The sequence below is a fragment of the Candidatus Saccharimonadales bacterium genome, from assembly GCA_035758565.1.
In the GTDB taxonomy this organism is placed as follows: domain Bacteria; phylum Patescibacteriota; class Saccharimonadia; order Saccharimonadales; family UBA10212; genus DASTXL01.
In genome coordinates this window covers 168,855-224,357 of sequence record DASTXL010000001.1, presented here as the reverse complement: position 1 = coordinate 224,357, position 55,503 = coordinate 168,855, and the positions used below count along the sequence as shown (strand labels likewise).

The 55,503-nt window shown below is 49.3% G+C and carries 65 protein-coding genes, 1 tRNA gene and 2 pseudogenes (2 of these 68 running past the window's edge); 6 read left to right on the top strand and 62 right to left on the bottom strand.

Annotated elements, in window-relative coordinates:
• Positions 1 to 651, top strand: the 3' portion of a protein-coding gene (locus VFT49_01280) for a hypothetical protein (GenBank protein HEU5004702.1). It extends 228 nt beyond the left edge of the window; only the last 651 of its 879 coding nucleotides appear in the window; the start codon falls outside the window, past its left edge; it ends in the stop codon at positions 649 to 651.
• Between the two features lie 47 nt (positions 652 to 698).
• Here the strand turns inward: VFT49_01280 and rpsI are convergent, their stop codons facing one another.
• The 13 genes and pseudogenes from rpsI to VFT49_01215 all read right to left on the bottom strand — a co-directional run bounded on the left by rpsI (position 699) and on the right by VFT49_01215 (position 6,834).
• Complete coding sequence (rpsI, locus tag VFT49_01275; protein HEU5004701.1) at positions 699 to 1,097, bottom strand: 30S ribosomal protein S9; 399 nt, start codon at positions 1,095 to 1,097, stop codon at positions 699 to 701.
• Positions 1,097 to 1,528 (bottom strand): 50S ribosomal protein L13, encoded by a 432-nt coding sequence (rplM, locus tag VFT49_01270; GenBank protein ID HEU5004700.1) that lies wholly within the window; start codon positions 1,526 to 1,528, stop codon positions 1,097 to 1,099. Before rplM ends, rpsI begins: the two co-directional genes overlap by 1 nt.
• Before the next feature lie 146 nt (positions 1,529 to 1,674).
• Positions 1,675 to 2,025 (bottom strand): annotated as a pseudogene (gene rplQ / locus VFT49_01265) (50S ribosomal protein L17).
• 12 nt (positions 2,026 to 2,037) lie between these two features.
• Positions 2,038 to 2,988, bottom strand: a complete 951-nt coding sequence (locus VFT49_01260) for a DNA-directed RNA polymerase subunit alpha (GenBank protein ID HEU5004699.1) — start codon at positions 2,986 to 2,988, stop codon at positions 2,038 to 2,040.
• Between the two features lie 21 nt (positions 2,989 to 3,009).
• A complete protein-coding gene (gene rpsD, locus VFT49_01255; protein HEU5004698.1) occupies positions 3,010 to 3,630 on the bottom strand; it encodes a 30S ribosomal protein S4 in 621 nt (206 codons plus the stop codon).
• Between the two features lie 114 nt (positions 3,631 to 3,744).
• Positions 3,745 to 4,224 (bottom strand): 30S ribosomal protein S11, encoded by a 480-nt coding sequence (gene rpsK / locus VFT49_01250; GenBank protein ID HEU5004697.1) that lies wholly within the window; start codon positions 4,222 to 4,224, stop codon positions 3,745 to 3,747.
• A gap of 8 nt (positions 4,225 to 4,232) precedes the next feature.
• Positions 4,233 to 4,619 carry a 30S ribosomal protein S13 gene (rpsM, locus tag VFT49_01245; GenBank protein HEU5004696.1) on the bottom strand — a complete coding sequence of 129 codons (387 nt, stop codon included), beginning with the start codon at positions 4,617 to 4,619 and terminating at the stop codon, positions 4,233 to 4,235.
• A 3-nt stretch (positions 4,620 to 4,622) separates the two neighbouring features.
• Positions 4,623 to 4,739 carry a 50S ribosomal protein L36 gene (gene rpmJ / locus VFT49_01240; GenBank protein HEU5004695.1) on the bottom strand — a complete coding sequence of 39 codons (117 nt, stop codon included), beginning with the start codon at positions 4,737 to 4,739 and terminating at the stop codon, positions 4,623 to 4,625.
• Positions 4,740 to 4,792: 53 nt separating this feature from the next.
• Entirely contained in the window at positions 4,793 to 5,014 is a 222-nt protein-coding gene (infA, locus tag VFT49_01235; GenBank protein ID HEU5004694.1) for a translation initiation factor IF-1, read from the bottom strand.
• 57 nt (positions 5,015 to 5,071) lie between these two features.
• Positions 5,072 to 5,368 carry a hypothetical protein gene (locus tag VFT49_01230; GenBank protein ID HEU5004693.1) on the bottom strand — a complete coding sequence of 99 codons (297 nt, stop codon included), beginning with the start codon at positions 5,366 to 5,368 and terminating at the stop codon, positions 5,072 to 5,074.
• 70 nt (positions 5,369 to 5,438) lie between these two features.
• On the bottom strand, positions 5,439 to 5,816 hold the full coding sequence (locus VFT49_01225) for an STAS domain-containing protein (GenBank protein HEU5004692.1): 378 nt from the start codon (positions 5,814 to 5,816) through the stop codon (positions 5,439 to 5,441).
• 62 nt (positions 5,817 to 5,878) lie between these two features.
• Positions 5,879 to 6,298, bottom strand: a complete 420-nt coding sequence (locus VFT49_01220; GenBank protein ID HEU5004691.1) for a VOC family protein — start codon at positions 6,296 to 6,298, stop codon at positions 5,879 to 5,881.
• The gene (locus VFT49_01215) at positions 6,295 to 6,834 is read right to left on the bottom strand and encodes a hypothetical protein (GenBank protein ID HEU5004690.1); all 540 of its coding nucleotides are present in this window, start codon (positions 6,832 to 6,834) and stop codon (positions 6,295 to 6,297) included. The genes VFT49_01220 and VFT49_01215 overlap by 4 nt, the downstream gene beginning before the upstream one ends.
• Before the next feature lie 147 nt (positions 6,835 to 6,981).
• Between VFT49_01215 and VFT49_01210 the strand changes: the two genes are divergently transcribed.
• The gene (locus tag VFT49_01210) at positions 6,982 to 8,298 is read left to right on the top strand and encodes a hypothetical protein (GenBank protein ID HEU5004689.1); all 1,317 of its coding nucleotides are present in this window, start codon (positions 6,982 to 6,984) and stop codon (positions 8,296 to 8,298) included.
• Between the two features lies 1 nt (position 8,299).
• Here the strand turns inward: VFT49_01210 and secY are convergent, their stop codons facing one another.
• From secY to rplC, 21 genes and pseudogenes are all read right to left on the bottom strand, one after another.
• Positions 8,300 to 9,832: a preprotein translocase subunit SecY gene (secY, locus tag VFT49_01205; protein HEU5004688.1), complete on the bottom strand. Its 1,533-nt coding sequence runs from the start codon at positions 9,830 to 9,832 to the stop codon at positions 8,300 to 8,302.
• Positions 9,833 to 9,904: 72 nt separating this feature from the next.
• Positions 9,905 to 10,372, bottom strand: coding sequence for a 50S ribosomal protein L15 (gene rplO / locus VFT49_01200; GenBank protein ID HEU5004687.1), 468 nt, complete (start codon positions 10,370 to 10,372; stop codon positions 9,905 to 9,907).
• 3 nt (positions 10,373 to 10,375) lie between these two features.
• A complete protein-coding gene (gene rpsE, locus VFT49_01195) occupies positions 10,376 to 10,930 on the bottom strand; it encodes a 30S ribosomal protein S5 (GenBank protein HEU5004686.1) in 555 nt (184 codons plus the stop codon).
• 1 nt (position 10,931) lies between these two features.
• Positions 10,932 to 11,285: a 50S ribosomal protein L18 gene (gene rplR / locus VFT49_01190; GenBank protein ID HEU5004685.1), complete on the bottom strand. Its 354-nt coding sequence runs from the start codon at positions 11,283 to 11,285 to the stop codon at positions 10,932 to 10,934.
• A gap of 1 nt (position 11,286) precedes the next feature.
• Positions 11,287 to 11,823, bottom strand: coding sequence for a 50S ribosomal protein L6 (rplF, locus tag VFT49_01185; GenBank protein HEU5004684.1), 537 nt, complete (start codon positions 11,821 to 11,823; stop codon positions 11,287 to 11,289).
• Positions 11,824 to 11,833: 10 nt separating this feature from the next.
• Positions 11,834 to 12,238 (bottom strand): 30S ribosomal protein S8, encoded by a 405-nt coding sequence (gene rpsH / locus VFT49_01180; GenBank protein ID HEU5004683.1) that lies wholly within the window; start codon positions 12,236 to 12,238, stop codon positions 11,834 to 11,836.
• Positions 12,239 to 12,369: 131 nt separating this feature from the next.
• Positions 12,370 to 12,639, bottom strand: coding sequence for a 30S ribosomal protein S14 (gene rpsN, locus VFT49_01175; GenBank protein HEU5004682.1), 270 nt, complete (start codon positions 12,637 to 12,639; stop codon positions 12,370 to 12,372).
• 111 nt (positions 12,640 to 12,750) lie between these two features.
• Positions 12,751 to 13,416, bottom strand: a complete 666-nt coding sequence (gene rplE / locus VFT49_01170) for a 50S ribosomal protein L5 (protein HEU5004681.1) — start codon at positions 13,414 to 13,416, stop codon at positions 12,751 to 12,753.
• Complete coding sequence (gene rplX / locus VFT49_01165) at positions 13,416 to 13,727, bottom strand: 50S ribosomal protein L24 (protein HEU5004680.1); 312 nt, start codon at positions 13,725 to 13,727, stop codon at positions 13,416 to 13,418. Before rplX ends, rplE begins: the two co-directional genes overlap by 1 nt.
• A 17-nt stretch (positions 13,728 to 13,744) precedes the next feature.
• Complete coding sequence (gene rplN / locus VFT49_01160; GenBank protein ID HEU5004679.1) at positions 13,745 to 14,116, bottom strand: 50S ribosomal protein L14; 372 nt, start codon at positions 14,114 to 14,116, stop codon at positions 13,745 to 13,747.
• Between the two features lie 75 nt (positions 14,117 to 14,191).
• Positions 14,192 to 14,422, bottom strand: a pseudogene (rpsQ, locus tag VFT49_01155) (30S ribosomal protein S17).
• A gap of 113 nt (positions 14,423 to 14,535) precedes the next feature.
• Positions 14,536 to 14,736 (bottom strand): 50S ribosomal protein L29, encoded by a 201-nt coding sequence (gene rpmC, locus VFT49_01150; GenBank protein HEU5004678.1) that lies wholly within the window; start codon positions 14,734 to 14,736, stop codon positions 14,536 to 14,538.
• 114 nt (positions 14,737 to 14,850) lie between these two features.
• Positions 14,851 to 15,267 (bottom strand): 50S ribosomal protein L16, encoded by a 417-nt coding sequence (rplP, locus tag VFT49_01145; GenBank protein HEU5004677.1) that lies wholly within the window; start codon positions 15,265 to 15,267, stop codon positions 14,851 to 14,853.
• A 3-nt stretch (positions 15,268 to 15,270) separates the two neighbouring features.
• Positions 15,271 to 15,900, bottom strand: a complete 630-nt coding sequence (rpsC, locus tag VFT49_01140) for a 30S ribosomal protein S3 (GenBank protein HEU5004676.1) — start codon at positions 15,898 to 15,900, stop codon at positions 15,271 to 15,273.
• A gap of 2 nt (positions 15,901 to 15,902) precedes the next feature.
• Positions 15,903 to 16,106 (bottom strand): hypothetical protein, encoded by a 204-nt coding sequence (locus VFT49_01135; protein HEU5004675.1) that lies wholly within the window; start codon positions 16,104 to 16,106, stop codon positions 15,903 to 15,905.
• Between the two features lie 26 nt (positions 16,107 to 16,132).
• The gene (rplV, locus tag VFT49_01130) at positions 16,133 to 16,519 is read right to left on the bottom strand and encodes a 50S ribosomal protein L22 (GenBank protein HEU5004674.1); all 387 of its coding nucleotides are present in this window, start codon (positions 16,517 to 16,519) and stop codon (positions 16,133 to 16,135) included.
• 10 nt (positions 16,520 to 16,529) lie between these two features.
• Entirely contained in the window at positions 16,530 to 16,799 is a 270-nt protein-coding gene (rpsS, locus tag VFT49_01125; GenBank protein HEU5004673.1) for a 30S ribosomal protein S19, read from the bottom strand.
• Position 16,800: 1 nt separating this feature from the next.
• On the bottom strand, positions 16,801 to 17,637 hold the full coding sequence (gene rplB, locus VFT49_01120; protein ID HEU5004672.1) for a 50S ribosomal protein L2: 837 nt from the start codon (positions 17,635 to 17,637) through the stop codon (positions 16,801 to 16,803).
• Between the two features lies 1 nt (position 17,638).
• The gene (locus VFT49_01115) at positions 17,639 to 17,965 is read right to left on the bottom strand and encodes a 50S ribosomal protein L23 (GenBank protein HEU5004671.1); all 327 of its coding nucleotides are present in this window, start codon (positions 17,963 to 17,965) and stop codon (positions 17,639 to 17,641) included.
• Positions 17,958 to 18,596, bottom strand: coding sequence for a 50S ribosomal protein L4 (gene rplD, locus VFT49_01110; GenBank protein HEU5004670.1), 639 nt, complete (start codon positions 18,594 to 18,596; stop codon positions 17,958 to 17,960). The genes VFT49_01115 and rplD overlap by 8 nt, the downstream gene beginning before the upstream one ends.
• Entirely contained in the window at positions 18,596 to 19,213 is a 618-nt protein-coding gene (gene rplC, locus VFT49_01105) for a 50S ribosomal protein L3 (GenBank protein ID HEU5004669.1), read from the bottom strand. Before rplC ends, rplD begins: the two co-directional genes overlap by 1 nt.
• 870 nt (positions 19,214 to 20,083) lie before the next feature.
• Between rplC and VFT49_01100 the strand changes: the two genes are divergently transcribed.
• The gene (locus VFT49_01100) at positions 20,084 to 20,656 is read left to right on the top strand and encodes a hypothetical protein (protein ID HEU5004668.1); all 573 of its coding nucleotides are present in this window, start codon (positions 20,084 to 20,086) and stop codon (positions 20,654 to 20,656) included.
• Between the two features lie 85 nt (positions 20,657 to 20,741).
• On the opposite strand, the gene VFT49_01095 is transcribed toward VFT49_01100, so the two are convergent.
• From VFT49_01095 to tig, 18 genes are all read right to left on the bottom strand, one after another.
• On the bottom strand, positions 20,742 to 20,951 hold the full coding sequence (locus VFT49_01095) for a hypothetical protein (GenBank protein HEU5004667.1): 210 nt from the start codon (positions 20,949 to 20,951) through the stop codon (positions 20,742 to 20,744).
• A gap of 225 nt (positions 20,952 to 21,176) precedes the next feature.
• Positions 21,177 to 21,737 carry a hypothetical protein gene (locus tag VFT49_01090; protein ID HEU5004666.1) on the bottom strand — a complete coding sequence of 187 codons (561 nt, stop codon included), beginning with the start codon at positions 21,735 to 21,737 and terminating at the stop codon, positions 21,177 to 21,179.
• A 322-nt stretch (positions 21,738 to 22,059) separates the two neighbouring features.
• On the bottom strand, positions 22,060 to 22,386 hold the full coding sequence (locus VFT49_01085) for a hypothetical protein (protein HEU5004665.1): 327 nt from the start codon (positions 22,384 to 22,386) through the stop codon (positions 22,060 to 22,062).
• Between the two features lie 2 nt (positions 22,387 to 22,388).
• Positions 22,389 to 22,721, bottom strand: coding sequence for a 30S ribosomal protein S10 (gene rpsJ / locus VFT49_01080; GenBank protein ID HEU5004664.1), 333 nt, complete (start codon positions 22,719 to 22,721; stop codon positions 22,389 to 22,391).
• Complete coding sequence (locus VFT49_01075; protein HEU5004663.1) at positions 22,721 to 23,041, bottom strand: hypothetical protein; 321 nt, start codon at positions 23,039 to 23,041, stop codon at positions 22,721 to 22,723. The genes rpsJ and VFT49_01075 overlap by 1 nt, the downstream gene beginning before the upstream one ends.
• 111 nt (positions 23,042 to 23,152) lie before the next feature.
• Positions 23,153 to 23,803 carry a hypothetical protein gene (locus tag VFT49_01070; GenBank protein HEU5004662.1) on the bottom strand — a complete coding sequence of 217 codons (651 nt, stop codon included), beginning with the start codon at positions 23,801 to 23,803 and terminating at the stop codon, positions 23,153 to 23,155.
• Between the two features lie 221 nt (positions 23,804 to 24,024).
• Positions 24,025 to 25,206, bottom strand: coding sequence for an elongation factor Tu (gene tuf, locus VFT49_01065; protein HEU5004661.1), 1,182 nt, complete (start codon positions 25,204 to 25,206; stop codon positions 24,025 to 24,027).
• A gap of 132 nt (positions 25,207 to 25,338) precedes the next feature.
• Positions 25,339 to 26,280: an acyltransferase domain-containing protein gene (locus tag VFT49_01060; protein ID HEU5004660.1), complete on the bottom strand. Its 942-nt coding sequence runs from the start codon at positions 26,278 to 26,280 to the stop codon at positions 25,339 to 25,341.
• Positions 26,281 to 26,416: 136 nt separating this feature from the next.
• The gene (locus tag VFT49_01055) at positions 26,417 to 27,544 is read right to left on the bottom strand and encodes a glycosyltransferase family 4 protein (protein ID HEU5004659.1); all 1,128 of its coding nucleotides are present in this window, start codon (positions 27,542 to 27,544) and stop codon (positions 26,417 to 26,419) included.
• Positions 27,541 to 29,061 carry a hypothetical protein gene (locus VFT49_01050; GenBank protein ID HEU5004658.1) on the bottom strand — a complete coding sequence of 507 codons (1,521 nt, stop codon included), beginning with the start codon at positions 29,059 to 29,061 and terminating at the stop codon, positions 27,541 to 27,543. Before VFT49_01050 ends, VFT49_01055 begins: the two co-directional genes overlap by 4 nt.
• A gap of 69 nt (positions 29,062 to 29,130) precedes the next feature.
• The gene (gene fusA / locus VFT49_01045) at positions 29,131 to 31,221 is read right to left on the bottom strand and encodes an elongation factor G (GenBank protein ID HEU5004657.1); all 2,091 of its coding nucleotides are present in this window, start codon (positions 31,219 to 31,221) and stop codon (positions 29,131 to 29,133) included.
• A gap of 11 nt (positions 31,222 to 31,232) precedes the next feature.
• Positions 31,233 to 31,511: a hypothetical protein gene (locus tag VFT49_01040; protein ID HEU5004656.1), complete on the bottom strand. Its 279-nt coding sequence runs from the start codon at positions 31,509 to 31,511 to the stop codon at positions 31,233 to 31,235.
• A gap of 3 nt (positions 31,512 to 31,514) precedes the next feature.
• Entirely contained in the window at positions 31,515 to 31,994 is a 480-nt protein-coding gene (gene rpsG / locus VFT49_01035) for a 30S ribosomal protein S7 (GenBank protein HEU5004655.1), read from the bottom strand.
• Between the two features lie 141 nt (positions 31,995 to 32,135).
• Positions 32,136 to 32,549: a 30S ribosomal protein S12 gene (gene rpsL / locus VFT49_01030; GenBank protein HEU5004654.1), complete on the bottom strand. Its 414-nt coding sequence runs from the start codon at positions 32,547 to 32,549 to the stop codon at positions 32,136 to 32,138.
• Positions 32,550 to 32,570: 21 nt separating this feature from the next.
• Positions 32,571 to 36,413 (bottom strand): DNA-directed RNA polymerase subunit beta', encoded by a 3,843-nt coding sequence (gene rpoC, locus VFT49_01025; GenBank protein ID HEU5004653.1) that lies wholly within the window; start codon positions 36,411 to 36,413, stop codon positions 32,571 to 32,573.
• 1 nt (position 36,414) lies between these two features.
• A complete protein-coding gene (locus tag VFT49_01020; GenBank protein HEU5004652.1) occupies positions 36,415 to 39,954 on the bottom strand; it encodes a DNA-directed RNA polymerase subunit beta in 3,540 nt (1,179 codons plus the stop codon).
• A gap of 228 nt (positions 39,955 to 40,182) precedes the next feature.
• The gene (locus tag VFT49_01015) at positions 40,183 to 40,812 is read right to left on the bottom strand and encodes an ATP-dependent Clp protease proteolytic subunit (GenBank protein ID HEU5004651.1); all 630 of its coding nucleotides are present in this window, start codon (positions 40,810 to 40,812) and stop codon (positions 40,183 to 40,185) included.
• Positions 40,813 to 41,036: 224 nt separating this feature from the next.
• Positions 41,037 to 42,317 carry a trigger factor gene (gene tig, locus VFT49_01010; protein ID HEU5004650.1) on the bottom strand — a complete coding sequence of 427 codons (1,281 nt, stop codon included), beginning with the start codon at positions 42,315 to 42,317 and terminating at the stop codon, positions 41,037 to 41,039.
• A gap of 151 nt (positions 42,318 to 42,468) precedes the next feature.
• Here tig and VFT49_01005 point away from each other — a divergent pair, with 151 nt between their 5' ends.
• Entirely contained in the window at positions 42,469 to 42,657 is a 189-nt protein-coding gene (locus tag VFT49_01005) for a hypothetical protein (GenBank protein HEU5004649.1), read from the top strand.
• Here the strand turns inward: VFT49_01005 and hisS are convergent.
• Entirely contained in the window at positions 42,643 to 43,878 is a 1,236-nt protein-coding gene (gene hisS / locus VFT49_01000) for a histidine--tRNA ligase (protein ID HEU5004648.1), read from the bottom strand. The two genes, VFT49_01005 and hisS, sit on opposite strands and share 15 nt — an antisense overlap.
• A gap of 59 nt (positions 43,879 to 43,937) precedes the next feature.
• Here hisS and VFT49_00995 point away from each other — a divergent pair, with 59 nt between their 5' ends.
• Entirely contained in the window at positions 43,938 to 44,657 is a 720-nt protein-coding gene (locus tag VFT49_00995; GenBank protein ID HEU5004647.1) for a hypothetical protein, read from the top strand.
• Between the two features lies 1 nt (position 44,658).
• On the opposite strand, the gene VFT49_00990 is transcribed toward VFT49_00995, so the two are convergent.
• From VFT49_00990 to tyrS, 8 genes are all read right to left on the bottom strand, one after another.
• On the bottom strand, positions 44,659 to 45,672 hold the full coding sequence (locus VFT49_00990; GenBank protein ID HEU5004646.1) for an NUDIX domain-containing protein: 1,014 nt from the start codon (positions 45,670 to 45,672) through the stop codon (positions 44,659 to 44,661).
• A gap of 103 nt (positions 45,673 to 45,775) precedes the next feature.
• Positions 45,776 to 45,860 (bottom strand) — tRNA-Leu (locus VFT49_00985).
• A 51-nt stretch (positions 45,861 to 45,911) separates the two neighbouring features.
• Positions 45,912 to 46,127: a hypothetical protein gene (locus VFT49_00980; protein ID HEU5004645.1), complete on the bottom strand. Its 216-nt coding sequence runs from the start codon at positions 46,125 to 46,127 to the stop codon at positions 45,912 to 45,914.
• 22 nt (positions 46,128 to 46,149) lie between these two features.
• Complete coding sequence (gene rsmD, locus VFT49_00975) at positions 46,150 to 46,677, bottom strand: 16S rRNA (guanine(966)-N(2))-methyltransferase RsmD (protein HEU5004644.1); 528 nt, start codon at positions 46,675 to 46,677, stop codon at positions 46,150 to 46,152.
• Positions 46,674 to 47,132, bottom strand: coding sequence for a hypothetical protein (locus tag VFT49_00970; GenBank protein ID HEU5004643.1), 459 nt, complete (start codon positions 47,130 to 47,132; stop codon positions 46,674 to 46,676). The genes rsmD and VFT49_00970 overlap by 4 nt, the downstream gene beginning before the upstream one ends.
• A gap of 261 nt (positions 47,133 to 47,393) precedes the next feature.
• A complete protein-coding gene (gene recG, locus VFT49_00965) occupies positions 47,394 to 49,430 on the bottom strand; it encodes an ATP-dependent DNA helicase RecG (protein HEU5004642.1) in 2,037 nt (678 codons plus the stop codon).
• A gap of 20 nt (positions 49,431 to 49,450) precedes the next feature.
• Complete coding sequence (locus tag VFT49_00960) at positions 49,451 to 50,224, bottom strand: class I SAM-dependent methyltransferase (protein ID HEU5004641.1); 774 nt, start codon at positions 50,222 to 50,224, stop codon at positions 49,451 to 49,453.
• Between the two features lie 9 nt (positions 50,225 to 50,233).
• The gene (gene tyrS / locus VFT49_00955) at positions 50,234 to 51,481 is read right to left on the bottom strand and encodes a tyrosine--tRNA ligase (GenBank protein ID HEU5004640.1); all 1,248 of its coding nucleotides are present in this window, start codon (positions 51,479 to 51,481) and stop codon (positions 50,234 to 50,236) included.
• Between the two features lie 237 nt (positions 51,482 to 51,718).
• On the opposite strand from tyrS, the gene VFT49_00950 reads away from it, so the two are divergent.
• A complete protein-coding gene (locus VFT49_00950) occupies positions 51,719 to 54,745 on the top strand; it encodes a transglycosylase domain-containing protein (protein ID HEU5004639.1) in 3,027 nt (1,008 codons plus the stop codon).
• A gap of 32 nt (positions 54,746 to 54,777) precedes the next feature.
• Here VFT49_00950 and radA read toward each other — a convergent pair whose 3' ends face one another.
• Positions 54,778 to 55,503: the 3' portion of a DNA repair protein RadA gene (gene radA, locus VFT49_00945; GenBank protein ID HEU5004638.1), read on the bottom strand. The gene runs 621 nt beyond the window's last position; only the last 726 of its 1,347 coding nucleotides appear in the window; the start codon falls outside the window, past its right edge; the stop codon is at positions 54,778 to 54,780.

The following is a 55,503-nucleotide window of genomic DNA, read 5'->3' as shown; positions in this document are numbered from 1 at the left end:
TTTGGCGATCCAAGAAACGTAGATAAGGCCAGCCGTATTCAAGACGGTGAAAACCGCCCCGGCAAAGGCGAAGCAGAGGTAGAGCGGGTTTACGCTGACTCTCTACTCATTCCGCTAGGTGTCGGCGAAACAGGCATTGAAACTTTTGGTGCGCTGCGGCTATGGGGAATTTTTAGGGGCGGAGACGCCGGCAGAGAATCTGTCTACACTCCAACTCTGCACTTTGGAGAGAGGTCTAGCGGTCGAGATTTTTTTGATGTGTTTCATTTTGATAGCTACGATGTTTTTTATGTTGCTGGCGTAGATCAAAAACCAGAAGGCAGCGACATGCAACCTATCGGCAAAGATCTTACCGGCCGGGAGATTTATGGCAAGCGCGTGACTGAACAAGAAGGCCAAGACGAGAATAGCGTCGACAGAGTGCTCAGGTTCACGACTATCGACAGCAATTCTCAAGCCTGGATGAGCTATGCACTAACTGAGCTTAAAAACCCAGAAATTCCAGAAGACAAACGTAAAGAATACCTAACTTACGTTCGTAAAAGCATGGCTGTCGGAACAAAAAGCGTCGATGATTACATTACTGCTCTGGACGAACTTCTACTGGCAACCACGCAAGTTACTAGAACGCGTTCTCAGAGTCGAAAATAGAAAAAGAGCCTTGTTTTTAAGGCTCCTTTTCTTATAATTTTGGCTGTTTAGCGCTTAGTAAACTGGCGTTGCTTGCGCGCGCCTTTAAGGCCAAACTTCTTGCGTTCTTTCTCGCGCGGGTCGCGGCCCAGTAGCTCAGCTCGGCGCAAAGTACCACGGTAATCTTCGTTAAGTTCAACCAAAGCCTTAGAAATAGCGAGGCGGATAGCGTCAGCCTGGCTGGCGTGGCCGCCGCCGGAAACCTTGGCGCTGACAGCGTACTTCTCAGGATCTAGTTCCAGTACGTTGAACGGGCGGAAAAGCTCAGTAGTAAAGGTTTTGCTGCCGGCGAAGTACTCATCGGAGGTCTTGTCGTTGATTCTGAATTCGCCTTTGCCAGACTGCAAGCGTACTCGGGCAGTGGCGCTTTTGCGGCGACCTAGGGCGTAAAAGTAGTTATTTGCCATTACTTATTACCTTTCAATTCGTAAACGTCGGGCTGCTGGGCGTTGTGATTGTGTGCTTCGGTAGCGTAAATCTTAAGACGAGCCAAGCGGCCATCGCGTAGTTTATTAACTGGCAGCATGCCGCGAATAGCAGCGTACAAAGCCTCGGTGCCGGAAACTTCTTTGAGCGGGCGCTCACGTAAACCGCCAGGAAAACCACTGTGGTTGTAATAAACTTTTTTCTCTTCTTTGCCACCGCTTACAACTAGCTTATCGGCGTTGATAACAATGACGTAGTCGCCACCATCTACGTGGGCAGTTACGGTTGGTTTCCCTTTGCCGATCAATAATGATGCAGCCACAGTAGACACACGGCCCATGCTGGCCTGCGAAGCGTCCAAAACGTACCACTTGCGGGTAACCTCAGCCGGTTTTTGACTATAAGTCTTCATTATTTATCCTCTTTCTTGGTGCGACTGGCTGGCTTTTTGGGCGCAGCAGGCTTCTTGGCAGCTTTAGCTGGTGCTTTTGCATCTGCAGGCTTTGCTTCTGCCTTTTTGGCTTCGGCAGCTTTTGCGGCTTTCTTTGACAAATCATCTACAAAACTAACACGGGCCATCTGAGCGTTGTCGCCGCGTCGCAAGCCGGTGCGTTTTACGCGCAGGTGACCACTGTTGCGACCGGCTAGCTTTGGCGCTAACTCGTTAACCAGCTTGTTAGCGGCTTCCACGGTAGAAAGGCTGGCAATAACCTGGCGACGGGAGTGTAAATCTCCCTTTTTAGCTTTGGTAATCAACTTTTCGGTGTAAGTTACAACTTCTTTAGCCTTGGGTAAGGTAGTCTCGATCGACTCACGAATAACCAAAGACTCCGCTAAGCCCTTGAGCAAAGCGCGGCGCTGGTCGCGTTCGCGGCCGAATTTTCTTCCTTGGTATCCGTGGCGGTGCATTTAGTGAGTCTCCTAGAGTTCCAATTCGGCTATTTTATCTTTAACTTCATCTAAGGCTTTGTTGCCAAAACCTTTGAGGTCGCGTAATTCCGCTTCTGACAGGCTCAACAAGTCGCGAATGGTGTGAATATCATTGTTGATCAAAGCGTTAGTAGTACGAGCGCTAAGGTTTAGGTCCTCGATAGAGGTCATGAGTTCAGCTGGTTCGTCACCGTCTTCTAAAGCGGTGGCGCTGTCGCTAGAACCGCTAACAGGTGCTGGGCTGGCCTCTACACGAGTTTGACCGGCCAAAGCAGTGTATTGATTAACCAAAAGCGCGGCGGCTTCTTCAAAAGCCTCGCGTGGGCTGATTGAGCCGTCGGTGTCAACAGTTAAAAGCAAGCGGTCAAGGTCGGTGGCCTGGCCAACACGAGTATTTTCTACCTTGTAACGAACACGTAAAACTGGAGTGAACAAGGCGTCTAGCATAATCATATCGCTAACTTTGCGGCCGCTGCCGGTTTCGTCGATTGGACGATAACCGCGACCAGTCTCAACGGTAAGCTCCATAGAAACGCTGGCTTTGTCGTCGTCTATGTGACAAATAACCTGCTCTGGGTTGACGACTTCAATATCAGAATTGAGTTCTAGGTCTTTGCCGGTCACGGCACCTTTGCCTTTTTTGCTCAAACGAATGGTTTGTGGCTCGTCGCTATAAACCTTAAAGCGCAAACCCTTTAGATTTAGCATAATGGCCACGACGTCTTCTTTAACGCCTTTTACAGTAGTGAATTCGTGGCTAACGCCCTCGACTCTAAAGCCCGTGACTGCGGCCCCAGCAATGCTGGATAGCAGAACGCGGCGCAGAGAATTACCGAGCGTCATACCGTAACCAGGATGCAACGGTTCGATAACGAACGTCGCACTGGTAGCGCCATGATCGTTGACCGATGCCAGCGCTGGGGTGTGAATTAATTTGCTCATACTTTTACTCCTCGCCTCCTTTTAGCGTGAATAATATTCTACGATTAACTGTTCTTTGATGTCTGGTTCGGCATCGTCACGGGTAGGAATACCTGTAATAGTAACCTCCAGCTTTTTGCGATTAACCTTCAACCAGGCAGGATAAGCGGCCGGTGCTGGGCTGGTATCTTCCAGGCGTTTGAAATAATCACTGCCTTTGCTGTGATCCCGCACGACGATTACATCACCTTCCTTAACACGGATAGAGGGAACATCAACTCGGCGGCCATTGAGCATGTAGTGGCCATGAGTGACCATTTGGCGCGCGGCGCGGCGGCTTGGCGCTAAACCAGCCCGGTAAATAACATTGTCTAAGCGCCGCTCTAGGTACTGCAATAAAGTTGCGCCGGATTGACCGCGGGCTTTGCTGGCCTCGGTCATTAATTTAGCGAATTGACGCTCTAATAGGCCGTAAAGTCTCTTCACTTTCTGCTTTTCGCGCAACTGCAATGAATACTGACTAGACTTAGTGCGGTTGTAGCCGCCGGTGTTCTGCTGGCCAGGTAGGGCGCTGCGCTTAACCAGGGCTTTGTGAGCCTTAGGGTGAAGAGCGTAGCCTTCACGGCGAGACATTTTAACTATACTTTGAGTATCTCGTGCCATCTTAGCGGACTCCGTCCTTATAGGACAAACCTACGGTTTTTCCTATCGCGCCGGCAAAATGGAATACATTTTGTCGGGCTGTCTTTTCCCTATTTAGCTGCAAATACATCATTTTTAGTTCCTCTTCGGCTTTCTTGGACGTACGCCACCGTGTGGTACGCCGGTTACGTCACGAACGCTCTCGACGGTAATCTTTTGGTTGATCAACGAACGAACGGCTGCGTCGCGGCCCAAGCCAACACCTTTTACAAATACGTCGGCCTTAGTTACTCCGTAAGCGCTCTTGGCATCACCAATGGCCTTCTCGGCGGCTACTTGAGCGGCATAGGCTGTACCCTTCTTGGATCCGCGAAAACCAGAAGCGCCAGCGCTAGCGGTAGTCAGGGTATTACCCTTGTCATCAGTCACGGTAACGATGGTGTTATTAAAAGTTGCCAAAACGTGGATGTGCGCCGCGCTAACTGTACGTTTAGCCTTACGACGGCGACTGGGAGCGGCTGCAGTTGCCTCTGGCTGTTCGGCGGCCTGAGTGGTAACTTCTGGCTGCTCTGGAGTTGTTTGCTTGGCCTTTTCTTGTGTAATTTCGTCTGCCATACTAATCCTTAGGTCTTGCTCGGGGCTTTCTTAGCTGTGCCGCCAACGGTCATTTTCTTGCCGCGGCGAGTGCGGGCGTTAGTTCTGGTGCGCTGCCCTCGACTTGGCAGGTTACGAGCGTGACGCTCGCCTCGGTAGGCTTTGATGTCTCGCAAACGCTTGATATTACCAGTAATAATCCGCTGCAGCTCACCTTCAATAATGTAATCAGCGTTAATAACATCCTGAATGCGGCCAATTTCCGCATCCGTCAGGTCTTTTACGCGGACAGTTGGCTCAATCTTAGCCTTATCTAAAATTTCGCTGGCGAATTTAGGACCGACACCATAAACATAGGTCAGACTTACTAACACCTGCTTATTATCTGGAATAGTTACACCAGAAATTCTTGCCATATATTAACCTTGCCTCTGCTTGTGCTTAGGCTTTAATTTATTAATAATGTAAACTCGTCCTTTACGGCGGACGATTTTATCATCTGGACTGATTTTCTTTACGCTGGCACGCACTTTCATGCGGATCATCCTCCTTATCCTGGGTGACACACTGCTCTTATAGAACTAATTTATTAATTCTCGCGGTAAGTTATCCGACCCTTCGTCAGATCGTAAGGTGTCAATTCTACCTTAACGCGGTCGCCTGGGACTAAACGGATATAATGTTTCCGCATCCTCCCTGCAACGTGAGCTATGATTTGATGGCCGTTTTCAAGCTCGACACGAAACTGCGTTCCTGGTAATGCTTCGACTACCGTTCCGGCGAGTTCGATTACTTCCTTGTCTTTGGCCATAAATACAACCTGTTCAATATACCAGAGCGGTAAGGAGTTGTAAAGGGTTTTGATAAATTAATTCAGGCTGGCGTTTTGGCGGGTCGCATCAGGGTCCCAGCTGGAATTCCACCGTCTAAAACCGACACTCAAGCGGCGTCCCCTGGATGCTGTGGCTTCCTGTAACCCAGTTATTTCTATCGAATCTGGATCAAACCCATAGCCATTGGCCAGCATCTCTCGAGTTTCACCCTCGCTCAAACCTGGGCTAGCATAACCCACGCCTTCGACTATCCGCCTGCCATCGGCAGTGTAAGTAACCGATTCGGGAATGCTTAAGATAAATTTCTCATTTTCTGACATGTGCTCGCTCATCTGAGTAATTCTTCCACCAGAATCCTTTAAACGCAAGCACAAGCTTTATATGCGGGCTTGGCCAAGAATTCTATACACGACCCTTGAAGCCCTCCATCTTAAAGACTCGGTCAAGTCCGGTGACCTCAAATATTTTTGGAATGGACTTATTGGCAGCCGGGCCCTGTAAAATTAACTCTTTGATTGTTCGGCGTTGAGCTGCCCTAACTCGCTTAGCGGCCCCAACGAACATGCCCAAAAACGTGGAGTCTATATACTCAACATGCTCAAAGTCCAGCACTAATCTTTCTATCTCGTCATTCGCGATGTGGCCCAGAACGACTGGTCTAACAGCAGGTTCGCTATATAAATCGGACTCTTGAGGTAAATAGACGGTCGCTACTGGCACTTCTATATCTTCAGAAAAATAATACTGCGGTATTTCTGACGGATATTCATTGTGTGCCATAGCCCAACCGTACCACTATTTACTAAAAATTCAATGACCGGAGAGCAAATGATAATTGAACTTTACCGTTTTGGCTGCATAAGGCTTACGCGGTTGCCCTCGGTGTCTTCGAAAGAAATCCAAAGACCAACACCCGGAATCATCGTCGGCTCCATGGTGTGTTCGCCTTCTGGAGTCATGCCACCTTTGATTTTGCCGCCGGCAGACTTAACATCCTCGATAGCTTTATTAATATCTTTAACAGATATAACTACTGATGGCGCATGCGAATCTGGACTGTCGCTTTTGGCATAAAAACCGCCGTTAATAGCGCCAGGAGTTTTGACCATGCCGTCTTCGTCGGTTTCAGCCGTTTGGGCTACTACATAATTACCCATATCTTCACCGTATTGCTGCAACTTCCAGCCAAAAGCCGTCTGGTAAAACTCTTTCATCCGATCTCGATCGAAATATCCCATTTCGAAATGAACAACTGGATTCATAGCGTGCCTCCTTTATTTAGTTCAAGGAGATTATACTGCGTGTTCTTGAAAGTAATCTGTGACTTTTGGCCGATTTCTTCAACCATGTCCTCGGCAAGAGCATCGGCCACGGCTATGCCAGAGGGTGTTAAGCGCCAGCCGTAATCACCATCTCGCTCAATCCAGCCAGTTTGATTCCTTAAGCGCCTTAAGGCTGCGGCCATAGAACTCATCAGAAAATACGTGCTATTCAAAGAATGTTCTGATCTAGAAAAATCGTGAATAGCCCTTTCATAAACTGAATGCGGGTGCGGTCGCGCCCAATCTTGCCAGTTTTGCCTACTTTCGGCCAATCCTTCGGCGATTAAATAATCAATCCAAGCAATGTGTTCGTTTTCGCCGGTCAAAACATAGTGCGCCACATCCCTAGCGGCAACATGACCGGCCCAATAATTTAGCGTGCCGTCGGTATTCTCGTAATAGTCGTAAAGCCGAAGGTATTCGCCATGGAGTTCAATAGTGTCATCAACTGCCGCCAAAAGATCCTCGCGCGGCATTTCCTTTAGACGTTTCTTCTCTAAAGCCTCGTTAAAGCTCGTGGCCTGATTATCCTTTTACTGAGGGTATTATGGCAAACGCTTACGCTTAGAAAGCTACAGTCGATTAATTATTTAAAAAATTCAAAAAGATGGTATAGTTATAAAATGTCAGAAAAGCCACCTAATGAATCCGAAGGTGCCGACTCACGCGGCTCTCAAACTATTAGCGACATTATTAATCATCCAGATTTTAGATGGCGCAAAACACGGCTGGTTCAGTGGGGAGCGATTGGTACCGCCGCGTTGTCGCTATTTTTAATTGCTAAACATGAAAACAAAAGCTCATTAATGCCTGCCACGAGTTGTCCGGCGCCATCCGCCAAAGCGACAAAAGCAGTTGATAAGCTATTTGGCGGCATGTTCGATGCCAATAAACTACCTGTCCCGACCCAAGCCTACGTGGACAAAACTCTAAGCGATCCCAGCTGGCAAGAAAAAGTCGCCGCCAAAAAATATCATTTAACATTCGTTGAGCAGTCGCCGGCCATAGAGGACATTGCATTTAACTCCCAAGAAGGTGTTACGCCCGCTTGGGCAAAATGGGATAAGAAAAATTTCGGCGTCACAGACCAAATCTTACCTTCGATTAACGAAGACTTACAAGCTGTGCGCGAATATCTGGGTAAGTACGGCATATCGTTGCAGATTGGATCTAAAAAGCAGGTTGATGACTTCGAGAGCCCAACCAAATTAGACGTTCAGGATGAGGCTTTGGCCAGCTTGTCTAGAATTACGCGAGGTCTTCGGAATATCCCTGCGGAATACGTACAGCTGAGCGGACTTAAAAAGATCATCCTTATGAAGAGCTCTGCCTATGCCTTCGACTATTATTACGGTCCAGGCACTCTTTATTGGGATATAAGCGGTGATGGAAGCGCAGACGAAATCGACAAGGCGCTTTACGATGGGTTAGATAACGAAGAGTGCTACACTACCGCCGATAATGACCCCGGCTACGTCGCTCTGAACCCGCATAAAAACATCTATGGCTCCGGCAATCATAAAGGACTGACCATTTTAAATTCAATCGATATATACCGCCGACCGTCGGATATAAAGAACGGCCAGAAGGGTCTCAAAGCATACGAAAAGAAAGACTATAAAGAATATTGTCGAGTGCAAGAAGGTTTCGCCGCTGAAGAAAGCAAAGAAGTGGTAGCCGATACAGATGGATTTGCCAGCGTTGCCGACGACAAGGAAGCTCTCGGCGGGATGATGTCCTTGCCAAACGGTAATTTTCCAGACCTACTAGATCCTGCTCGTCCGGTTATCCGCGCCAAAACAGAATTTTTGCTAGCCCGATTATACGATCAACCATATCCTGGATCAGATCTAGGTGAACGACTAGTCCGTTATTACGCTGGTGTAACTGGACGCCCGCTACCAGTTGGCGGTGACGTTGATTGTTCAAAAATAAAGTAGGCTATTTTTTGCGGCGGCCAACCAGCGGCAGGCGCGAGAGAATAGCCGTGCGGCTAGATGGAGCGCCCTCTACTCCTGGAGCTTCGTAAAAATAGTCGGGTTGCTCATACTGATCGTAAGTAATCATCAAAGCGCGTGATTCTACTTGGCGTAAGGTTTCAAGCGAAACGGAAACCAAGATCAAAATGCTAGTGCCGCCAATGGCAATGTTCTCATTCAGCTTAACTTGGGCGACAATCGGCAAAATCGCCAAAAAACCAAGTGCTAGCGCACCAAACAAAGTTAGGCGATTAACTACCTTAGACAAATACCTTTCGGTTTGCTTGCCAGAACGGACATCGGCGATAAAGCCGCCTTGTTTTTGCAAGTTCTCGGCAATCTCTTTAGAGTTAAACGTTACGCTGGTATAGAAGTAAGTAAAGATAAACACTAATAAGAAGTAGGTCACCGGGTAAATCCAGGCCTTCCAACCCTCGGTAGCAAAGGTTAGCTGGCTAGGACTCTGAAACCAGGTAGACAAATTAACGCCCAAATGCTGCCAAGTGCCTACTGGATTAGCCAGATTCACTCCCTGCCCGTGCGTTAGCAACTGGCCCAAGAAATTGGGCACGGAAAGAAAGGCCACGGCAAAGATAATTGGAATAACACCGGCCGTAATAAGTTTGACCGGCAAAGTAGTGGTTACGCCACCATAAGTACGATTGCCTTGCACGCGTTTAGCATAATTAACCGTAAGTTTACGGCTGGCTTCATTAAGCTTCACCACCGCCCACGTGATGGCAATAATGGCCAGCATGATTATCCAAAAAATAATCATGCCGTGCTTAGAAAAATTGCGATGGAACAGCATAAATTTATCATTGGCCGCGTTAGTGCCCTTAACCCAGTAGGCTCCACTCCAAAGCTCGGTAAATAGGGTCGGCAGGCGACTAACAATGCCCACGGTAATCAGCAAGCTAATACCGTTGCCGATAGAACGTTCGGTAATAAGTTCACCCAGCCACATCAATACCATAGAGCCGCCGGTGAGTGTGGCGATCATTAAAGCCCACTGCAAAAATGAAGTATTGGCCGTGATATCGCCCAAACCACCAATGCTTGAGGCCTCTTGGCGGATTAAATAAATGGTGCCGATTGACTGAACGATGGCCAGCGGAAATGTAAGCATGCGGGTGTACTGGTTAATCTTTTTGCGGCCGTACTCTCCCTCTTTGTTCATAGCTTCCAATTTTGGAATAGCTTTGGTGAGCAGCTGCATAATAATGCTGGCGTTAATGTAAGGGCCCAAGCCCACTAGCATGATCGAGAAGTTAGCTAGCGCGCCGCCAGAAAGAACATTAAGAAACCCGAGAAGTTGGTTGGAATTTGTCTGCGTAAAGAGGTTATTGAGGACCTGCTTTAAAGTGTGCGGGTCGGCTAGAGGAACTGGAACGTGAGCTAAGATTCGAAAAACAAGCAGCATGCCAAGCACCGCCAAAATGCGGTTTCGCATCTCTTTGTGGCCAAGAGACTTTAAAATTATGCCCCAGTTCATTCGTAATAATTATACAGAAAAACGTCCGCTAGCGTAACACTTTAACGGACGTTTTTTAAACAGAGAGTTGCTTTATTTTGATTCGCTGGCTTTTTTAGTTCGCGCCAGGCGGTCAATGCGCTCAAATTTGCCACCGGCTTTTTCGACCGTCTCAACGGCTGATTTGCTGGCAGATTGCAGCTTAACTGTCTTTTTAGCGGTTAACTCGCCCTTAACAACCAGCTTCACGTTGACGTAGGGGCTGCTAATCAATCCGGCTTCGGCTAGCGAGGTTGGATCAACAGTGACGCCCTTAACGTCGTTCAGCTGACCGGTGTAAACATTTTCGGCGGCCACCCGGTGGCTCTTAAAGCCGCGAAGTTTAGGCAGGCGCATATAAATCGGCATCTGACCGCCCTCGAATCCGGCTCGGCCGGAGCTTTTACGCGAACCCTGGCCTTTGGTGCCGCGACCGGCAGTCTTGCCGCGACCGGCACTAATACCGCGTCCAACGCGAGTTGGCTTAGTCTGCTTAGATACTGTAAGTTCATTAAATTTCATAGTTTAAGCCTCCGCCTTTGCTTTAGCTTTTGAAGCTGGCTTACTCGTCTGGTTCGGAACCCATTTGTCAGCTGGCTCCATCTGAGATAACGCAGCTAGCGTGGCGTAAGCCGTATTGATGCGGTTAGAAGAGCCTAGCGACTTAGAGAGAGCGTTTTCGATACCGGCAACCTCTAGAACAATACGCACAACACCACCGGCGATCAAACCAGTACCTGGTGCAGCCGGCATAATCAAAATCTTGGAACCACCAACTTTAGCCTGGACTTCATGGGTAAGAGTCGCGTTGTGCATCGGGATTCTCGTTAGATGTTTTTTGGCCACATCCGTAGCTTTGGTAACGGCAGCCTGAACGTCGGCACCCTTACTAACACCGATACCGACTTGACCTTTGTGGTCGCCAATTACGACTAAAGCTTGGAAGCGAAAACGACGGCCTCCTTTAACGACACGCGCAACGCGGTTAACGTAAACGACGCGCTCGTCGAACTGCTTTTCTTCGACAGCTTGGGCTCGTGGATTGCGACGTTGTGGTTGATTTTGCTGATTTTCGGCCATATTAAAACTCCAATCCTGACTTGCGCGCGGCGTCAGCTAAAGCCTTGACGCGGCCGTGATATTTACGGCTTGAGCGATCTAAAACAACTTTACTCACCTTGGCTTTGGCGGCTTTTTTAGCAATCTGTTCGCCAATAACGGCAGCCTTTTCGGTCATTGTGCCAGTTAGTTTTTGTCCGACGGTTGTCGCGTAGGCCAAAGTTTTGCTGGTTGTATCGTCGATGATTTGGGCCGTAACGTGCAGGTTGCTAATGCTGACAGCCAAGCGCGGGCGCTCAGAAGTGCCAGAAACCTTAGCGCGGACACGGTTAGCTCGGCGCTCACTCATCATTTGTTTGTGCTTTAAGTTATTCATCTTATTCCTTACCGCTCTTACCTGATTTACGGATAATGCGCTCATCGACATATTTGATACCTTTGCCCTTGTATGGCTCTGGCTTCTTAAGCGCTCGGATTTCGGCGGCCACTTGGCCAACCTGTTGCTTATCAATACCGCTAACGGTGATGACGTTCTGCTCGACAGTCACATTAACACCCGCCGGCACTTTATAGACAACGTCATGAGAAAAGCCGAGGTTAAATTTGAGATCGGCACCTTGCGTTTGCACGCGGTAGCCTACGCCGTTTAGCTCTAGCTTCTTTTCAAACCCTTGGCTGACGCCCTGAACCATATTAGCAACCAATGAGCGCATTAGTCCGTGACGGGCACGGTTAGCTCGCTCATCATTTTCGCGGGTAACCAACACTTGATCGCCAGTTGCAGCAACCTTAACGCCCGGCATAGTGAATTGCTTCAAACTGCCTTTGGGGCCGTTAACGCTCACAAAGTCGTCGTCGACAGTGATTGTCACACCGGATGGAACTGAAATCGGTAGTTTTCCTATTCGACTCATTATTTACTCCTTAATAAACCTGACAGATTAATTCTCCGCCAAGGTGTTGATTGACGGCTTCTTTACCGCTCATAACACCGTGGGAAGTTGAAACAACTACAATACCCCGGCCGCGCTTAACCGATGGAATATCGGCGGCCTTAACATAAACACGGCGACCCGGGCGGCTAATGCGGGAAATTTCGGTAATCTTAGCCGGTTCGTCGCTGCCGGTAATCACAACAGTCAGAACTTTGCGACCGCCTTCTTCTGAAGCTTTGACACTCGAAAGAAAACCGTTATCGGCCAAAATCTTGGCAACGGTCTCTTTGACCTTAGAATGCGGCATCCTGACCTCACTCTTGCCGACGGCAATGCCGTTGCGGATACGAGTGAGCATATCTGCGATTGGATCTGTATTTACTATTTGCTTCATATTTGCGCCTCCGGCTTTTGAGGACAACCTACGGTTTTCCTCAACGCACCTTTTGGAATGAATCCAAATCCGGCAATTGCCGGACCGGTGCTACTCTTTTCCCTTATTAAATGGAATGTACTCATATATTCTTACCAACTACTCTTTGTTACGCCTGGAACTTCGCCCCGGCTGGCGTGCTCGCGGAAAGCAATGCGAGATAAACCAAACTGACGCATAAATCCGCGTGGGCGGCCTGTCTCGGCGCAGCGGTTAGTGTGACGGGTCGGGCTAGAATTGCGAGGCAATTTGGCTAGGCCTTCGTAATCACCGACTGCTTTGAGTTCGGCGCGCTTAGCGGCGTATTTAGCGATCATTTTGTCTCGTTTCGCATCACGCGCGAGGATTGATTTCTTGGCCATTATTTATCCTCCTTATCAGAGCATGAGACAGACCTGCGGTTTTTCTCATCGCGCAGGGTTTGGAGTGAATCCAAACTCTGGCTGCTCTTTTCCATTACTAAATTCAACATTTTAGGAATTCTCCTTCTCAAATGGCATGCCGAATTTCTTCAGCAGTGCTTTAGCGTGATCTGGCTCTTGGGTCCGGATAGTAAACACTACCTGAAGCCCGTGAGCGGTAGCTGTATCTTCGTAACTAAGTTCGGGGAAGACCGACTGGTCGGTTAGGCCAATACTGTAGTTGCCTTGGCGGTCAAAAGCCCGGTTGCTAGTGCCGTGAAAGTCGCGCAGACGTGGGAGAACAATGTTGATCAAGCGATCGGCAAAATCGTACATACGGTCGCCGCGTAAGGTAACCTTCATACCGATTTTGTTACCTTCGCGCAGCTTAAAGGTTGCGATTGACTGTTTGGCCACAGTTTCGATTGGTTGCTGACCAGTAATTTTGCGGATAGTATTGGCAGCAACTTCCAGCAAGCGTTTATCGTCTTTGGCACGACCCAGGCCAACGTTAATTGTAATCTTCTCTAACTTTGGAACCTGGTTGATGTTATCTAGCTTAAGCTCGTCTTTGAGTTCACGAGCGAATTTAGTGTTGTAGGCCACTTTCAAGCGAGATTCGTAACTGCGGCCTTCGGCCTTATGAGACAAAACCGATGGTTTTTTCTCATCGCGCCGGGCGTCGAGTGAATCGCCGCTCGGGCTGCTCTTTTTCCTTACATCAGGAGACGTAGCCATTACTTAATCTCCTTTCCGCTGGTCTTTAAAACACGAACTTTTTTGCCATCTTTGTCGATCTTAAAGCCAATTCGCGAAGGCTTTTTGGCTACTGAGTCCAAAACTCCAACCTTACTAACGTCAATCGGCTTTGTAATCTCAAAAATACCGCCTTGAGGCCGAAGTTGAGTGGGTTTGCGGTGGCGCTTAACCACATTGATGCCTTCGACTGTTACTTTGTTTTCTCTGGGATGAACGGCCGTGATTTTACCGGTTTTACCCTTATATTTACCTGAGCGAACCATAACAGTATCGCCTTTTTTTAGCCGGATCTTAAAGATCTTATCCATTACAGTACCTCCGGAGCTAGTGAAATAATTCGGCTGTAACCTTGCTCGCGCAGTTCGCGTGGAACCGGGCCAAAGATACGGGTACCACGTGGACTCTTGCCATCCTCGGCGAGTACTACAGCGGCGTTGTCATCAAAGCGAATAGTGCTGCCATCAGCGCGGCGAATCGGATTACGAGTACGCACTACTACCGCCTTAACGATGCTCTTGCGCTTTACGCCGCCAGCTGGGTTAGCGGTTTTGACGCTAGCAACAATAATGTCGCCAACGCGGGCGTATCGGCGGCGCGAACCGCCTAGAACACGAATGCAAAGAAGTGAGCGGGCGCCACTGTTATCGGCAACAAGCAGGCGGGATTCTTGCTGAATCATTTAAGCTTCTCCTTCTTTCTCTTCTTGCGGGATATCAGCTGTAGCGTCAGATTCTTCAAAGCGAACCCCGCCGCGCTCCAACACTTTGGTCAACTGGAAGCGTTTGCGGGCGCTCAAAGGGCGGCATTCGGTGATCATGACTAGATCGCCAACTTTAGCCTCGTTCTTTTCGTCATGGGCCATAAATTTGGTATCGACTGTGTACTGCTTCTTATATAGGGGGTGGGTTTTGCGGACGCGCATAGTAATGACGATAGTCTTGTCGCCTTTATCGCTAGTCACAGTGCCGGTAATTGAACGGGCCATATCTACACTCCCTCCGGTCGTTCATAGGACAAACCTACGGTTTTTCCTATCGCGCCGGCAAAATGGAATACATTTTGTCGGGCTGTCTTTTCCCTAAAAATGGAAGAGGTCATTTATTGGGCCTCCTTGGTTAGTTGTTCTTGTAAAACTGTTAATACTCGGGCTAAATCTTTGCGCTTAGAGCGGATAACACGGGTGTTAGATACTTCGCCGCTATATAGCCGGCGCTTTAATTCGGCAATTTCTTCACGCAATGAGTTGCTTTGCTTGGTCAGTTCCTCTGTTTTTAGCTTGCGGATTTCAGCAATTTTCATCTTATGCCTCCTCCTTAACTTCAGATAAGACAAACCTGCGGTTTTTCTTATCGCGCCAGGCAAAAAGCGTGGTTTTTGCCTGGGCTATCTTTTCCCTTTTAGCAAAAGAAACCATTACGCCTCCTCCTTAACTAAAAACTTGGTCTTAACAGGTAGTTTGTGACCAGCAAGGCGCATAGCTTCGCGAGCTACTTCTTCTGGCACGCCGTCCATCTCAAACATGATGGTCCCTGGCTTAACCTTGGCAACAAAAAATTCTGGATTACCTTTGCCGCTACCCATCTTCACGTCTTGTGGCTTACGGGTAACTGGGGTGTGCGGGAAAATACGGATCCAGATCTGACCGCCACGTTTAACGTAACGGGTCATAGCCTGGCGGGCAGCCTCGATCTGGCGGCTATTAATGCGTTCCTTGTCTTGGCTAACCAGTCCGTAGCGGCCGTAGGCAATAGTAGATAGGGCGGTAGCTTTGCCGCCGTGGATCTTGCCTTTGCGCACTTTGCGGTACTTAGTTCGGGATGGCATTAACATGGCTTAGGTCTCCCCTCGGTAGATCCAAACTTTAACACCAATGATGCCGGCACCCGGGTAAAGAGCGCGGGCAGCAGCGTAGTCAATGTCAGCGCGAAGCGTGTGCAGAGGCACAGAGCCTTCAGTAATTTTTTCGCGACGGCTCATTTCCATACCGCCTAGGCGACCGGAAACTTCTATGCGAATGCCCTTAGCGCCAGCACGCATACTGCCGGCAGCGGCCATTTTCATGGCGCGGCGGAAGGCAATACGGCGTTCTAGCTGGTGGGCAATATTTTCGGCAACCAGCTTGGCCTGCAGCTCAGGGCGCTTAATCTCTTCGATGTTTACGCGGGTCGGAACACCATAAAGTTTTTCGATAGCCTCTTTGAGTTCAGCGGCGCCGGAACCGCCACGGCCAATAACAACACCGGCCTTAGCAGTCTGGATAGTTACGGTGACTAGGTTTGGCGAGCGTTCGATATCAACCTTAGATACAGCGGCGCGAGAACCAAGTTTGTCGGCAATGAGCTTGCGGGCAGCCAAATCCTGCTTGAGGTAGTTGGCGTATTCGCGCTTGCCGGCAAACCACTTAGAGCGCCAATCTTTGTTGACTTGTAAACGCATGCTGATTGGATTTACTTTTTGGCCCATAACTACACTCCCTCCGGTCGTTCATAGGACAAACCTACGGTTTTTCCTATCGCACCTTCTGGAATAAATCCAGATTCGCCATCCGGCGAACCGGTGCTTTTCTTTTCCCTCAGAACAGCCGCCAAAGTGCGTGGGTCAATATTTTCGATGCTAACAACAGCTCTGTCGCCTTCATTGGTGCGATCGAATTCTAAAGCCTCTCCCACAGGAACCCCTCTTCCAAATTCACTCATTATTTGGCCTCCTTCTCGGTAGTGACTTTGGTGGTCGTCTTTTTAATCTCACGCTGATCTCCGTCAACAACAACGCGGATGTGGCTGGTCTTTCGCTCAAATGGCAGGGCGCGGCCACGAGCAGCTGGGCGATAGCGCTTAAGGCGTGGACCCGGAGTTACGGAAATCTCAGAGATAAACAAGCTAGTTGGCTTAAAATTATGGTTGTGCTCGGCATTAGCAGCCGCGCTCTTAATGGTTTCCTTAACGGCTTTAGCGCTGCGACGCGGTGTGTGGTCAAGAATTACGATGGCATCCTCAACAGTTCGGCCACGAACCAACGCCGCCACCACGCTGACTTTGCGCGGGCTGATGCGAACTCCTTTTGAAATTGCTTTAACTGGCATAATTTAATCCTTAACCTTTGGCTAACTTTCCACCGTGCGAGCGGAACTTACGGGTTGGAGCGAATTCGCCAAGCTTGTGACCAACCATGTTTTCGGTAATGAAGACCGGTACGTGCACACGGCCGTTATGAACAGCAACAGTGCGACCAACAAAATCAGGAGAGATAGTGCTGGCACGGGCCCAGGTTTTAACGACCGTGCGGTCATCCGAGTTCAGGGCGGCAATCTTCTTAGCTAGTTTAGGGTCAACATATGGACCTTTTTTCAGTGAGCGGCTCATACTATCTCCTCTTTCCTTGATGACGTGTTCTTACAATAAACTTGCTACTTGCTTTTCGGCGGCGAGTCTTATAGCCCAAAGTCTTCTGACCCCACGGAGTTACGGGCGGGCGGGCCATACGGTGACGACCACCGTCACCACCACCGTGAGGGTGGTCGGCGGCGTTCATTACTACACCGCGAACAGTTGGGCGTTTACCCTTTAAGCGGTTGCGGCCGGCTTTACCAACTTGGATATTTTGATGCTGCTCATTACCAATTACACCTATGGTAGCCATGCACTCAACATTAATCATGCGAACCTCACCGCTTGGCAGGCGAACCTGAGCGTAATCTTCTTCTTTAGCAACTAGCTGGGCACCAGCGCCGGCGGTGCGGACCAGCTGAGCACCACGGCCCGGTTGCAGTTCGATAGCGTGGATAACAGTACCGGTTGGAATGCTCTTGAGCGGCAAACGATTGCCAGACTCAATGCTGGTTTCTTCGGCAACAGTAAACTTCTGACCTGGGCGCATGCCACGAACGGCTAATATATAGTGCAGAGCGCCATTTTGGTCTTTGACGCGGGCAATTCGGGCACTACGATTTGGGTCGTATTCAATGTGCTCAACAGTAGCCTCCGTACCGACAGGTAGTTTGAAGTTAACTAAACGATAGTAGTTCTTAACCCCGCCGCCCTTGTGGCGAGTAGTGATGCGGCCTTGGTTGTTGCGACCAGCAGTGGATTTTTTGATGCGCAGCAAGCTCTTAACAGGCTTTTTAGTAGTGATAGCATCAAAATCCTGCGTGCTCATACCACGGCGACCTGGAGTAGTTGGATTGTAAGCCTTGATAGCCATATTACTTAGCCTCCTCGCCTGCTTCAGCTTCGCTGCCGGCAAAGAATGGCAGGTTATCGCCTTGCTTTAAAGTTACGTAAGCCTTACGGACATCATTACGCTTGGTTTCAATACCACGGGTGCGCTTACGATAAAGCTTTTTGGCCTTACCAGGAATATTGGTAATCCGAACATTGGTAACCGTAACTTCATACTGAGCAGCTACGGCGTCAGCAATGGCATGCTTGTTCATATCAGCTGGAACATCAAAAACATAAGTATTGGTGACCTCGCTGGTTGCATAGGCTTTCTCGCTCAAGCGCGGCTTTAAGAATACTGACTTACTCATTATTGCCTCCCAGCCAACCGTGTACTGCCTTTAAGGCTTCGTTTTCCATAACGATAACGTCAGCGTTCATAAGATCGTAAACATTTAAGTAGTTAGCGGCAACTGTTCTAACGTTCTTGATATTGCGGGTAGCACGAACGGCTGCTTCATCTTTGTTGGCCACCACCAACAAAACGTTTCCATTAGCTTCGATCTTGGCCAGCAAAGCTACGGCCGGCTTAACCTTGCCGTCACTTACAAATTTTTCAATAACTTTAATACGATTTTCTTTGTTAGCCATGCTCAAAGCTTGACGAATAGCCGTGCGCTTAGCAGCCGTGTTCAACTTGCGGCTATAGTTTTCATTGCCATTTGGGCCAAAAGCCACGCCACCGCCAGTCCAAATCGGGTTACGGCTTGAACCAAAGCGGGCCCGGCCAGTACCTTTCTGGCGCCACGGCTTGCGGCCACCACCACTTACTTCACCGCGTTTCTTGGCAACAGCCAAGTTAGGACGAGCGTTAGCCAGATAAGCCAGATAAGCATCTTTTAATAATTCGTGATTGGTTACTTCTACGCCAAACACGGCTTTATTCAGCTTGGCTGGAGTAGTGGCTTTAGCGCCACCCTTGGTGTAGGTAGCAACCGACATTATTTGGCCTCCTTTATAAGAACTATGCTTTTACGGGGGCCTGGCACAGAACCCTCGACGCCAATAACATTCAAATCAGTATCAACTAGAGCAACCTTTAGGCGCTTGACCGTAACTTGGTCGTGGCCCATGCGGCCAGCCATTTTTGTGCCTTTAAAGATATGCTGTGGATACATAGAGCCAATAGAACCTGGGCGACGATAGCTGCGACCACCGTGCGTCTTGCGGCCGCGATGGAAGTTGTGGCGCTTAATTGTGCCGGCCCAGCCCTTGCCCTTGCTGGTGCCAGTGACATCTACTGTGTCTCCAACATTAAAAACGTCGGCGCTTATTTTATCGCCGACTTTTGTTTCTTCTGGTAATTCATTAATGCGGAACTCGCGGACAATCTTTGGCATAATACCAGCGAGTTTAAATTGACCCTTGGCTGTCTTGCCGGCCTTGTCAGCACTTTTTTCTTCGAAACCAAAAGCTAAGGCCTTATAACCGTCTGTTTCGTCGGTTTTGATTTGAGTTATAACGTTGGGAGTAGCCGAAAGTAGGGTAACGGCAACAGCAGCGCCATCTTCGTTGATCACGCTTGTCATGCCTACTTTTCTTGTTATAAGGGCCTTCACTTAGTGGTTCCTTTTCATTGTTAGCGTAAAAAGCAACGCCCATAATTAATGGGTCCGCACTTTAAAAATTCTTGGTCCTGGCAGTTTCTACCTCTGTTATTAGGGCAGACTTGACTCAGGAACCAAGATCTAAAGCTGCTTTTACCAAAACAGATTATCACAAAACCCTAACACCGGTCAATGCGAAGTTAATTCTACAATAACGGTTGATTTTGCAGCTGCCAACCCAGCACCTAGCTCCAAGTATTTCATAAACGTCCGCTAAGACGGACGTTCTTGGAGCTAGGTGCTGGGCAGGTCTGTTGAGAATATTACAAAGAGCCTATTCGAGACTCCATTACATAGTTGTAGACATAGTTGAGTAAAAATGTTATAATAAACCCTTCGTCATAAGGTTCGCTTTATTGCCTACAACCTTATCGACGGGAACCTTTCGGCAAGTAGCAACTGACCCTAGCGACCGCCTCGAGAGAAGAGGCAGGAAGGAACGTTAATGCTCAACGAGCTCAAGTGGCTTGGGGGACTCGCGCTGGCCGCGATTGCCCTCACCGCCATCCTCACGATCTCCATCTGGGGCCTGTGAGGTGGTCTGGCCCGTCTGGACTCCCAGCAGGGCACGGGCACGCTTCAACCACGGCCTGATGACCTTCGTCGGCTACGCGTTCGCCCCCGCCCGCTACATCTGGCTCTTCGTCATCCACTTCACACCGACATCGGTGTTGGAGTTCCTCGAGGAGCTTCTCCCTCGTAAAGCATTACGACGGAGAGGGTGATACGATTTTTAGTCTGGGGTGGTAGCTGGCAACGGCCGCCACCCCAGACCACTTAGCGCTACTTGCCGAATCAACTCACTTTTATAATACTTTTGCTATGGCTAAGGCTAACTTAAGAAGGTTTGATTGGGAAAAAGTTGCTCACCTGGACGCTCAAATGTGGCGTTCCTATTATAATCACCGTTTTTTTAAGATGTTTTTACAATTGATCCAGCTAATGAGGACTCAGCTCAGAACAAACTGGGTCGCAACACTCAAGTTAGCCTATTACGCTGCTGCTGCGGCCACTGACTACCGTTTAAAAAAGGGCCGTGAAAACTATCAAAAAACACTAAAAAACTTAACAAAATTCTATAAAGCTATATCAGATAACTGCACTGAGCCATTTGACTACAAAAAGGCCGCCGAACTGGAACTAGAGTGGTGGGATATCCACCGCTACCCCGAGAAATATAAAAAGACTTTAGAGGCCAGTCTGGCCGAAAGCGCCGCTGCTATATATAACGTGCCCGCCTCTGGCTTAAAAACCTACGCCAAATATAGGGCGGCAGCAATGATGCTGCCCAACCACGAGGGTGATTGGCAAGAAAATCCGCCAGACTGGAATGAGGTGGAAAGACTGCTAATAATTTCTTGGCGGTCGGGCTATAAGGTAATTCAGGCAAAATAAAAGAGACCCGGGGCAAGCAGGTCTCTTTTAACGGTGAGGGCTAGTTTGTTAAACAGCCGGGCTTCTTCAAGTTACAGCCGTGGGGCTAGCTGCTTCTTGAAGCGGAACCACCCTTTCGGCCACCTTCACGCTTAGCCTCAATAGGCTGGGCTTTTGCGCCCTTGCGACCGGCTTCGCTGGGGTCGGCGCTGTTAGCGTCGCCAAACGAGCCGCTACTCGCTTTACCGCCGGCCCGTGCCGCATCTGTTGTATCAGGACGATTGCCAAATTGACCTGGGTTTTTAGAATCTGCCATATATTCCCTCCTCTTTTCGTTAATTAATGGCACTTACCATAGTAAGTGAGCCAGAGCTAGCCCTCTGTAGATTAACTAACCGGCATGTCGTAAAAAATCACCGCTTTAGAGCACTGAATATCTTACTAACATCCAAAATGGCGGAAGTGCCCCGGGCGGGGGCGTTGCCGCGCTATGTAAAAGCCGCGGTCGCCATCCCACCCGGGTTTTTAGGGCTACCGCCTCCTAGCCAGCGCTGGTCACCAGCGTCATGAGCTCGGTCGACTCGGACACGGTTCCGTCGTGCAGGGGCTCGATGCTGCCGAAGCCCGCCGGCACGACGTCGGGGATCTTGATCTCGGTGAGCGTCGTGGCCCACCGGATCTTCTCCACGGCTTCGTCCATGTCACCGCGGCGCATGGCCACCAGGGCCTGCAGATGCACGATCGCACCGCAGGGCCGGGTGAAGCTGTGGATCTGGTAGATCTGGGCGGCCTCCTCGAGGATGTCGTCGATCCCCTCGAGGTTGCCCAGAACGATCCGCACCTCGGCCAGTGCCCGGAGCGAGTCGGCCTTGAAGACCGTCCGCTCCGAGTAGTCGTTCACGATCTGCTGGAGCTTGTCCTCGGCCTCCGAGAAGCGACCCATGCGAGCCAAGGCCGTTGCCTCGCCCAGTCGGGCGTCCCGCTGGTAGGTGAACTCCACCCCCACCAGCGAACCGAACAGCTGCAGGGCGTGCAGGTTGCGACCCTCACGCAGATCGCGGCAGGCAACGCCCAGGATCCCGGCCAGTCTTCCTTCACTCACGTCTATACCCTCCTTACAGGGTAGATGGTTGAGAAACGATAGCTTGTGTTGTAGCCGCAAAATCCTCCTTTCGGTTGATAAAGCTCGGCTACCTTTGCTCTGAACTATCTCCAGAGCAACCTATTATTTTAAAAGCTTAAAACCATTAAGCTGTGACCACGCTCACGGGATAGTTGCTAATTTTTTAATAGATAAATTAAAACTAAAAAGAACCCGTCATCTCGGGTTCTTTTTCAGCGGACTTATAAACATGTCTCAGTTTTTTAGTTCCGCCCACGCTTATATTTAACCTTACGAAGCTGAATCGTCGCTGTGACTTTCCTCACATCAGCGAGGTCACAAGCTCTACGACCGATTCATCAGAAGTAAACACTTGCTTGATCTTATCGCGTGAGGCCACTATTTCAATTGGTAACCTTTCGCTTTCAGTGCGTACATCAACAAAATCGATGAATATTTTGCCCAAACTTATGGATCCGATAATCCATGTGGAATCATCTGTTTGCGCAGTAACTTCCGCAGGAGTGTCCACTAGATTGTCTAACTCGGTTGATAGAAGTCCTACGCTAAGTGGCGACGAAGTAGCAAACCGCCTCAGGACTACGTCACCATCCCCTGAAAACGATCTGCCTAAGTCTTCAATCTTCATGACTACATTTTGATTTCGGCGTCACAACCAGCCGGCAGGCTGAGATTCATCAGGCTGTCGATGGTTTTGGGCGTTGGATCAGTAATGTCGATAAGGCGTTTGTGCACGCGCATCTCGAACTGCTCGCGGCCTTTTTTATAGACATGCGGGCTTTTAACCACCGTAAAAGTACTCTTGCGAGTCGGTAGCGGAATCGGCCCGGCAATCTTGGCGCCAGTACGCAAGGCGGTATCTACAATTTGCTTGGCGCTTTGGTCGATTACTTTGTGGTCGTAAGCCTTCAGGCGAATGCGAATCCGCTGCTTACCATCGTTTTGTTCTTTGGCTTCAGCCATTAATGAATCCTTTCTTCATTTTGTTCATTGTTAGCTAGTTGTTGTAACTGATCGTGCAACACAAGAGCAGCAAACTGCCTCACCCTGCCCTCGTCCGACAGGGAAGCCACAAAGCCTTCTCTTGATATACCAACGGCATTGGCCTGGTAGGGTTCCCAGCCTTGCTCCAAAAAACGCACCTCAGCCTTGGTTTCGTCGGTACCTTCCGGCACCTCGATTTGAATAAAGCCGAACTGAGCGTGATACACCTCTCTGATCAGCGGATTGCTGCCCATATCAGAATAGACTTCCTGGAACTGGTTGGGGCTTACCGCCGCCATTGGTTCTCCTTGCGGCGTAATCTTGAACGGGATTATGAGTGACCGCCAAGTTCTCGCACGCGATTAGTTAACAGAGGCGATTATACAATAGAGTTGAGTTTAAAGAAAGTGTTAAATGTTAACTTTCGCCAGTTGCTTTAGTTTTGTTCCGACTGTGGTTTGAGATAAATTAATCTGCAGATCGTCTAGGTATAGTTTTGTATCGTTAATTGGCTTAACGGGAGCGTAGCCAAACTTTCCTTGCCGCTCTAAATCAGCGTAAAAAAGGTTAAAAGCATCTGACTTTCTTATGTACTCAGCTTTAACATCATCCTCGGGAGAAGTGTCTAATTCGTCCACCGCTGTCTTAGCATAATATGCTAGTGCTCGTTGTTTATTGACACGAATTTGTGCCACATCGTCCCAGAAGGCAGAGTTATTATATTTGACCGCCTCGTCTATGAGCAGGCATCTGCTGTAAAAATCAGATATTGCATCCCATTCATCTCGGTCAAAGTCTCTAACAAATAAGTACTTGTATTTGCTCCAGCTTTCCAGGGGCATTACTTGAAGGTCTTGCTTGAGCTGTTCGTTAGCAATTGAAGACTTGACCTTTTTAATTTCTCTCTCAGCGTTTTGAATTTCCAGCAAAATTATATTCGCTGCATCCTTTTTGTGATCCTTTTGCTGTTTTTTATAAACGAAATAGGCGGCAGACCCTACTGCTAACGTAACGATGGCTATAAAAAAATTGGAATTAAAAAAGTGGACGATGCTGTCCATGACAACCCTTCTGCCCACCGCTTATCCTCTATATTACAGCTAGTTTAGTGGTTCGTTCAAGCAAGTGCTGCATTTTGAGATAGTTTTGTAGTTCTTTGCGAGAAGCGAGCGAGTCGTACGTAATGGTACGATGAGCGAGCCTCGGAGCAAAAACTGCGAAAATAGCCAAAAAGAAAAGGCCTCGGTTTTATCCGAGGCTTTTTCGTTGCAGTAGTTGCTGCTTATTTGTCGATCTTGGTAACAACCCCAGCGCCGACCGTCCGGCCGCCTTCGCGGATAGCGAAGCGCAAACCTTGGTCCATAGCAATTGGAGCCATCAACTTAACCTTGAAGGTTACAGTATCACCTGGCATAACCATTTCTTTGTCTGCAGGGAGCTCAACTTCGCCAGTTACGTCCGTGGTACGGAAGTAGAACTGCGGCTTGTAACCCTTGAAGAAAGGAGTGTGGCGGCCGCCTTCCTCTTTGGTGAGGATATAGACTTCAGCGTCAAATTCAGTGTGCGGAGTGATAGAGCCTGGCTTACAAAGAACCTGGCCGCGCTCAATGTCATCGCGCTCAACACCGCGGAGCAGAACACCAACGTTGTCACCAGCCTGACCTTGGTCAAGGTTCTTCTTGAACATTTCAACACCGGTGACGACAGATTTGGTAGTTGGGCGGATACCAACAATTTCGACTTCTTCGTTAACCTTTACGACACCTTGCTCAACACGGCCGGTAGCAACAGTACCGCGGCCTTTGATTGAGAAAACGTCTTCCACCGGCATTAGGAATGGCTTATCGAGGTCGCGCTGTGGCTCTGGAATATAGTCATCCATAGCGTGAACGAGCTCCATGATAGCGTCTTCGTTAGCGGCGTCGCCTTCCAAAGCTTTAGTAGCAGAACCCTTGATGATTGGGCAGTCACGGTCGAAGTCGTTCTTGGCCAGCAGGTCGCGAACGTCTTCTTCAACAAGCTCAACCAGTTCTGGATCAGCAAGGTCCATCTTGTTTAAGAAAACAAGGATTTTAGGAACGCCAACCTGGCGGGCCAAAAGCACGTGCTCGCGAGTCTGAGGCATCGGGCCGTCAGCGGCAGAAACTACCAAAATAGCGCCGTCGATCTGGGCGGCACCGGTAATCATGTTCTTGATGTAGTCAGCGTGACCAGGCATGTCGACGTGAGCGTAGTGACGCTTTTCGCTTTCGTATTCCTGGTGTGAGGTAGCGATGGTAATACCGCGCTGTTTTTCTTCGGGTGCGTTGTCGATCTGGTCGTAAGCGATCGGCTTGTTTACGTCGCTTGGAAGTTTTTTAGCTAAAACAGTGGTAATAGCTGCGGTTAAAGTGGTTTTACCGTGGTCAACATGGCCCATAGTACCAACGTTGACGTGCGGCTTACTGCGATCAAAATCTGCCATTCTCGGACTCCTTAAATTAGTTACTTGTTAATTGATTTACTTGTTTAGTGCATAGCAGCAATAGCCACCATGCGGTTATACCAGTTAATTATAAGGTAAAGACAAGCCGTTTGTAAAGAGGTAAAGCTCTGCTTATAGGTAGTCAAAAAGATGCCCGGTTTGGATTTCGTGATCTGGACTTAGATCTTGGGCTAAGCCGGACGTAATTTTGCGGCTTTTCGGACTGATTTCTACAAACCTGCGCACGCCAGAGGCAAGCAGAGCCAGACCGCCTTTGGTCCAGTTAACCTGTTGAGCGATGCCGCCCAGGTCTTCGCGTATGCTTTCCGCATCATTCGTTATCTCGCCATCGATGTTCCTAACGAAGCCCGCCTGCGGATCAGACACCTCCGGTACCGCCAGATCAGCGCGATATCTGTCTTCGGCCTCTTGAAAAAAAGGCGTATGCACCGGGCCCTGGCTCCAATCCCTGAAAATTGTCGCTCTTGAGCCTAGACTCTTTATCATTTTTCGAGCCTGGACAATGTTGGGCACTCGTCCGGATATCATTGTCTGCACCGGTGAATTGAGGTTAGCCATATAAACGCCGCAAGCTTTACAAATTTCGGCCAACTTCTCTAGCGATAGATCGGTTACCGCCACCGTGCCTGGGTTGTTATGAGCAGCTTCAGCCATATGTTCGCCCCGCCTCTGCATTAACTTAGCACCTTCGTGCACGGCTATCACGCCCGCCAACCCGGCGGCAACCATTGCCGAGGCGCTGTGCCCCCGATAATATTCCGCTTTAACGCCTTTCTTAAAAAGTACCCGTCCGCCAGCATATCCGGCTGCATAGAGTACAACCTGGGCGATGCTTGGGGTAACCAGCTTACCTTCGGCCATTTCGCGGGCAGCCGCTTCTACGTCTATACCTGTGGCTTGTTGGACCTCCTCGAACACCTCTTGGACAACTTCGTTGGCCTCACTCCCGACTACATTGGGGTCAGACAGGTCACGGACGAGTTCATAAAAAGGAGCACCTTGACCAGGGATTTCTATCGAGGCCTTTTCGCTAGCTCCACATTCGATACTCATTTGGGCCTGATTTTAACGATTTTCACTCTGTTGTCAACGAATTATCGCCTGCTCGAAGAAAGAGTTGTGGCTAATTCTGTACGATAAACCTCTTATATTGCTCTAATATTCTTGCGCACTGGTCAACTTAAGAGACCTAAGGAATAACGGTGTAATCCGTAAAAGGATTGCGGCTAATTTTTTTAACAAAGCTGCGCAGCGCATTAGTTTCTGATCGGCGCCGCTTATCTATATCAATCGCTTTTTCATAGGCTTCAATATAGCTTCTGGTCATTGCTTGGTAGTTAAATAACATTCTGGCGCGATGCGCAATATAATCCCTATCCATCGCGAAGCATTCGTCTAGGCGATTATAGCCCTCGATCAAATCTTCAACTAAGATTCCTGTTCGGCCGTCTTCGATAAGCTCGGCCATTGAGCCGCGAGCAATAGCTAGTGTTGGCGTACCGCAGTAGGCGGCCTCAACCACTGTCAAACCAAAAGGCTCCCTGAAACCTGTGGGGTGCAAGTTGCATTTTGCCTTGCTGAGAACTTCTACGACTTCCTTAGGCCCGAGCTCGCCTAAGTATTCAACGAGAGGGTGTTTGATGTACGGCTTAATTTCAGATTCAAAATAGTCGTTGCCAAGATAGTCTATTTTTCCACCCAGCTTGATCTTGATGCCGTAATGGATAGCCAGTTGTATAGCCAGATGAGGATTCTTTTCGCGGTCAAACCGGCCGACAAAACAGACATAATTTTGCGGCTTTTTAACTATCGGAAAATCTTTAGGATCCTCGCCGTTGTAGGCAACACCAAGATAACTAAGTTGCGGCAAAACAGTTTGCTGGTTTTTTGATATCGAAACATAATTCATGTTTTTGCGTTTTGGCGATAACAAGTCTTCTATATCGTCAAAAAGTATCGGGCCGTGCAAGGTGGTAACGTTCGGAAAATCTTGAAACTTGCGGATGTCAAAACCATGCGAGTGTATCACGTCGACATTGGGCAACGTTTGCCTAATTAGCCTATCGGTTCGTCTACTAATCTTGGCTATTTCTTTATTAAATTTAGCAAGTCCGGACTTGGTGCGCGGGAAAAAAATTGATTTTTCGACTGTGGGTATCAGCTCACACTCAACCTTAGAGTCGCCTGGACCAATCAAAATAGGCTCGTGGCCAGCCTCTAAAAGACCGTTTATAAGATTAAAAATAACTCTTTCGGTGCCACCGTATTTCTTTGGCGGAACAGATACGTACGGTTGGGCGATAATGGCAACTCTCATCTTGTTAATCCGCCTTTTAGCTCGTAAGGATATGACGGGTAGCGAGCGTTAAGCTCCTTTTTGGATTTCAGTAAGTTCACGTGAGGAATTGACTTTAGAATTTGACTCTCGAGCTTCTTCTGCCATTCACTGGCGGCATCAGGTCTGGGCATTTTGTCTCTGGCCAGAATGCCTAGAGCGGCAGAAACCGTCCAGGCCTGGATTCTTTCTGGGCGATTCTGGGCCTCGACCAAAATAATCTCGCCGTGGTGGCTAGAAACTAAGCCAGTGCCCAGCACCCGGCCTTGCCTGTCGACGTACACAAACTCCGGGTAGGAGCGCGAAGCGTGAGTTATGTTTAGGATGCGGTTGAATAGTTCGTTCGCTAATCTGGGAAAACCGTGCAGCCGTAGCCCATTAGCTATGTCGTAAGTTTCTTTGGGCCAGCTAACAAATGAGCCGTGGTAATCCCAGTGGTGTACCAAATTCGCTTCACTGAGTGAGCGGCTGCGGATACCGGCATCGGTCAAAAAATCCGAGCTCATAATGTGCATGATAATCGCGCCTACATATTTTTGACGATCCGTCTCTTCCATATCTAAAAAGAAACGACTATTAAGCATTTCGGCAGGATTCGCGGTGCTAACCTTAAGCACACGGCGTCTACTACGGGCCGAGTGGTCAAATCCCAGGGCAAAATACTGCTCTTTTTCCATCCAGAGCAGCTTTACGGTGTTTTTTTGCAGACGAGCGGCTACTGGCTTTAACTTTGACCAAGATGGCAAAAGCTCCGCCGTTAATACCAGTGCGTCGTAAGCCAGGGCCTGGACTTCTATAGAAGCAATGGGCTTTTCGTGGTTGGCATGACGGCCGTTGGCGTGCATGTAAAACTCGTCAGAATCTTTCCAGGCCTGGTTTTTAATCCCGTGAGGATTTATGCGGACGTATTCTAATAATCCGCACTTTGACTCACTAAGCTTATCAAGCATCCATTGAACGGCTCTGTCGAGGACTTCTAAAACCGATACTAGCTCACCGCTTCTGAGCTTGACACGCTCAAGCAAAATGCCGGGCCCGTATTTTTGGACGTATCTTATTAACAATCTAATGAATAGCGGCGTGGAGTCGATCGAGCCGTAGTAAGCCATAACAGTACTCGAGCCGCCCCATTCCTGGCTTAGGCGGTCAAAAATCTGCAACGATACTTGGTCAATGGGTTTACCGTCAATAGTGGTGGTTCGGTATTCGTGGATGATTTTGCCAGGCTCTTCTTCGTTGGCGCTGTGGCGGTTTTCGCCCTGCAGGCTGGCAATCGTCAGTATTATGTTCTTGACCAACTTTGGCTTGGTATATAACAAGTCTTCGGCCACCTCCAAAGAGTCACGGCCGAAGACGGCATCTTTGAATAAAGTATCCGAACTAGCGTAAACGCCCAGGCCGCTTTTAGATGTAACCGAACGAAGCGCTTGCTCTGGAAGCAAACGTTTAGGAGAAGCCTCGCTGACTTTTTTCTTAATCACACCACCTATCCTTGGCATTATTTTATCATCCAAGCTATAGGAGAAGCGAGCAGTGATTTATTTCGCAGAGGTCAGGCTTTTGAAAACTTAAGCCGATTTGCCGGATTTGGCAATGATGTCTTGAGTGACGTTGCCAGGAACATCGGCATAGTGGTCGAGCTCCATGCTGGAGCTAGCCCGGCCCTGGGTCATAGATCGAAGGTTGGTGGTGTAGCCAAACATTTCGCCAAGCGGCACAAAAGCAGTGATTTGCTTAATGCCGTTTTGGAGATCATCCATAGATTCAACTCGGCCGCGCTTAGCGTTTAGATCGCCAATTACGTCGCCCATGAATTCTTCTGGAGTCACGACTACGACTTTCATGATTGGCTCCATCAGCACTGGAGCGGCTTTTTTAACGCCTTCCTGCAAGGCCATCGAGCCAGCGATCTTGAAGGCCATTTCGGAAGAGTCAACTTCGTGATAGCTGCCGTCGTAAAGCTCGGCTTTAATGTCTACAACCGGGTAGCCGGCGATAACACCGTTGCTCATAGCTTCTTCTATACCAGCGCGAACGGCTGGAACGTATTCGCTAGGCACAACGCCACCCTTGATAGAATCGATAAATTCAAAGCCCTTGCCGGCTTCGTTTTGAGAAAGGCGAATCCAAACGTGGCCGTACTGACCGCGGCCACCAGACTGGCGGACGAACTTACCCTCTTGCTCAACGTTGTCTTTACGAATGGTTTCACGGTAAGCGACCTGCGGCTGGCCAATGTTGGCCTCCACGGTGAATTCGCGCTTCATGCGGTCGACGATGATTTCTAGGTGAAGCTCACCCATGCCAGAGATGATGGTCTGACCGGTTTCGTGATCAACGCGGACACGGAAGGTTGGGTCTTCTTCGGCCAGGCGCTGCAAAGCTAGGCTCATTTTTTCTTGGTCAGCTTTGGTCTTGGGCTCGATAGCGATAGAAACCGGTGGTTCTGGGAAGGTGATGCTTTCTAAGATAATCGGGCTATTTTGGTCACAAAGCGTGTTGCCGGTAGTAGTGCCTTTAAGGCCTACAATGGCGGCAATGTCGCCGGCCTCAACCTCAGTAACATCTTCACGCTTGTCGGCGTGCATACGCACGATACGTCCGACGCGCTCTTTCTCGCCAGTCGAGCTATTCAAGATGTAGCTGCCGGCCTGAACCTTACCGGAATAAACGCGGAAGAAGGCCAGCTTACCAACAAAAGGGTCGGTAGCGATCTTGAAGGCCAGTGCGGCGAAGGGTTCGGCTGAATCTGGTTTGCGCTCAATTTCGTCGCCAGTCTTAGGGTTAGTGCCCCAAACAGAGCCGATATCCAAAGGATTGGGCAAGAAATCAGTAATGGCATCAAGCAGTTTTTCTACGATTACGCCACGGCCGTCGCCGCCGGTTACAGCAAAGAAATTACCAGTTAACACGGCTTTTCGGATAGCCAGGCGAATATCGTCTTCTGATAGACCATCTTCGCCGACTTCAAAGTACTTTTCGAGCAGGGCTTCGTCTTCGGCAACAGCGTTTTCGATCAAAAGTGAACGGTATTTCTTGGCTTGGTCAAGCATGTCGGCCGGCACTTCACCTTCGATCAGCTCGTGATCGGTAAATTCTTTATAGGTGTAGGCCTTCATTGTAATCAGATCGACTACGCCGTTGACCGACTGCTCAAAACCAATTGGCAGGTGAATAGGAAAAGCGCGCTTGTTTAAGCGATTGTGGATTGATTCCAAAGACTTATAGAAATCACCGCCAGTTTGGTTGATCTTGTTAATAAAACAGATGCGTGGCACGTGATATTTGTCGGCTTGGCGCCAAACGGTTTCACTTTGGCTCTCTACACCCATTTTGCCGTCAAACACGGTCACAGCACCGTCTAGAACGCGTAAGCTGCGTTCTACTTCAACGGTGAAGTCGATGTGGCCTGGGGTGTCGATAATGTTAATAGCGTGGCCTTTCCAGGTGCAGCTAACAGCGGCGGCAGTAATAGTAATGCCGCGCTCTTTTTCTTGAGCCATCCAGTCGGTAGTGGTCTCACCCTCGTGCACAGCGCCAATCTTATGCTTCAAACCGGTACGGTAAAGAATGCCTTCGGTGGTGGTGGTTTTACCAGCGTCGATGTGAGCGATAATTCCGATATTTCTGAGTTTTTCTAAATCTAATTTCCCTGCCATTATTTATTCCTTTAATGTTCAATCTTTAACTCGTGACCTAGTTCAGCATCCATGAACCCATTTTCCGCGATGAAAGTATCTACGACGGGTTCCAGATCGTCTTCTTTATGCACAAAAAGCAAGAACGACGGATCATACTGCTCATTGGGTGGAGACTCGTAATCCTCCATTGCTGTTATCTCAAAAACAGTGAATTCACCGGAGCTATGTGCTTGATCTACTAACTCTCGCGCCTCATCAGAGCCAGCGCGGGCAAACCGTGACTCTGGAAATTTTTTTAGTGGAGGCATTAGTTAACCTCTGGCGAAATGAGCGAAGGCACGGTTGGCCTCGGCCATGCGGTGAGTATCTTCCTTCTTCTTGACTGCAGCGCCACCGTTGTTATAGGCGTCAACCAGTTCAAGAGCAATGCGGTCTTCCATGCTCATGCCTGAGCGGGCACGAGCAGCTTGCACGAACCACATGATTGCTAGGTGTTGCTGACGCTGACCCTTAACTTCAAATGGGATTTGGTAGTTAGCGCCACCAACACGGCGCGAGCGAGTCTCAAGATGCGGGCGAATATTAGAGAATGCCTGCTCGAAAACCTCCAAAGGATTTTGGACCTTTAGGCGGTCAGCGGCTTTTTGCATGCCACCGTAAACTAGGCGCTCAGCAACCTGTTTTTTGCCGTCCAGCATAACGCGGTTGATGAGTTTAGCAACGAGCGTGCTGTTGTATAGACGATCAGGAGCGGCTTCGCGGACCAGGGCTTTGGTAGTCTTCCTAGGCATGATAGCTCTCCAATTTAAGGTTCGCTAGTTTGAGCACAGCGCAAGGAAGCACCGAAGCACGCAAGCGAGCTGTACCAGAAACGTACTGCGAGTGCGTACTGGAGGTGCTGACGCAGCGTTGTGCCAAAATTGCGGACCGCACTATTTGCTCTCTTTCTTGGCGCCATACTTAGAGCGGCCTTGTTTGCGGTTAGCTACGCCCTGAAGGTCGAGCGAACCACGGACAATATGGTAACGCACACCAGGAAGGTCCTTTACGCGGCCACCACGAACTAGAACAACAGCATGCTCCTGCAAGTTGTGGCCTTCGCCGCCAATATAGGCCCAGACTTCGTGGCCGTTGGTCAGGCGCACGCGAGCAACCTTACGAAGCGCGGAGTTAGGTTTTTTTGGAGTTTTGGTCGTCACGCGGATACAAACGCCGCGCTTGAATGGACCAGCTTTCTCATAGCTTTTGGTCTTTAGGTTATTGGTCACGCGAAGCAGGGCTGGCGACTTAGATTTGTCGCTGGCACTTTTGCGTGGTTTTCTTACAAGTTGGTTAACTGTAGGCATCAGTACTCGATTCTAGCAAATTTACTCCTTAGAAGCAACAGTTTGCTCCTGTGGCGCGTAAACCGCCTCCTCCTCTTCGTCTTCTACGTCCTTTATAGCACCGGTTCCAACCGGGATCTTACGACCTAAGATAACGTTTTCTTTTAGACCATACAGGTGATCAACGCGGCCAGATGTGGCGGCGGCAATCAGTACGCGGGTAGTATCCTGGAAGCTTGCGGCGCTTAGGAACGAATCCGTAGACAAGCTAGCTTTGGTAATACCAAGCAACAACTGGATGTACTTAGCGGTGTTCTTACCTTCGGCGGATAGTTGTCCGTTGACTTCTTCTACTGCTAACTTGCTGACTACGTCGCCGGTGATGAACTCGCTGTCGCCGGAATCTTCTATTTGAACACGGCTAAACATCTGGCGGACGATTACCTCTAGGTGCTTGTCAGAGATATTCTGACCCTGACTGGCAAAGATGTAGAGGATTTCGTTCATGATGTAGCGCTGAGTAGCTTCTACGCCCTGCAAACGCATTAGTTCGTGTAGGTTAATAGAACCGTTGGTCAAACGCTGACCGGCTACGACTTCGTCGCCGTCTTTGACCTGCAACTGCTTAAAGCCAGGAATTTCGTAACGCACAACGCTTTTGGCTGTCGGAGTGATGGTGATAGCGGTTTCGCCAACCTTCACCTTACCGGCCATGGCGGCAGTAATGGGCTCTGAGTTGTCTTCTTGAGCGGCTACAACGTCGCCGATAGCAACTTCGTCGCCGTCACTTACCTTAGCAACGCGGCCGTTAAGCGGCAGTTTGAGGGCTTTTTGCTCTTTGGCAGTAACTTGAACGATATATTGGTCACCCTCTTCCCAAGCGCTGACAGAGCCAGCAATGTCGGTCAGATATGCCTGACCCTTAGGAGTGCGGACTTCCAAAATTTCTTCAACGCGGGTCAAACCCTGAGTCACATCGTCTCCGGCAGTTACAGCACCGGCACGGTGCTTAGAGTCCAAAGACAACTGCGTACCTGGTTCGCCAATAGACTGAGCGGCAATAACACCGATCGGGTAGTTAGGTGCGACCAACTGGCCAGTAGCCAGATCGATACCATAACTCTTTTGGCCAACGCCGCGAGCACTGGTGCAAGAAAGAACGCTCATGATCCGAACAGTGTCGATAGATTCATCTTCTTCGATGCCCTTAGCAATCTCGGCAGTAATTAGTCCGCCCTTCTTAACGTGGCCTTTGATGGTCTCGGCAGCAAAGCGGCCCTCTAAACGAAATCCGAAGTTTACGCCGATGAAAGCAGCGTCTTCACGATGCATAGGCAGGCCCGGGTCTGGCGCATCGAAGTCAGCTGTAAAGACATCTTGAGCAACGTCAACCAAACGGCGAGTTAAGTATCCTGAGTCAGCTGTACGCAAGGCGATATCGATCAAAGATTTACGGGTACCACGAGTGGCTGTAAAGTACTCTAGCGGTGTTAGGCCGTATTTATAGTTAGAGCGAACCGGAAGCTCAATGGCGCGACCGGTAGCGTCGGCAAACATACCGAGCATACCAACGGACATTTTCATCTGAGAGATGTTGCCGCGGGCGCCAGAAGCAACGGCGATAGACATGGTGTTGTCTTCGCCAGAGAACTGTTCGGCTAAAACTTTCTGTACGTTTTCGTCAACTTCGGTCCAGGTATCGACAGTCAAGCGGTAGCGCTCATCGTCGGTAATGAAACCGGCCGTGTACTGATCAGAAATCTCGGCGGCACGCTTTTCGCCTTCGTTAACGATACGCTCCAAATCTTTAAGGTCGGAGAAGTCGTCCATGCCCATAGATAGACCAGAGAACGTAGCGTATTTAAAGCCAAGGTCCTTAAGGTCGTCGGCAATCTCGGCAGTCTTTTCCTGGCCGTATAGTTGGTAGGTTAAAGCCAGAACTTTGTCGAGTTTTTTGCTCGTCATGGCTTCGTTTTGGAACGGAAAATCCTCTGGGAAAATCTCGTTGAACAGCAAGCGGCCTAGTGTGGTGTTTCGAACTTCACCCCTAAAAGGCACGCTAACGCGGGTTTGCAGGCTGGCTTTGCCAAGGTCAAGAGACATCAAAGCCTCGTCTAGATTAGCGAACGGCTTAAAGTCGTTATTTTCGGAGCCGGGACGCTCGTAAGTTAAGTAGTAACAACCCAAGACCATATCTTGTTCGACGTCCAAAATCGGAGTGCCGTCGGCCGGCTTAAGCAGGTTCTTGTTGGCAGCCATGATGTCACGAGCTTCGGCCTGAGCGGCGTCGGATAGCGGAAGGTGCACAGCCATTTGGTCACCGTCGAAGTCGGCGTTAAAGCCGCGACAAACGAGCGGGTGCAGCTGGATAGCTTTGCCTTCGATCAAAACGGGCTGGAATGCCTGGATAGATAAGCGGTGAAGGCTTGGAGCGCGGTTCAATAGAACGTATTTGCCCTTAATGACTTCGTCTAAGGCGTCCCAAACGGCAGATTCGTTCATTTCGATCATGCGGGTAGCGCTGCGGATGTTGTGGGCCAGTTCTTGCTCGATCAAGCGACCAATGACGAATGGCTTGAAGAGCTCAAGAGCCATAGTTTTTGGCAAACCACACTGGTACATCTTGAGTTCTGGACCGGCAACGATAACTGAGCGGCCAGAGTAGTCAACGCGCTTACCAAGCAGGTTCTGGCGGAAGCGGCCCTGCTTGCCTTTGAGCATATCGGATAAGGACTTCAGGCGGCGGCGTTGGCCAGTGGCGGCCACGGCACGGCCGGAGCGAGCGCTGTTGTTGTCGATCAGCGCGTCGACAGCCTCTTGAAGCATGCGCTGCTCGTTGCGGCGAATAACTTCCGGAGCATTTAATTCCATTAGCTTCTTAAGACGGTTGTTGCGGTTGATGACACGGCGATAAAGATCGTTTAGGTCGCTGGTGGCAAAACGGCCGCCGGTCAGCTGTACCATTGGGCGAAGATCCGGAGGAATAACCGGAAGAACGCTGACACACATACTGGATGGCTTGATGCCGGCACGCTGCATGCTTTCGAGCAGGCGCAGGCGCTTCATGATCTTCTTCTTACGCTGGCCTTTAGCCTCTTCGGCTTCGACAGTTAACTCACCAATCAGCTGATCAAGATCAACTTCGTCGAGGAGTTCTTTAAGAGCAGCGCCACCCATACCAACCTCGATCAAGGCCTGAAGTTCGTCTGGCAAGTTGCGGTAATCGCCCTCAGAGAGCAAGCGAAGCTTTTCTAGCGAGTCGACTTGAGTGCGGAAAGTTTCGGAGTCCTTAGCCAAGTCTTCTAGCTCTTTAGTGCGAGCTTCGGCCAGAGCACGAACATCGGCGCCCTCAGCTTCGGCTTCTTTTTCGTAGCGAGCGTTGATGGCTTGTTCGGCAGCGCTAAACTCTGCCTCGCGGTCGGCGCGGATCTGGTCGCGTTTTTCGGTATCTACGCTCTTAATGATGTAGCTGGCAAAATAAGCGACACGCTCCAGGTTCTTGACGGTCATGCCAAGCAGCAAACCAATGGCGCTTGGCGTACCGCGCAGAAACCAGATGTGGGCAACCGGCGTAGCCAGCTGAATGTGGCCCATGCGTTCGCGGCGGACGATACTGCGAGTAACTAGCTCGCCGTTTTTGTCGACGGCGGCTTCGCGGGAACGAACACCTTTATATTTAGCGTCGTGCGGGTTAATGTCTTTAACTGGGCCGAAAATCCGTTCACAAAACAGGCCATCGCGCTCCGGTTTTTGGGTGCGATAGTTAATAGTTTCCGGTTTGGTGACTTCGCCGTAACTCCATTCCAGAATGTCTTCTGGACTGGCAATAGCTAGGCGCACGGCGTCAAAGTCGGCAATGTTGGTTCCTTGTGAATATTGGCGCATTTTAAGCCTCCTCCCCTTCTATGGCATTTGTAATTTCTAATTCCTCCGAGCCTACGGTTGGAATACTTTCGGCTTCATCGTCCATGAGCATGATTTCGTGCTCAACAGCTTCTTCTGTGACTTCGGCGTCGTGAACAGTAGTCGGCTCAGACTCCGTAGATGGAGCGTTTTTGGACTCATCTTTGATGTGTTCGGCCAAAACTTCTTCGGCGTCGACAACTTTGCCCTCGGTCAGAAGGTCTACCTTAAGGCCAAGGCCTTGCAATTCCTTGACAAGCACGTTGAAGCTTTCTGGAACCTTTGGACCCTGGATTTCGGTGCCCTTAATGATGGATTCGTAAGCCTTAGCGCGGCCGTAAACGTCGTCGGACTTAATAGTCAGCATTTCTTGAAGAGTATTGGCGGCGCCGTAAGCTTCGAGTGCCCAGACTTCCATTTCGCCGAAGCGCTGGCCACCGTTTTGCGCCTTACCACCGAGTGGCTGCTGAGTAACCATGGTGTATGGACCAGTCGAGCGGGCGTGAATCTTATCGGAAACCATATGGTTTAGCTTAATTATGTACATGCTTCCGACAGTCGTGCGCTCGGCGAATGGTTCGCCGGTGCGGCCGTCGTAAAGTTGCTGTTTTCCGTCTTGCGGCAAGCCAGCTTCTTTTAATAGATCCTGAATTTTTTCTATAGGAACACCGTTAAATGGCGGTGTAGCAACCTTAAAGCCTAAGGCGCGGGCGGCCATGCCAAGGTGCGTCTCGAACAGCTGGCCGATGTTCATGCGGCTTGGAACGCCCAGTGGGTTCAAAACGATATCGATTGGAGTGCCGTCTTCGGTAAATGGCATGTCTTCGACCGGCAAAATGCGGGCAATGACGCCCTTGTTGCCGTGGCGGCCACCAAGCTTGTCGCCAACACTAATCTTGCGCATTTGGGCAACAAACACCTGAATTTGCATAATCACACCGGCTTTTAGCTCGTGACCGTTGGCGCGGCTAAATACCTTGACGCCAACGACTTTGCCGTGACGGCCGGTGCTCATGCGCTGAGAGGTATCGCGGACTTCTTTGGCTTTTTCGCCGAAGATGGCACGCAGTAAGCGCTCTTCGCTAGAAAGTTCTTGCTCGCCTTTTGGCGTAATTTTACCAACCAAGATGTCGCCGGGGTGAACTTCGGCACCAATGCGCACAATTCCGTCTTCGTCTAGGTGGCGCAGTGATTCTTCGGATACATTTGGAATATCGCGTGTAACAATTTCTGGGCCAAGCTTGGTCTCGCGAACTTCGGTCATGTAGTCAACAATGTGAACTGACGTTAACGTATCGTCCTGGACTAAGCGGCGGCTTAAAATGATAGCGTCTTCGAAGTTGTAGCCGCCCCATGGCATGAAAGCAGTCAAAAGGTCTTTACCAAGAGCTAATTCGCCGCCTTCGATACTCATGCCTTCAACCAGCGGTTGGCCGGCTTTAACCTTATCACCGCTGTTGACTACGACAGTTTGATTGATAGAGCTGCCTTCGTTAGAGCGGGCAAAGTGAACAGGTTCATACTTAGCGCTGCGACCGCTCTTATACTTAACGACGACTTCGTCGGCAGTAGCTTTTGATACTTCGCCGTCTTCTTCGGCAACGATCAGCTGGCCAGTGTTGTGGGCAACAATCGACTCCATACCAGTACCAACAATTGGCGATTGCGGCTTGATCAGCGGTACGGCTTGACGCTGTTGGTTAGAGCCCATCAGCGAACGAAGCACGTAGTTCTTTTCGATAAACGGAATCAAACCGGCGCTTGAGCCGATAGTTTGAGCAAGGCTGGAGTCCATGTGGGTAACTTCGTCGGCTTCGACTTCACCTGGCTCCAAGCGGTTACGGACGCTGACGCGGGCTTCTGTGAAGTAGCCTTTGTCGTCTATTTCTACACCAGCACCAGCGATGACAGCCTGTTCTTCTTCGGCGGCATCAAGATAAACCACTTTGTCGGTAACTTTAGCTTTAACCGGCCAAGTAGCGACCGATTTAACTGTAGCCAGTTTTTTAGCGGCGGCGTCGGTAATTACGGCGCCAGCTTTAACAATAACTTTGCCTTTTTCGTCAACCAGATCAGCGCGGGCGATATGACCGGCAGCTTCCTTAGGGGTTACTGCGTTGATTACCTTACGGTAAGGTGTCTCAACAAAGCCGTATTCGTTAATGCGGGCAAAACCGGCCAGGTTAAGTACCAAACCAATGTTGGCACCTTCCGGGGTTTCTACCGGACAAATGCGGCCATAGTGGGTAGCGTGAGCGTCACGAACTTCGAAACCGGCGCGCTCGCGGCTAAGACCGCCAGGACCCATTGAGGAAAGACGGCGCTTGTGAGCCAGTTCGGAAAGTGGGTTGATTTGATCCATGAACTGCGAAAGCTGGGAGGAGGCGAAGAATTCGCGCACAGCCGCCACAACCGGGCGGGCGTTGATCAATTGAGCCGGAGTTACGGTCTCGATTTCGCTCATACTCATGCGGTCTTTGGCGTTGCGCTCCATGCGCAGCAGTCCAATGCGGAATTGGCGTTGAACCAGCTCGCCGACTAATTTGACGCGGCGATTGGCCAGTGAGTCGATTTCGTCAGCCGGCTCTTGAGTATTGTTCAAGCGAATAAGCTCAGCAACGATGGCAATGAGATCCTCAATGCGCATAACCCGATTGTCGGTAGTATTTGGAACGTCCAGATCCAGGCGCTTGTTGATCTTGTAGCGGCCAACGCGACCAAAGTCAAAGCGCTTGAAGTTGTAGAACATGTTTTCTAGCAAGCTACGGGCATTATCGACAGTAGCTAGATCGCCTGGGCGCAAGCGGCGGTAAACCTCAATCAAAGCTTCGCTTTGAGAGCGGGCTGGGTCTTTATCTAATGTAGCCTGAATATGATTAACCGAGCCTTGGTCAACGTGGGCAAAGGCTTCTTTAATCTGAGTTTCGTCCATGCCAAGAGCCTTAAGCAAGGTAGTAACGGCAATTTTGCGCTTACGGTCGATCTTTACATAAAGAGCGCCGTTAGCGGCCGTTTCAAATTCTAGCCAAGCACCGCGAACTGGAATGACTTTGGCGCCGTACAGACTGGTACCACCATGCGGTTCGGCAGTAAAGAAGACACCGCTTGAGCGGATCAGCTGAGATACTACTACGCGCTCAGCTCCGTTAATTACAAAAGTACCGCGGGATGTCATCCACGGATAGTCACCAAGATAAATCTCTTGTTCTTTTACTTCGCCAGTAACTTTATTGGTCAGTTCGACGTTAGCCTTCAAAGGCGCCTCAAAACTGACGTTATTCTCACGGGCCTCAGTCTCGGTAATCTTTGGATCCTCAAAGTGATAATCCTTGAACTTAATGCTGAGTTTTCCGCCGGTGTAATCGTCAATCGGGCTGATTTCGGCTAGCAACTCACCAAGGCCCTCTTCTACGAACCACTGGAACGATTTGTTCTGGTGGTCGACCAGGTTTGGTGGGTTGATAATGTCGTCTGATTTTGTAAAGTACGTGCGTTTTGCAGTTGTTGCCACTAATTTTGCCATGCGCGAGCAATACTCCCTATATAGATTTAGTTGATAGTTACTTCTTGTTTATTTCTTTCGCTTTTTTGCCTGTTAGCGAAGCCCACTACCTGGAGACATGCGGGAGGATTTATAAAATTTATAAACGTTAGCAAGCACCAAAGTACACTACTTCTTGAGATTAATATTAAAGGGTTTTCCACAAGGCTACAAGCAGTAGCGTTTAAAAATCTGTTGTAGAATAGTCAACTAGGCTGCTTTGGGAATGGAGTCGGCCAGCTTGCGGGTATCAATGATTTCGTCAACTAAGCCGTACTTTTTGGCGTCTTCGGCGGTCATCCAGAAGTCGCGCTCCATGTCTTCGTGAACCTTTTTAGGGTTCCGACCGGTGTTACGAGCCATGATTTCTTCCATCATTTTCTTGACGCGCAAAGCTTCACGCAGATCAATTTCTTGGTCGGTAACCTTACCGCGAGTCCCGCTGGACGGCTGGTGAATCATTACAGTTGCGTGCGGTAATAAGAATCGTTTGCCTTTGGTGCCAGAGCTTAGCAAAAACGCCGCCGCGCTGGCCTGAACACCAATACCGACTGTTTGAATATCACTCTTCACATACTGCATGGTGTCGTAAATAGCCATCGCGTCGTACACACTCCCGCCTGGGCTATTTATATAAAGAATAATGTCCTTATCGGGATCTTGGTTTTCAAGAAATAGCATTTGAGCAACCACGAGATTGGCTGTGTGTTCGTTGACGTCGTCGCCCAAGAAGATGATCCGGTCACGAAGCAAGCGACTGTAAATATCATAAGCGCGCTCCACGCGGCCTTCTTGCTCGATAACAGTCGGGACTAAAATTTGGTTGGACGGGTTACTCATTTTACCTCCCTGAATTTACAAACAAATTCATAAAAAAGTTTATTATCAGTCTTCGATTGCGCTGCCTTTTTCCTTGCTTAATCTCTTCTCTGGTTTGCTCGGACGGTCCGTAATCGTCTGTCTTTTTAGTTGGGCGAGGATATTTAGGCAAAGCCATGCTTATATGATACTAAAATTAGCACTCACGGGTCAAGAGTGCTAATCTATTTTATTAAATATGATGGCTACGACGTGGCGTAGTCGACGAGTTTCAGGATAGTTTTTTCGGTTAGCAGACGATTGGCGATATCCTGGCGGCTCTCCGGCTTATCCAGCTCGGCTTGCATGGTTGGATCCTGGTACTGAGACTTTAAGATCTGAATGCGGTCCGCCAACTCTTCGGCCGTGACGTCAATCTTTTCGGCTTCGGAAATTTCGCTCAAAACCAGTCCAGCCTTGACTCTTTCTGCAGCGTCGGGCTTGAGACGATCACGGTGCTCTTCTTCAGTCACGCCTTCAGCTTTGAGGTGTTCTTGCCAGGTTTGGCCACGGTAGGCTAAGTTTCGACGCTCTTCGTCTTCCATGCGCTGCAACTCTGTTTCAACCAGGCTTTCTGGAACTTCAACTTTGGCTTTGGCGGCGATCTTTTTAATAAGTTCATTCTGGTAATCTTGTTCGACCTGCCATTCGCGCTCGCTGGTCAGCTGCTTTTTAACATCCGCCTTAAGCTCGGCCAGAGTCTTGAATGGTCCGGCTTTGGCGGCGAATTCATCATCGATTTTAGGCTCGACCAGGTCGCTGATTTTCTTGGCCGTGACAGAAAAAGTAACTTTTTTACTTTGTAGTTCTTTGGCGCCATAATCGGCCGGAAATGTCACCTGGAATTCTTTGGAGTCGCCAGTTTTAATACCGATTAGATTGTCTTCAAAACCGGGAATAAAGGTTTTGCTGCCCAAAACCAGCGGATAGTCTTTGCCGTCGGCACCGGCAACCGGTTCGCCACTCTCGTCTTTGCCGGCAAAATCAATCGTAACCTCATCGCCATCTTTTGCCGGACGGGCAACTTCGGTGCGCTCGGCCATGCGACCTTGCAGCGATTTGATAACTTCGTCAACGTCTTTAGCAGTTACGCTGGCCTTATTCTTAGCCAACTTGATGGTTTTATAATTTGGCAGGGTTACTTTGCCGATCACTTCTTGGGTGGTCTCAAACTCTAAATCGGTATAAGGCACGAATTTTTTGAGCTGAATCTCGGGCTGGCCAACCGGGCGGAACTTTTGATCTTCGACCGCACGGCGATAAAGCTCGTTGATGGCGTGCTCCATGAATTCATCGAGGAACAGCTGCTGGTTAATGTTTTTTTCTATAAGATGAGTTGGGGCCTTGCCGGCACGAAAACCCGGCACCTTAACGTTTGAAAAATGACTACTTAAAACGTGCTTTTTAATAGGCTCGAGCTCGTCAGCGCTAGCTTTGATGTTCAGGTTTATTTTGGTTGGTGATATATCTGTACGGGTTATTTGCATACGATGTGCGATTATAGCCTGAATAATAGAAAAATGCTATAAACAATCAGAAATGCATAAAGAATTTTACGATCCTAACCACGTATCCCCCGGCTCTAGGGAATTAATGGTCTGGCCCAATCACCATAGAGTCGCAGCCCTCGCACTCGGTATGTCCTGGGACAAGGCTAGGCCTATAATACATCGTCTAGCGGACGGCTTACGCGCCACCGGATTTGACGATGAACAGCCAACTCATCCTAAGAGAATTTTCTGGCAAGGTGAAGCCGGCGGAATGCACCCGGACGACATCCCTAAATTAAAGAGCCGCTACGAAGAATCACTATCAGCGAACGCCTAACGTTTCGGCAACTTGGTCTAGTGGCAATTGCTGCTCTCTTCCCTTTTCTAGGTCGCGTAGCTTAAATTGGCCGCTGGAGAGTTCCGCCTCGCCGATAAATAGCGCATATCGCGTGCCGGATTTAATAGCGTGCTTGAGCTGCATATCGAGTTTGCGTCCGCTAGAATCTACGGCAATATTCACGCCTTTGCTGCGAAGTTCACTCAAGACCTTTTGAGCTGAGTTATAAACATCACCAATCAAAATCGCGATAGCGTCAGTTTCTGGTGATAATTTTGGCAATAAGTCGTGGCTCTCTAAGAAATTACGCAGAGTTACATCGCCCATGCCAAAACCAACAGTCGGAACCGGTTCGACGCCGAATAATGCAACCAGGCCGTCGTAACGGCCGCCGCCAAACATCGAGCGGTTGTTTTCTGGGTTGGTATCAAAGACTTCGAACACGATATCGGTGTAGTAATCAAAGCCGCGCGCCAGCGATGGCACAAACCTTACATTAGTAATTCCGATGGAATTTAAGAGCTCTTCTAGGTGCTTGGTCTCTTCCGAACCACCATCTTTAGTCAAAAAATCGAATAACTCGCCTGGGTTCTCAACCTTATCGGCCAAGCTTGCTTTAAATTCGTCCTGGCTCAACTTTTCGAAGTGATCGATCAACCTAGTTATATCCGCAACGTCTGTTTTTGGACCGGCCGCTTCGATTCTTTTTTGCAATAACTTGCGAGAATTAATGCGGATTTCGTACATATCTCGGCTGGCGCCAAAGCCTTGTAATACAGCGTCAGCAACCTGAATAATTTCGGCGTCGCCCTCCAAACCTTCCACCCCAAAAATGTCGACGTTTAACTGCCAGTGCTCGCGCAAGCGACCGCGCTGCGGCTGTTCGTACCGCCATAAGTTAGGAATACTGTACCAGCGCAGTGGATAAGCTAATTCTTGGCGCCTAGCGGCTACCATGCGGCTAACAGACGGTGTCATCTCTGGTCGAATAGCTACTTTTCGACCACCTTTATCTTCAAAATAATAAAGCTGCTCGTTAACGATTTCTTCACCAGTCTTGGCGGCATAAATATCAAAGCTTTCTAAAATGGGCGCGTCGTACTCCTGATAGCCGAAACTTTCGACCACCGAGCGAATCTTGCCAAACATGTATTTTTGAATGCGTTTGTCTTCGGGGTAAAAATCGCGCGTCCCTTTATAGGGTTGGGTATTTAAACTCATAATCTGCCTTAATTATACAGTCCGTAAACTTAACCGCTAGTAGTATAATGGTTGTTGAAATGGCCAAACATAGAGCTCGCCGATCATCGCCCTTATATCTGCCTAGCGCATTTGAGTTATTTACGCCAAGCAAAGATTTGTTTATAAAGTACTTCAACGTTTTTGGCATACTTTATATTTTGCCCTTACTATTTTGGCTACACAGCTGGGTTGATACGCCCGCTCATGGCCACCATTACTGGACCAGGACCTCCGACGCCAACTACGGCTGGACGCTGCCAGGCGGCTACAACGCAGCCTTTATAGGTTTTTCGATTTTGTGGTTTTTGATCGCCATAATCGGCGGAACTATTGTGCAGATTATGACCCAGCGCGCCCAGCTCGACGCCGCCGAAGACAAAGAGCCAACACTAGATCGCGCCTGGCAAACCGTCAAAGAAATGTGGCCGAACATGGTCAAACTATTCATAGCGATGATTATCATTATTGGCATTGGGTTTGTTTTATTAATAATTCCTGGCCTGTTTATGATTAAGCGCTACATGTTCGCACCTTACGTAATGCTAGATAAAAAGTGTGGCGTCAAAGAAGCGCTAGAGGGCAGCCACGAGCTCAGCAACAAGAATACAGGCGCTGTTTGGGGCGTTATTGGCGTAATGTTCTTGCTAAGCATAGTTGGGATTGTGCCGATCATAGGCAGTCTGGCCAGCTTTATCCTAGGCGCGCTTTATTCCATAGCCCCGGCTATCCGTTACCAGCAGCTCAAAAAATTGCCCTAAGCTAAGCCAGCTCTTCGGCCAATTTCAGGTTGTCGCGGTAAAGCTTATAGGCGTAGTTTAGCCGGCCAAAATGTTTTAGCCGGTGGTTGCGCACCAGTTTTTTGGCTTGCGGGTGCGTGGCCAACATGAGCTGGGCGACTTCGCTCTGTTGCGGTTTTAGCAGCCCCTGGCCCGGCTCCAGCTGCACAAAATAGTTATAAGAAAAACCCCGGCTATAGCGATTGTATTTCGGACGATAGTGGGAGCCTTTTGTGATATTCAAAAGTTTGAGCTGATCGGGCCGGATTTCTACGTTGATTTCTTCTTTTATTTCGCGGATCGCCGCTTGCTCCGGCGTTTCGCCAGGATCTAAGGAGCCGCCGACGGTTATATCAAGCAATCCGGGAGCAAAAATAATCTTATTAGAGCGCTTTTCTACTACGTAGCGGCCATCGGGCAAGCGAATCATGGCGTGCACCGAACGATGCCACAGGCCTTTTTTGTTGGCTGTATCAAGCGACTGGGCGTAGCCAACATCTTGGTTATCGGAATTAATAACATCTACCCAACTAGATTTGGTTATTTGACTAGCCAACCGGTCTACATCGCGCTTAATTTTCTGGAAAGTCTCTTCGGCCAACTTAACGGTCTTATCAAGGTCAGACTCGCTGACCTTTCGCTCCAGGCAAATCTGCCAAAGATCGTCGATATTCCAACAATGAACTTTGAACATATTGATTTGGTATTCTTTTTTAGCCTGCTCGAGCACGTCCGGATGCATAAAAATTATCATGTCTTGCTCATCGAGCAGCTTAGAAGAAGTTTGCACTTGGGTAGCGCTCAAAAAACGCAAAAGCATGTGGTTTTTAGCCAATAAATCGGCGTAATATGGCTTTCGCTGCTCAAATAAATGCGCAGCAACCCCGCTAGAGCTAAACTCAAAGCCTTTTAGGTTTAGGGACTTCGCGTAAGCCTCGGCCAATCGACTGCGGTAGGCATTCCCCAGGCACACGAAATGTATTTTTATCTTTCTCATAGCTCTTAACCATAAGTATAATACAAACCAAAAATCGACTAAAACCAAAACGGCCTCTGTTACAGAGGCCGTTTAAAGTAGTATCTATATGATTTTAAAGTGATGGTGGGGATGAAAGGACTTGAACCTTCACGCCTCGCGGCACGTGCTCCTAAGGCACGCGTGTATACCAATTTCACCACATCCCCGCGTCGTGCAGAACAGAGGCTATTTTACCTCCTTAGTCAAGAATCATCAATCTATTCGGGGAATCCCCAGTCATCCGGGTCTTTTAGATCTTCTTTTCTGATAACTCTAATAACAGGCTTATGGGGATCATAAGGCGCGTCCGGTATATTTAACGGGTCGTGCTCGGGTGGTTCTTGGTGCCTAACGAGCTTTAGCAACGAGCCGGCAAGTTTGCGCAGCCAGGATTCGTTTTGCCAGTTAAATTCAGGAAATCTACCGCCTTCCACACTATTAACTTAAAAAATAAGGTTAGGCGCGTCTGTAAAAAATAAGTTGCGAATCGCCATAATTTTTATTTGCCGCTATTTCTAGGCCCAGGTCCGGTGGTTCGATTTTACCGGCGAAGGATAATACCGCCAATCCGCCGGGCTTTACGTGGCGATCTGCCAGTTTTTCTAAAAGATTAACTTGCAAATTATCGTAAGGCGGATCGAGCAAAACTATATCGAATTGTTTATCTAGGTTGTTTTCGCTCCAAGCGCTGGCTCCAGCCCGCACTACATGCATGTTTCCGATGTTTAGATCTTTGACATTATCTATCATGGCCACTTGAGCGTTTTTGTCGTTATCGATCGCTACGACATGCTCTGCTCCGCGGCTTATGGCTTCAAAAGCTATCGCGCCGCTACCGGCGAAGGCATCCAAAAAAGTAAGTCCTTCAATATCGCCGAGTACGTTAAAAAGCGCGCCGCGGATCTTGTCGCTCATCGGGTGGGTTTTATGCCCGTGAGGGCTTTTAAGTTCTCGGCCTTTTAAACTGCCAGCAATAATTCTCATGCCGCCAAAGCCTCCTCTCTGGCTTGCATTGTACTCATATCCTTAGGTATATGGTGCTTTTCGGGCGCATGTTTAAGGGGCGTGCACTCAATTTCCCTGAAAGCTATAAAGCCTACTAGGATAAGGTGTGGAAGTTCTACCCGGTAACTATCGAGGTCTACCGGCCGCAGGAACTCGAAATGTCCACCCATTTCGCCATTAAGTTTAGGGTTAATGGGGTTGGCGAAGATTTGTATTAACGGCTCGCGAGACGGAACCATTGAGCTGCAGTTAACATGGAGTTCTGTTCTGAGCATAGAGCAGAGTTGCCGCAGTGAATTTATAGGAAAGTTGTCTGGGACATGTTGGATTATCTCGCTCACCGACGGCACGAGCAGGCCCGCATTATAAGAATGCACAAAAGCATCATGCACACATGACTCATCATTGTTCCTTGGCCTAAGCTCCGCTGCCATAGCTCTTGGAAATATACCTAAAAAACGGCATTATGGCCACCAAGTCCGGCGTAATTAAAAGCTCCAACCAGAAAAGACTAGTCCGAGACCAAACAGCGAAGTAAAGATGATGTAAAGCCCAAAAAGCGCCGGAATTACATATATAACAATCGCGGCCTTTTGAAGCTTCGGCGATTTGATTCTGACTGATAGTTTCGCTAAACCGAGAGAGACTAAAAACAGTAAGAAGGCGGTCAGAAAATACATGATCTAATTGTACGCCTAATTTAAATTGGTTATAGATCGCAAGTCCGAAACACGATGCTCTAGGTGCGGATATTTTTTAAGATTTTCTTTTTTGTCGATAAACTCTTGGGCGGCTCTACGGGCGGCGGCAATCAACTTCACATCTGTTAATTTGGCAACGCGCAGATCAAGGGCACCGTGTTGAATGGTGCCGTAAATTGCGCCTGGGCCGCGCAACTCTAGGTCATATTCGGCTAATCTAAAGCCGTCGGTTGTGGTTTCTAGGATTCGTAAACGCTGACCCGGTGCTTTAGAATCACTCATCATTAAATAGCAGTAGCTTTGGTGAGCGCCGCGTCCAACCCGGCCGCGCAACTGATGGATTTGGGCCAGGCCAAAACGTTCGGCACCCATTATCAACATTACCGTGCTGTTCGGCACGTCCACGCCGACTTCTATAACCGTTGTACTGACCAGAATGTCGTATTTATGATCTAGAAAATCTTGCATTACCTGCTCTTTTTCTGCTGACTTCATACGGCCATGCAAAAGTGCAACTTTTCGATGCTTAAATTCATGCTCGGATAGTTGCTTAAATGTTTCTTCGGCTGATAAGCCGCTTTTAGCATCGTCTTCGGTAATTAGCGGACAGACAACAAACAATTGCCGGCCGGCTGCGAGTTCTTTATCGATCTTTTCGTAAATAGGCCTTTTGGAATTAGGCGAGATTATTTTAGTCTCTATCGGCTGTCGGCCAGGAGGTAACTCGTCCAGAACAGAGATATCAAGCTCACCATAGAGAGTCAAGGCTAAGCTGCGGGGAATCGGCGTAGCCGTCATGTGAAGCACGTGCGGCATGTGTCCGGCTTTGGCCTGTAGTTTTTTGCGCTGATCCACACCAAAACGATGCTGTTCGTCGACGATTATCAGGCCGAGGTTGTGCATATCGACTTTCTCGCTGATAAGCGCGTGCGTACCGACGATCAAGCGGACTTCACCGCTTTTGATCTTTTCGTGCATTAAACTTTTGGCTTTGGGTTTTAGGCTGCCGACAAGCAGACCCACCTGGCCGCCGTAGCCAACATTGTCCAGAAGTTTATATAACGTCTCGGCGTGCTGGCGGGCTAAGATTTCTGTCGGCGCCATCAAAGCCACCTGAAAACCTTGCTCCATAGCCATGAGAGCCGCCATGGCTGCAACGACCGTCTTGCCAGACCCAACATCACCTTCAATTAGCCGGTTGGCCGGCTGGGATTTTTCCATATCCTGATAAATCTGCCAGACGACTTTGCGCTGGGCGTTCGTAAGTTTGAAAGGCAGCTTGCTAACGAAATCCTTGGCTAGCTGCTCATTAAAAGTAATCGGCAAGCCTTTTTCCTGGGCAAACTCTTTCTTATTAAGCAGCGCCGCCAAGCTGAGCTCAAAAACTTCCTCGAAGCCAAGGCGTTTCTGGGCCATAGATAAGGCTTTGTTACCGCTAGGAAAGTGCATTTCGGTCACTGCCCGAGCGTAATTAACCAGTTTTTCCTGCTCCAAGATCCATTTTGGCAAGTGCTCTGGCAGATCTTTAATTTGCATAATCGCCTCGCGGACCAGTTTACGGATCTGCGAGGATTTGAGGCCTTTGGTCTCGCGGTAGACCGGGATTATCCGGGCGGTATTTACCGGAAAATCGCTAACTAGCTCGACGCTGGGATTTAGGATGCTGAAACGGTTGCGGCTGAGTTGGTATTCACCCGCGATGAAATACTTCTGCCCGCCTTTGATCGCACCGGCTCGATAAGGCTGGTTGAACCAAACTAGTCGCACGCTAGAAGTGTCGTCCGAGGCAATTGCTTCGGTAATATGCATCCCGCGGCGCACGTAACGGCCAGTGGCTTGGGTGATTGTAGCTTCTATAGTAATTGCGCCGGGTTTTAAATCTTTTATCTTAGTGACAAGCGAATAGTCTTCGTATCGGCGAGGGTAATAATCTATAAGATCGTTAACAGTTTGAATGCGTAAAATAGCCAGCTTCTTAGCCAGCTCATCCCCCACGCCTTTAAGTTCAGTTACCGGAGAATTAAGTTCCACTAATTAATAGTATAGCGTGGCTATTTCTTCTTGAGGCGGAGCCAGACACTGGGGCCAAAGTAGAACGGCGCCAGCATGGGTTGCATTAGCTTTTCGGCGGCCAGCAGCGGGCGAACGCCAAGGGTTTTCTTAAGAGTAGTGGAGCGTAGGTTGGAGCCACTCAGAGTTTTCTCTACCTCAAAACCGGCTGCCTGCAATTGCTTGATAATTGTTTTTGGATGGTGGTTTACGAAAGGAATCTCGTCTTCGCGGCGGTGCTCGGCGCTACGGATATCTACAGGAGTTTTTGGCACACGCTTACCGCGTAGGCCGTAGCGGACGCGGTTCAAAAAATGAGCGTCGTTAGCAAATTCAAGCAAAAATGTGCCACCAGATTTAAGCACTCGGGCGATTTCGGCAAATTCGGCTGAAGGGTCCGGCAAATGGTGCAGAACTCGCACGACCAGAACCAGATCGACTTCACCATCTTTGAACTTCAAATCAGCGGCTTGCAAAAGCCTGCGTTCAACTTGCGGTGTATCTTTTAGAAAATCTTTGGCGATATCGAGTTGCTGCTGGCTGGGCTCAGCCAAGGTCACCTTATCGGCAAACTTGGTCAAAAACTTGCTCAGTCGGCCGTAGCCGCCACCGACATCGACAGCCTGCCCGAAGTGCTTGCCTTTTAATAAGCGCGTAATCGCCATTTCTTCGGCCGCGTGTTCATAATCACGGCCGATCCAGTAATCTTTGTAGTTATGTTTTGGGTCGTTATATTGATCTGCGCGCCTAACTTGACCAGTGGTTGTCTTTGCCATTAATTATCCCTATTTAATTTCTATTAGTGCTGAATCTTTGAAGGCTTTGCCGCGGCGGATAAGCAAGCGGCCGTTTTTAAAATCAGTTTTTTCGAGCTCTGGATTGGCCATGCCTTCGCCGTTAATGTAGACGGCGCCGCTGGCTATTAGGCGGCGAGCCTCGGAATTTGATGACGCTAGGCCAGTGGCGACTAACGCCTCGACAACAGTCGGCAGCTTTGGAAAAGTTTCGCTAGGCAGTTCCTTGCGGACCTCGGCGATCACACCCTCGCTGACATCGCCAACATTCGTCTCGCCAGTAAGAATCTTGGTGACTACGGCGGCTGTGTGAGCCAGCTCCTTGCCGTGAACTACTTCGGTCACAGATTGGGCCAGAGCCGTTTGGGCCACTCGAGCCGCCGTGTCTTTGGCGTGTTCCTCTAAAACTTTTTCTATTTCTGTTTTGGATAGTAAAGTGTAAATCTTCAAATAATCTTCGACGTTTTCGTCCTCGACATTAATCCAGAACTGATAGAACTGGGTTGGGCTAGTCTTGGCCGGATCAAGCCAGACGGCGCCGGCTTCGGTTTTGCCAAACTTAACACCGGTAGTTTTATTAACTACCAAAGGTGCTGACCACACATGCGCCTCGTCGCCGGTAATACGACGTATCAGATCGACTCCAGCGATGCAGTTGCCCCACTGATCGGCTCCGCAAACCTGAAGATCTACGCCGTTCTCGCGATGAAGATGCAAAAAGTCGTATCCCTGAATAAGCGAGTAGCTAAATTCGGCATAGCTGATGCCAGTCCCATCTTCTCCCAGGCGACTCTGAACAAACTCGCGACCAAGCATCTGCCGCATTGGCGCGTGCTTTCCGACATCCCGTAAAAATTCCAGATAATTCATATGCTTAAACCAGTCATAATTGTCTACTATTTCAAAATCTAAACCTTGGAAAACTCGCTCGTATTGACCCGCAATGGCTTGCTTGTTTTTAGCGAGTTGCTCCAGAGTTAATAAATCACGTTCCTGAGCTTTGCCGTCAGGGTCACCAATCATGCCAGTGGCGCCGCCCACCAAAAGATAAGCTTTATGACCGTGATTTATAAAATGGCGAACCATCATAGCTATAGCCAGGTTGCCTACCGTCATAGAATCGGCGCTAGGGTCCACTCCCCAGTAAAAACTAATTGGTTTCTTGTCTAGAACAGAAATGTCTTTATAGGTAGTCTGGTTGACGAACCCGCGCCAGCTCAGTTCCTCGGATAATTTCATCCCGTTAGACTCCAAAGATTATCAGAAGCTATAATGGCGTCTTGAAGCAAGCTCCGAGGTTCAATCGTCAACCGAGGGACGGGAGTTAAGTGAAGTCTAACGGAATTCATCAGCATCCTTTCAGGAAAGTTTTCATATTCTTTAAACACCAGTATACCTTAAATTTACCGTGTTTTTCTGCTGGCTTACACAAGCATTTTGCTATAATTGTTGGCAAAGGGAGTATATAAAAACTTTATGAGCAAGCGACCCAGCCGCACCAATAAGACCGTGACCACAAGAAGCGGCCGAACCATTAAGGTAAACCGATCGCTAGGTCAAAAATGGACGGCAATGAGAGAGGCTAAATACTTGCGAAAAGCCGACCGCTTGCGGGGGCTGCCTAAATCGCGCGTTAAGCGCCTTTTGTGGCATCTTGAGCCTAAGCATCTTAAAGAATATTGGTGGAGCCGAGACGGTGCCATTATGGCTCTTAAAGTTGCCGGCATCGGCATTCTTTTCTTATTTGTGTTCACGCTGGCCGTCTTTGCGTATTTCCGCAAGGACTTGCCGCATATCACAGACATATCTGGCGATAACCTAGGCGGCAGTATCAGTTATTACGACCGCACCGGAAAGAACTTGCTATGGCAGGACTACAGCGCCGTTAAGCGCGTTCCCGTACAATCCGGCTCTATATCTAACTACATGAAGCAGGCCACGGTAGCCATCGAAGACCACAACTTTTATCAAGAAAAGGGCTTCGATATTAAAGGCGTGGCTCGCGCCGCGGTTGTTGATGTTGTTCATGGCGGCAAACGCCAAGGTGGCTCAACAATTACCGAACAGCTGGTTAAACTAACCCAGGACTTCAACCAAAATCGCACCATAGCCTTAAAAGTCAAAGAATTAATTTTGGCAGTTGAGCTAGAACGAACTTACACCAAGGACCAAATTCTAACAGGCTATCTAAACGCCGCGCCATACGGCGGTGTGGATTATGGCGTACAGGCCGCTGCCAGCGACTACTTTCATGAGAGCGCTAAAGATCTAACGCTTGCCCAGGCAGCTTTCTTGGCTTCAATTCCCCAATCCCCGTCATATTATTCGCCGTATGACACCGTGAACTTTGATAAGCAAGCTTTGCTAAGCCGCAAGAACTATGTGCTAGATCAAATGGTGAATTACGGCATGATAACCAAAGCTCAGGCTTCGGCTGCTAAGAAAGTAGATGTTCTGGCCATGGTTCAGCCGCAGCAAACTAAGTACGCCGGGATCCAAGCACCCTACTTTGTGTTGGCCGCTAAAAACCAGCTAGATACCCAGTTTGTACCCAGCGACGGCAATGGTTCGGCCAAAATCGGTGGCTGGAAAGTAATCACCACCCTTGATTTAGACCTACAAAAGAAAGCTGAAGATATAGTCGCCTCTAACCTGTCGAGCGTTCAGCGACTGACCGGCGGCGCGGCCGACGAAGAAGCCACCGTGTTAGAGAACGTACCCACTGGCCAGATTGAAGCTTTGGTGGGCGGAACCGATTTTACAAATACAGATCACGGCCAGGACAATTATGCTTCGGGTATTTTGATTCCACCAGGCTCAAGCTTTAAACCCTATGACTACACCACGTTGATTAATAACAATAACAATGTGGGCGCCGGATCAGTTCTATACGACGTCAAAGAAGCTATTCCTGGTTATCCAAACACCTGCAACCACAATCCGAACGTCCGCGGCTCTGCACCGTGCCCGGCCGGAACTGCTCCAGCTGCATACGATTACGACAACATCTTCCCAGGACCATTAACCCTGCGCTACGCCTTGGGCGGCTCGCGCAACGTACCAGCCATGAAAGCCATGCTAGAAGCCGTACCAAACGACACCAGCGTCGGCCATACTACTTCGATTAACAAGGTCATATCTACTGCCTCGGCAATGATGGACAACCCCTACCTGCAAAGCGAAAACAAGAAAACCTACAATTGTTATTCCGATGAAGCCCTAACCAAAACTACTCAGTGCTACACCGCTTCGGCCATTGGCGATGGCGCTTTCCTGCACCTAGATGATCACGTAAACGGTCTTTCTACGCTAGGGCGTCTTGGTAGCGCTATTCCCAGAACCTATATCTTAAAGATTACCAATGCTGCCGGTAAAACTGTTTATCAATGGAAGCAACCTAAAGGCAACCAGGTTGTTAAGCAGGATTCCGCATACATAGTAGATAATATGCTATCAGATCCGAACGCTAGTTATTTGCCGGGGAGCTGTAGCGCTACGACCTGTACTCCGCTTTCCCGAGGCGGCTATAAGTTCCAGCACGACAATGGATGGAATTTTGCGGTCAAAACCGGTACGACCAACGACGGCTATGACGGCTTAATGGCTAGCTGGTCAACCCAATTCGCAGTTGTGTCTTGGGTGGGCAACCACAACCGCAACGTCGACCTATCTGCTGCCCGCGGCGCTTCTATGGAACAGCTAACCGAGCCTTTGACTCGCGGCATGATGGAAGCCGCCCATGCCAACCTCAAGCCAACCAACTGGACGCAGCCTTCCGATATTAAAACTCTGCCGGCCTTTGTGGTGCGCAACCACATTCACTACGGAGATATTGAACCAAGCCCAAGCAACGACCTATTCCCGTCTTGGTACGTGGGCGGTAAAAGCACTGGCGCTAGTACTTCCCAGACAATCGATAAGGTTTCAGGCAAGGTTGCCACAGCTTGTACGCCCGACCAAGCTCGCCAGGTAGTGAGCAATGGCAACGCCGATAGCTGGAACATAGACATCTTCCACGGCGGTAAACAAAGTGTAGGCAGCAGCGCTGTCAGTAGTGGCGGATCGTCGGCGACCGATGATGTTCATAATTGTAGCGACGTTAAGCCAGCCATAACCTTAACTGTTTCTAATAATGATCCTAACGGCGATCCTAACAATTGTGATTCCAGCTGTACGATTTCAGCGGCTATTACACCAGGCACTCACCCTCTAGACGACGCCCAATATGCCCAGTATCCAGGCGAGGTCACCTTCAGCGTCAATGGACAGACTGTTAAAACTATACCGACGGCTTCTGGAGGTCCGTACTCATTTACCTACACGCCAACAAGTAGCGGATCATTGACAATTACGGCAACGGTGACAGACAGCGTGCTCTATCAGGGCACCGATCAAACAACCGTAACCGCCTCTACTGCGCCGTCTGGCAACAATAACGGCGGGAGCAACGGCAATACCAACGGCGGGAACAACGGCAACGGCAGTGGTAACGGCGGTATTTGAAAGCCACGCTGGCGATAGAGATAAAATTTAGACTAGTTTTCTAAAAAACTGTTAAGAGCGCTGCGAATATCAGAGACGCTCGTTAAGAATGCCGGTTTTTTGCCAGAGCGCACTTTTGGTCCGATAGCTGCTTCAAAACCGAGTTTTTTGGCTTCGGCCAAACGTTTTTCAAGGAAGGGTACGTGGCGAACCTCGCCACTTAAACCAACTTCGCCAAACACTACGGCATTCTTTTTGAGCTGCATCCCTTTAGCCGCGCTGGCGATCGCCATGCAGACCGCTAGATCGGCCGCTGGTTCGGTTAAGCGAATACCGCCAACAATGTTTATATAAATATCACGTTCAGCGAGCCTTAATTTAGTACGGCGTTCAAGCATGGCGACTAATAAATTAACGCGGTTGAGGTCTATACCGCTAGCTGTGCGCTTTGGATAACCATAGCTTGTCGGATTAACCAAAGCTTGGACTTCAACTAATAACGGCCGGCTGCCCTCCATAGTAGCCAGTACTATTGAACCATCGCTAACTTGACGCTCAGCTAGCAAAGCCGCTGATGGGTTGGGTACCGACTTTAGGCCCGTATCTGTCATTTCAAAAATACCGGCTTCGTTGGTTGAGCCGTAGCGGTTCTTTACTCCGCGCAAAACTTTAAATCCGCCGTAGCGATCCCCCTCGAGCTGCATGACCACATCGACAATATGCTCCAGTACCTTTGGTCCGGCGATCGAACCTTCTTTGGTAACGTGGCCAACCAAGAC

Coding starts and splice junctions, on each gene's coding strand:
- rpsI (HEU5004701.1), bottom strand. CDS start 1,097: ATGGCAAATAACTACTTTTACGCCCTAGGTCGCCGCAAAAGCGCCACT.
- rplM (HEU5004700.1), bottom strand. CDS start 1,528: ATGAAGACTTATAGTCAAAAACCGGCTGAGGTTACCCGCAAGTGGTAC.
- VFT49_01260 (HEU5004699.1), bottom strand. CDS start 2,988: ATGAGCAAATTAATTCACACCCCAGCGCTGGCATCGGTCAACGATCAT.
- rpsD (HEU5004698.1), bottom strand. CDS start 3,630: ATGGCACGAGATACTCAAAGTATAGTTAAAATGTCTCGCCGTGAAGGC.
- rpsK (HEU5004697.1), bottom strand. CDS start 4,224: ATGGCAGACGAAATTACACAAGAAAAGGCCAAGCAAACAACTCCAGAG.
- rpsM (HEU5004696.1), bottom strand. CDS start 4,619: ATGGCAAGAATTTCTGGTGTAACTATTCCAGATAATAAGCAGGTGTTA.
- rpmJ (HEU5004695.1), bottom strand. CDS start 4,739: ATGAAAGTGCGTGCCAGCGTAAAGAAAATCAGTCCAGATGATAAAATC.
- infA (HEU5004694.1), bottom strand. CDS start 5,014: ATGGCCAAAGACAAGGAAGTAATCGAACTCGCCGGAACGGTAGTCGAA.
- VFT49_01230 (HEU5004693.1), bottom strand. CDS start 5,368: ATGAGCGAGCACATGTCAGAAAATGAGAAATTTATCTTAAGCATTCCC.
- VFT49_01225 (HEU5004692.1), bottom strand. CDS start 5,816: ATGGCACACAATGAATATCCGTCAGAAATACCGCAGTATTATTTTTCT.
- VFT49_01220 (HEU5004691.1), bottom strand. CDS start 6,298: ATGAATCCAGTTGTTCATTTCGAAATGGGATATTTCGATCGAGATCGG.
- VFT49_01215 (HEU5004690.1), bottom strand. CDS start 6,834: ATGCCGCGCGAGGATCTTTTGGCGGCAGTTGATGACACTATTGAACTC.
- VFT49_01210 (HEU5004689.1), top strand. CDS start 6,982: ATGTCAGAAAAGCCACCTAATGAATCCGAAGGTGCCGACTCACGCGGC.
- secY (HEU5004688.1), bottom strand. CDS start 9,832: ATGAACTGGGGCATAATTTTAAAGTCTCTTGGCCACAAAGAGATGCGA.
- rplO (HEU5004687.1), bottom strand. CDS start 10,372: ATGAAATTTAATGAACTTACAGTATCTAAGCAGACTAAGCCAACTCGC.
- rpsE (HEU5004686.1), bottom strand. CDS start 10,930: ATGGCCGAAAATCAGCAAAATCAACCACAACGTCGCAATCCACGAGCC.
- rplR (HEU5004685.1), bottom strand. CDS start 11,285: ATGAATAACTTAAAGCACAAACAAATGATGAGTGAGCGCCGAGCTAAC.
- rplF (HEU5004684.1), bottom strand. CDS start 11,823: ATGAGTCGAATAGGAAAACTACCGATTTCAGTTCCATCCGGTGTGACA.
- rpsH (HEU5004683.1), bottom strand. CDS start 12,238: ATGAAGCAAATAGTAAATACAGATCCAATCGCAGATATGCTCACTCGT.
- rpsN (HEU5004682.1), bottom strand. CDS start 12,639: ATGGCCAAGAAATCAATCCTCGCGCGTGATGCGAAACGAGACAAAATG.
- rplE (HEU5004681.1), bottom strand. CDS start 13,416: ATGGCTACGTCTCCTGATGTAAGGAAAAAGAGCAGCCCGAGCGGCGAT.
- rplN (HEU5004679.1), bottom strand. CDS start 14,116: ATGATTCAGCAAGAATCCCGCCTGCTTGTTGCCGATAACAGTGGCGCC.
- rpmC (HEU5004678.1), bottom strand. CDS start 14,736: ATGAAAATTGCTGAAATCCGCAAGCTAAAAACAGAGGAACTGACCAAG.
- rplP (HEU5004677.1), bottom strand. CDS start 15,267: ATGTTAATGCCATCCCGAACTAAGTACCGCAAAGTGCGCAAAGGCAAG.
- rpsC (HEU5004676.1), bottom strand. CDS start 15,900: ATGGGCCAAAAAGTAAATCCAATCAGCATGCGTTTACAAGTCAACAAA.
- rplV (HEU5004674.1), bottom strand. CDS start 16,519: ATGCCAGTTAAAGCAATTTCAAAAGGAGTTCGCATCAGCCCGCGCAAA.
- rpsS (HEU5004673.1), bottom strand. CDS start 16,799: ATGAGCCGCTCACTGAAAAAAGGTCCATATGTTGACCCTAAACTAGCT.
- rplB (HEU5004672.1), bottom strand. CDS start 17,637: ATGGCTATCAAGGCTTACAATCCAACTACTCCAGGTCGCCGTGGTATG.
- VFT49_01115 (HEU5004671.1), bottom strand. CDS start 17,965: ATGAGTAAGTCAGTATTCTTAAAGCCGCGCTTGAGCGAGAAAGCCTAT.
- rplD (HEU5004670.1), bottom strand. CDS start 18,596: ATGTCGGTTGCTACCTACACCAAGGGTGGCGCTAAAGCCACTACTCCA.
- VFT49_01100 (HEU5004668.1), top strand. CDS start 20,084: ATGGCTAAGGCTAACTTAAGAAGGTTTGATTGGGAAAAAGTTGCTCAC.
- VFT49_01095 (HEU5004667.1), bottom strand. CDS start 20,951: ATGGCAGATTCTAAAAACCCAGGTCAATTTGGCAATCGTCCTGATACA.
- VFT49_01085 (HEU5004665.1), bottom strand. CDS start 22,386: ATGAAGATTGAAGACTTAGGCAGATCGTTTTCAGGGGATGGTGACGTA.
- rpsJ (HEU5004664.1), bottom strand. CDS start 22,721: ATGGCTGAAGCCAAAGAACAAAACGATGGTAAGCAGCGGATTCGCATT.
- VFT49_01075 (HEU5004663.1), bottom strand. CDS start 23,041: ATGGCGGCGGTAAGCCCCAACCAGTTCCAGGAAGTCTATTCTGATATG.
- VFT49_01070 (HEU5004662.1), bottom strand. CDS start 23,803: ATGGACAGCATCGTCCACTTTTTTAATTCCAATTTTTTTATAGCCATC.
- tuf (HEU5004661.1), bottom strand. CDS start 25,206: ATGGCAGATTTTGATCGCAGTAAGCCGCACGTCAACGTTGGTACTATG.
- VFT49_01060 (HEU5004660.1), bottom strand. CDS start 26,280: ATGAGTATCGAATGTGGAGCTAGCGAAAAGGCCTCGATAGAAATCCCT.
- VFT49_01055 (HEU5004659.1), bottom strand. CDS start 27,544: ATGAGAGTTGCCATTATCGCCCAACCGTACGTATCTGTTCCGCCAAAG.
- VFT49_01050 (HEU5004658.1), bottom strand. CDS start 29,061: ATGCCAAGGATAGGTGGTGTGATTAAGAAAAAAGTCAGCGAGGCTTCT.
- fusA (HEU5004657.1), bottom strand. CDS start 31,221: ATGGCAGGGAAATTAGATTTAGAAAAACTCAGAAATATCGGAATTATC.
- VFT49_01040 (HEU5004656.1), bottom strand. CDS start 31,511: ATGCCTCCACTAAAAAAATTTCCAGAGTCACGGTTTGCCCGCGCTGGC.
- rpsG (HEU5004655.1), bottom strand. CDS start 31,994: ATGCCTAGGAAGACTACCAAAGCCCTGGTCCGCGAAGCCGCTCCTGAT.
- rpsL (HEU5004654.1), bottom strand. CDS start 32,549: ATGCCTACAGTTAACCAACTTGTAAGAAAACCACGCAAAAGTGCCAGC.
- rpoC (HEU5004653.1), bottom strand. CDS start 36,413: ATGCGCCAATATTCACAAGGAACCAACATTGCCGACTTTGACGCCGTG.
- VFT49_01020 (HEU5004652.1), bottom strand. CDS start 39,954: ATGGCAAAATTAGTGGCAACAACTGCAAAACGCACGTACTTTACAAAA.
- VFT49_01015 (HEU5004651.1), bottom strand. CDS start 40,812: ATGAGTAACCCGTCCAACCAAATTTTAGTCCCGACTGTTATCGAGCAA.
- tig (HEU5004650.1), bottom strand. CDS start 42,317: ATGCAAATAACCCGTACAGATATATCACCAACCAAAATAAACCTGAAC.
- VFT49_01005 (HEU5004649.1), top strand. CDS start 42,469: ATGTCCTGGGACAAGGCTAGGCCTATAATACATCGTCTAGCGGACGGC.
- hisS (HEU5004648.1), bottom strand. CDS start 43,878: ATGAGTTTAAATACCCAACCCTATAAAGGGACGCGCGATTTTTACCCC.
- VFT49_00995 (HEU5004647.1), top strand. CDS start 43,938: ATGGCCAAACATAGAGCTCGCCGATCATCGCCCTTATATCTGCCTAGC.
- VFT49_00990 (HEU5004646.1), bottom strand. CDS start 45,672: ATGAGAAAGATAAAAATACATTTCGTGTGCCTGGGGAATGCCTACCGC.
- rsmD (HEU5004644.1), bottom strand. CDS start 46,677: ATGAGAATTATTGCTGGCAGTTTAAAAGGCCGAGAACTTAAAAGCCCT.
- VFT49_00970 (HEU5004643.1), bottom strand. CDS start 47,132: ATGGCAGCGGAGCTTAGGCCAAGGAACAATGATGAGTCATGTGTGCAT.
- VFT49_00960 (HEU5004641.1), bottom strand. CDS start 50,224: ATGGCAAAGACAACCACTGGTCAAGTTAGGCGCGCAGATCAATATAAC.
- tyrS (HEU5004640.1), bottom strand. CDS start 51,481: ATGAAATTATCCGAGGAACTGAGCTGGCGCGGGTTCGTCAACCAGACT.
- VFT49_00950 (HEU5004639.1), top strand. CDS start 51,719: ATGAGCAAGCGACCCAGCCGCACCAATAAGACCGTGACCACAAGAAGC.